General features: G+C 73.2%; 51 protein-coding genes (2 of these 51 only partly in view). 36 read left to right on the forward strand and 15 right to left on the reverse strand.

The window, feature by feature from the left end:
- Both ACGFZ2_RS22125 and ACGFZ2_RS22130 read right to left on the reverse strand, forming a co-directional pair.
- On the reverse strand, positions 1 to 649 hold the 5' portion of the coding sequence (locus ACGFZ2_RS22125) for a response regulator (protein WP_393269672.1). It extends 53 nt beyond the left edge of the window; only the first 649 of its 702 coding nucleotides appear in the window; its start codon is at positions 647 to 649; its stop codon lies off the left edge, out of view.
- Between the two features lie 41 nt (positions 650 to 690).
- A complete protein-coding gene (locus ACGFZ2_RS22130; RefSeq protein ID WP_393456364.1) occupies positions 691 to 1977 on the reverse strand; it encodes a histidine kinase in 1287 nt (428 codons plus the stop codon).
- Positions 1978 to 2224: 247 nt separating this feature from the next.
- Here ACGFZ2_RS22130 and ACGFZ2_RS22135 point away from each other — a divergent pair, with 247 nt between their 5' ends.
- Together ACGFZ2_RS22135 and ACGFZ2_RS22140 are read left to right on the forward strand one after the other, a co-directional pair.
- Positions 2225 to 3031: a Scr1 family TA system antitoxin-like transcriptional regulator gene (locus ACGFZ2_RS22135; protein ID WP_393456367.1), complete on the forward strand. Its 807-nt coding sequence runs from the start codon at positions 2225 to 2227 to the stop codon at positions 3029 to 3031.
- Complete coding sequence (locus ACGFZ2_RS22140; protein WP_393456370.1) at positions 3022 to 3234, forward strand: DUF397 domain-containing protein; 213 nt, start codon at positions 3022 to 3024, stop codon at positions 3232 to 3234. The genes ACGFZ2_RS22135 and ACGFZ2_RS22140 overlap by 10 nt, the downstream gene beginning before the upstream one ends.
- Before the next feature lie 45 nt (positions 3235 to 3279).
- On the opposite strand, the gene ACGFZ2_RS22145 is transcribed toward ACGFZ2_RS22140, so the two are convergent.
- From ACGFZ2_RS22145 to ACGFZ2_RS22155, 3 genes are all read right to left on the reverse strand, one after another.
- On the reverse strand, positions 3280 to 4230 hold the full coding sequence (locus ACGFZ2_RS22145) for an HAAS signaling domain-containing protein (RefSeq protein ID WP_393456373.1): 951 nt from the start codon (positions 4228 to 4230) through the stop codon (positions 3280 to 3282).
- Positions 4227 to 4568: a PadR family transcriptional regulator gene (locus ACGFZ2_RS22150; RefSeq protein ID WP_393456376.1), complete on the reverse strand. Its 342-nt coding sequence runs from the start codon at positions 4566 to 4568 to the stop codon at positions 4227 to 4229. The genes ACGFZ2_RS22145 and ACGFZ2_RS22150 overlap by 4 nt, the downstream gene beginning before the upstream one ends.
- Before the next feature lie 147 nt (positions 4569 to 4715).
- On the reverse strand, positions 4716 to 5609 hold the full coding sequence (locus ACGFZ2_RS22155) for an NmrA/HSCARG family protein (protein WP_393456379.1): 894 nt from the start codon (positions 5607 to 5609) through the stop codon (positions 4716 to 4718).
- A gap of 218 nt (positions 5610 to 5827) precedes the next feature.
- Here ACGFZ2_RS22155 and dnaE point away from each other — a divergent pair, with 218 nt between their 5' ends.
- Positions 5828 to 9358: a DNA polymerase III subunit alpha gene (gene dnaE, locus ACGFZ2_RS22160; RefSeq protein ID WP_393456382.1), complete on the forward strand. Its 3531-nt coding sequence runs from the start codon at positions 5828 to 5830 to the stop codon at positions 9356 to 9358.
- Between the two features lie 80 nt (positions 9359 to 9438).
- On the forward strand, positions 9439 to 10476 hold the full coding sequence (locus ACGFZ2_RS22165) for an aminotransferase class V-fold PLP-dependent enzyme (protein ID WP_393456385.1): 1038 nt from the start codon (positions 9439 to 9441) through the stop codon (positions 10474 to 10476).
- 42 nt (positions 10477 to 10518) lie between these two features.
- On the opposite strand, the gene ACGFZ2_RS22170 is transcribed toward ACGFZ2_RS22165, so the two are convergent.
- Positions 10519 to 11379, reverse strand: coding sequence for an SPFH domain-containing protein (locus ACGFZ2_RS22170; RefSeq protein ID WP_393456388.1), 861 nt, complete (start codon positions 11377 to 11379; stop codon positions 10519 to 10521).
- Between the two features lie 310 nt (positions 11380 to 11689).
- Here ACGFZ2_RS22170 and ACGFZ2_RS22175 point away from each other — a divergent pair, with 310 nt between their 5' ends.
- From ACGFZ2_RS22175 to ACGFZ2_RS22195, 5 genes are read left to right on the forward strand one after another with little or no spacing between them, the layout of a single operon-like run.
- A complete protein-coding gene (locus tag ACGFZ2_RS22175; RefSeq protein ID WP_350685486.1) occupies positions 11690 to 12451 on the forward strand; it encodes an ABC transporter ATP-binding protein in 762 nt (253 codons plus the stop codon).
- A complete protein-coding gene (locus ACGFZ2_RS22180; RefSeq protein WP_393269651.1) occupies positions 12438 to 13130 on the forward strand; it encodes an ABC transporter ATP-binding protein in 693 nt (230 codons plus the stop codon). Before ACGFZ2_RS22175 ends, ACGFZ2_RS22180 begins: the two co-directional genes overlap by 14 nt.
- A 43-nt stretch (positions 13131 to 13173) precedes the next feature.
- Positions 13174 to 14433, forward strand: a complete 1260-nt coding sequence (locus ACGFZ2_RS22185) for an ABC transporter substrate-binding protein (protein WP_357701467.1) — start codon at positions 13174 to 13176, stop codon at positions 14431 to 14433.
- Positions 14434 to 14440: 7 nt separating this feature from the next.
- Positions 14441 to 15322 carry a branched-chain amino acid ABC transporter permease gene (locus ACGFZ2_RS22190; protein WP_357452299.1) on the forward strand — a complete coding sequence of 294 codons (882 nt, stop codon included), beginning with the start codon at positions 14441 to 14443 and terminating at the stop codon, positions 15320 to 15322.
- Positions 15319 to 16335: a branched-chain amino acid ABC transporter permease gene (locus ACGFZ2_RS22195; RefSeq protein WP_393456391.1), complete on the forward strand. Its 1017-nt coding sequence runs from the start codon at positions 15319 to 15321 to the stop codon at positions 16333 to 16335. Before ACGFZ2_RS22190 ends, ACGFZ2_RS22195 begins: the two co-directional genes overlap by 4 nt.
- Positions 16336 to 16686: 351 nt before the next feature.
- Here ACGFZ2_RS22195 and ACGFZ2_RS22200 read toward each other — a convergent pair whose 3' ends face one another.
- Entirely contained in the window at positions 16687 to 17283 is a 597-nt protein-coding gene (locus ACGFZ2_RS22200; protein WP_393450161.1) for a hypothetical protein, read from the reverse strand.
- 767 nt (positions 17284 to 18050) lie between these two features.
- On the opposite strand from ACGFZ2_RS22200, the gene ACGFZ2_RS22205 reads away from it, so the two are divergent.
- Positions 18051 to 19619 carry an MFS transporter gene (locus tag ACGFZ2_RS22205; RefSeq protein WP_393456394.1) on the forward strand — a complete coding sequence of 523 codons (1569 nt, stop codon included), beginning with the start codon at positions 18051 to 18053 and terminating at the stop codon, positions 19617 to 19619.
- Between the two features lie 11 nt (positions 19620 to 19630).
- Positions 19631 to 20239 (forward strand): TetR/AcrR family transcriptional regulator, encoded by a 609-nt coding sequence (locus tag ACGFZ2_RS22210; protein WP_393456397.1) that lies wholly within the window; start codon positions 19631 to 19633, stop codon positions 20237 to 20239.
- Positions 20240 to 20362: 123 nt separating this feature from the next.
- Here the strand turns inward: ACGFZ2_RS22210 and ACGFZ2_RS22215 are convergent, their stop codons facing one another.
- Positions 20363 to 22282 (reverse strand): helix-turn-helix domain-containing protein, encoded by a 1920-nt coding sequence (locus ACGFZ2_RS22215; protein ID WP_393271059.1) that lies wholly within the window; start codon positions 22280 to 22282, stop codon positions 20363 to 20365.
- Between the two features lie 14 nt (positions 22283 to 22296).
- The gene (locus ACGFZ2_RS22220) at positions 22297 to 23079 is read right to left on the reverse strand and encodes a 3-hydroxybutyrate dehydrogenase (protein ID WP_393271061.1); all 783 of its coding nucleotides are present in this window, start codon (positions 23077 to 23079) and stop codon (positions 22297 to 22299) included.
- Between the two features lie 193 nt (positions 23080 to 23272).
- On the opposite strand from ACGFZ2_RS22220, the gene ruvC reads away from it, so the two are divergent.
- The 8 genes from ruvC (at position 23273) to ACGFZ2_RS22260 (ending at position 32678) form a co-directional block, all read left to right on the forward strand.
- Positions 23273 to 23800: a crossover junction endodeoxyribonuclease RuvC gene (ruvC, locus tag ACGFZ2_RS22225; RefSeq protein WP_350686934.1), complete on the forward strand. Its 528-nt coding sequence runs from the start codon at positions 23273 to 23275 to the stop codon at positions 23798 to 23800.
- Entirely contained in the window at positions 23797 to 24399 is a 603-nt protein-coding gene (ruvA, locus tag ACGFZ2_RS22230; protein WP_350709043.1) for a Holliday junction branch migration protein RuvA, read from the forward strand. The genes ruvC and ruvA overlap by 4 nt, the downstream gene beginning before the upstream one ends.
- The gene (ruvB, locus tag ACGFZ2_RS22235; RefSeq protein ID WP_393456400.1) at positions 24396 to 25466 is read left to right on the forward strand and encodes a Holliday junction branch migration DNA helicase RuvB; all 1071 of its coding nucleotides are present in this window, start codon (positions 24396 to 24398) and stop codon (positions 25464 to 25466) included. Before ruvA ends, ruvB begins: the two co-directional genes overlap by 4 nt.
- A 138-nt stretch (positions 25467 to 25604) precedes the next feature.
- A complete protein-coding gene (gene yajC, locus ACGFZ2_RS22240; RefSeq protein WP_357704261.1) occupies positions 25605 to 25946 on the forward strand; it encodes a preprotein translocase subunit YajC in 342 nt (113 codons plus the stop codon).
- 258 nt (positions 25947 to 26204) lie between these two features.
- Entirely contained in the window at positions 26205 to 28130 is a 1926-nt protein-coding gene (gene secD / locus ACGFZ2_RS22245; RefSeq protein WP_393271068.1) for a protein translocase subunit SecD, read from the forward strand.
- 1 nt (position 28131) lies between these two features.
- The gene (secF, locus tag ACGFZ2_RS22250; protein ID WP_393271069.1) at positions 28132 to 29319 is read left to right on the forward strand and encodes a protein translocase subunit SecF; all 1188 of its coding nucleotides are present in this window, start codon (positions 28132 to 28134) and stop codon (positions 29317 to 29319) included.
- Between the two features lie 101 nt (positions 29320 to 29420).
- Positions 29421 to 29987 (forward strand): adenine phosphoribosyltransferase, encoded by a 567-nt coding sequence (locus tag ACGFZ2_RS22255; protein WP_393456403.1) that lies wholly within the window; start codon positions 29421 to 29423, stop codon positions 29985 to 29987.
- Between the two features lie 171 nt (positions 29988 to 30158).
- A complete protein-coding gene (locus tag ACGFZ2_RS22260) occupies positions 30159 to 32678 on the forward strand; it encodes a RelA/SpoT family protein (RefSeq protein WP_393456406.1) in 2520 nt (839 codons plus the stop codon).
- 252 nt (positions 32679 to 32930) lie between these two features.
- On the opposite strand, the gene ACGFZ2_RS22265 is transcribed toward ACGFZ2_RS22260, so the two are convergent.
- The gene (locus ACGFZ2_RS22265) at positions 32931 to 33767 is read right to left on the reverse strand and encodes a peptidylprolyl isomerase (RefSeq protein WP_393456409.1); all 837 of its coding nucleotides are present in this window, start codon (positions 33765 to 33767) and stop codon (positions 32931 to 32933) included.
- Positions 33768 to 33830: 63 nt separating this feature from the next.
- Complete coding sequence (locus tag ACGFZ2_RS22270; protein ID WP_393456412.1) at positions 33831 to 34721, reverse strand: peptidylprolyl isomerase; 891 nt, start codon at positions 34719 to 34721, stop codon at positions 33831 to 33833.
- A gap of 258 nt (positions 34722 to 34979) precedes the next feature.
- On the opposite strand from ACGFZ2_RS22270, the gene ACGFZ2_RS22275 reads away from it, so the two are divergent.
- The 3 genes from ACGFZ2_RS22275 (at position 34980) to ACGFZ2_RS22285 (ending at position 38156) form a co-directional block, all read left to right on the forward strand.
- Positions 34980 to 35699 carry an MBL fold metallo-hydrolase gene (locus ACGFZ2_RS22275; protein ID WP_350709027.1) on the forward strand — a complete coding sequence of 240 codons (720 nt, stop codon included), beginning with the start codon at positions 34980 to 34982 and terminating at the stop codon, positions 35697 to 35699.
- 126 nt (positions 35700 to 35825) lie between these two features.
- Positions 35826 to 37154 (forward strand): histidine--tRNA ligase, encoded by a 1329-nt coding sequence (hisS, locus tag ACGFZ2_RS22280; RefSeq protein ID WP_393271076.1) that lies wholly within the window; start codon positions 35826 to 35828, stop codon positions 37152 to 37154.
- A 69-nt stretch (positions 37155 to 37223) separates the two neighbouring features.
- A complete protein-coding gene (locus ACGFZ2_RS22285) occupies positions 37224 to 38156 on the forward strand; it encodes an acyl-ACP desaturase (RefSeq protein WP_393271078.1) in 933 nt (310 codons plus the stop codon).
- A 197-nt stretch (positions 38157 to 38353) separates the two neighbouring features.
- On the opposite strand, the gene ACGFZ2_RS22290 is transcribed toward ACGFZ2_RS22285, so the two are convergent.
- On the reverse strand, positions 38354 to 38869 hold the full coding sequence (locus ACGFZ2_RS22290) for a PaaI family thioesterase (RefSeq protein ID WP_393456415.1): 516 nt from the start codon (positions 38867 to 38869) through the stop codon (positions 38354 to 38356).
- 56 nt (positions 38870 to 38925) lie between these two features.
- Here ACGFZ2_RS22290 and ACGFZ2_RS22295 point away from each other — a divergent pair, with 56 nt between their 5' ends.
- Positions 38926 to 39402 carry a winged helix-turn-helix transcriptional regulator gene (locus tag ACGFZ2_RS22295; RefSeq protein WP_393456418.1) on the forward strand — a complete coding sequence of 159 codons (477 nt, stop codon included), beginning with the start codon at positions 38926 to 38928 and terminating at the stop codon, positions 39400 to 39402.
- A 53-nt stretch (positions 39403 to 39455) separates the two neighbouring features.
- On the opposite strand, the gene ACGFZ2_RS22300 is transcribed toward ACGFZ2_RS22295, so the two are convergent.
- Positions 39456 to 40286, reverse strand: a complete 831-nt coding sequence (locus tag ACGFZ2_RS22300; RefSeq protein ID WP_393456421.1) for a GDSL-type esterase/lipase family protein — start codon at positions 40284 to 40286, stop codon at positions 39456 to 39458.
- Between the two features lie 252 nt (positions 40287 to 40538).
- Between ACGFZ2_RS22300 and ACGFZ2_RS22305 the strand changes: the two genes are divergently transcribed.
- Both ACGFZ2_RS22305 and ACGFZ2_RS22310 read left to right on the forward strand, forming a co-directional pair.
- A complete protein-coding gene (locus ACGFZ2_RS22305) occupies positions 40539 to 41588 on the forward strand; it encodes a S1 family peptidase (RefSeq protein WP_393456424.1) in 1050 nt (349 codons plus the stop codon).
- 104 nt (positions 41589 to 41692) lie between these two features.
- Positions 41693 to 43300 (forward strand): MFS transporter, encoded by a 1608-nt coding sequence (locus ACGFZ2_RS22310; RefSeq protein ID WP_393456427.1) that lies wholly within the window; start codon positions 41693 to 41695, stop codon positions 43298 to 43300.
- A 33-nt stretch (positions 43301 to 43333) separates the two neighbouring features.
- Here the strand turns inward: ACGFZ2_RS22310 and ACGFZ2_RS22315 are convergent, their stop codons facing one another.
- Positions 43334 to 44011, reverse strand: coding sequence for a hypothetical protein (locus ACGFZ2_RS22315; RefSeq protein WP_393456430.1), 678 nt, complete (start codon positions 44009 to 44011; stop codon positions 43334 to 43336).
- Between the two features lie 167 nt (positions 44012 to 44178).
- Between ACGFZ2_RS22315 and ACGFZ2_RS22320 the strand changes: the two genes are divergently transcribed.
- The 5 genes from ACGFZ2_RS22320 (at position 44179) to ACGFZ2_RS22340 (ending at position 49879) form a co-directional block, all read left to right on the forward strand.
- Entirely contained in the window at positions 44179 to 44946 is a 768-nt protein-coding gene (locus ACGFZ2_RS22320; protein ID WP_393456433.1) for a hypothetical protein, read from the forward strand.
- A 122-nt stretch (positions 44947 to 45068) separates the two neighbouring features.
- Positions 45069 to 46874, forward strand: coding sequence for an aspartate--tRNA ligase (gene aspS / locus ACGFZ2_RS22325; RefSeq protein ID WP_393456436.1), 1806 nt, complete (start codon positions 45069 to 45071; stop codon positions 46872 to 46874).
- 80 nt (positions 46875 to 46954) lie between these two features.
- Positions 46955 to 47770 (forward strand): SDR family oxidoreductase, encoded by an 816-nt coding sequence (locus ACGFZ2_RS22330; protein WP_393456439.1) that lies wholly within the window; start codon positions 46955 to 46957, stop codon positions 47768 to 47770.
- A gap of 85 nt (positions 47771 to 47855) precedes the next feature.
- Positions 47856 to 48452 (forward strand): helix-turn-helix domain-containing protein, encoded by a 597-nt coding sequence (locus ACGFZ2_RS22335; protein WP_393456442.1) that lies wholly within the window; start codon positions 47856 to 47858, stop codon positions 48450 to 48452.
- Positions 48449 to 49879 (forward strand): MFS transporter, encoded by a 1431-nt coding sequence (locus ACGFZ2_RS22340; RefSeq protein WP_393456445.1) that lies wholly within the window; start codon positions 48449 to 48451, stop codon positions 49877 to 49879. Before ACGFZ2_RS22335 ends, ACGFZ2_RS22340 begins: the two co-directional genes overlap by 4 nt.
- A gap of 46 nt (positions 49880 to 49925) precedes the next feature.
- Here ACGFZ2_RS22340 and ACGFZ2_RS22345 read toward each other — a convergent pair whose 3' ends face one another.
- On the reverse strand, positions 49926 to 50666 hold the full coding sequence (locus ACGFZ2_RS22345) for a GNAT family N-acetyltransferase (protein WP_393456448.1): 741 nt from the start codon (positions 50664 to 50666) through the stop codon (positions 49926 to 49928).
- 165 nt (positions 50667 to 50831) lie between these two features.
- Between ACGFZ2_RS22345 and ACGFZ2_RS22350 the strand changes: the two genes are divergently transcribed.
- From ACGFZ2_RS22350 to alaS, 6 genes are all read left to right on the forward strand, one after another.
- Positions 50832 to 51044, forward strand: a complete 213-nt coding sequence (locus tag ACGFZ2_RS22350; RefSeq protein WP_350708997.1) for a hypothetical protein — start codon at positions 50832 to 50834, stop codon at positions 51042 to 51044.
- A gap of 76 nt (positions 51045 to 51120) precedes the next feature.
- Positions 51121 to 52635, forward strand: a complete 1515-nt coding sequence (locus ACGFZ2_RS22355) for a replication-associated recombination protein A (protein ID WP_393263812.1) — start codon at positions 51121 to 51123, stop codon at positions 52633 to 52635.
- A gap of 2429 nt (positions 52636 to 55064) precedes the next feature.
- Positions 55065 to 55688: a hypothetical protein gene (locus ACGFZ2_RS22360; RefSeq protein ID WP_393263854.1), complete on the forward strand. Its 624-nt coding sequence runs from the start codon at positions 55065 to 55067 to the stop codon at positions 55686 to 55688.
- Between the two features lie 151 nt (positions 55689 to 55839).
- On the forward strand, positions 55840 to 56301 hold the full coding sequence (locus ACGFZ2_RS22365; RefSeq protein WP_393263810.1) for a DUF948 domain-containing protein: 462 nt from the start codon (positions 55840 to 55842) through the stop codon (positions 56299 to 56301).
- 24 nt (positions 56302 to 56325) lie between these two features.
- Complete coding sequence (locus ACGFZ2_RS22370; protein ID WP_357457616.1) at positions 56326 to 56631, forward strand: hypothetical protein; 306 nt, start codon at positions 56326 to 56328, stop codon at positions 56629 to 56631.
- On the forward strand, positions 56628 to 56760 hold the start of the coding sequence (gene alaS / locus ACGFZ2_RS22375; protein ID WP_393456451.1) for an alanine--tRNA ligase. 2546 nt of this gene lie beyond the right edge of the window; the window shows 133 of its 2679 coding nt (coding positions 1-133); it begins with the start codon at positions 56628 to 56630; its stop codon lies beyond the right edge, outside the window. The genes ACGFZ2_RS22370 and alaS overlap by 4 nt, the downstream gene beginning before the upstream one ends.

Below are 56760 nucleotides of genomic sequence, written 5' to 3' on the forward strand. Positions count from 1 at the left end.
CCCGGTCGCGCAGGCCGAGCTTGGCCAGCACCCGGCTGACGTGCGTCTTCACCGTCGCCTCGCCCAGGTGCAGCTCCGCGGCGATCTCGGCGTTGCTGGCACCCCCGGCGACCAGGACCAGGACCTCCCGTTCGCGGGGCGTCAGGTCGCGCAGCGCCGCCTCGGGAGAGGTCCGGACGCCGCCCCGCCCGGCGGGGTCGCCGGGGCGGGCGAAGGTGGCGATCACCCGCCGGGTGAGTTCCGGGGCGAGCAGGCCGTCGCCCCGGGCGAGCACCCGGATCGCCTCGACCAGCGCCTCCGGGGTGCCGTTCTTGAGCAGGAAGCCGCTGGCCCCGGCGCGCAGCGCGGCGAACAGGTAGTCGTCCCGGTCGAAGGTGGTGAGGATCAGCACGGCCGGCCCGCCCGGCTCGTCCTGCTCGGCCGTGATCCGCCGGGTGGCCTCCAGCCCGTCGACCCCGGGCATCTCCACGTCCATCAGCACCACGTCCGGGCACAGCGCCCGGGTCATGCCGACGGCGCGTTCCCCGTCGGCGGCCTCCCCGACCACCTCGATGTCGTCCTCCACCTCGAGGATGACCCGGAAGCCGGTGCGGACCAGGTGCTGGTCGTCGGCGAGCAGCACCCGCACCGGCCGGTCGGCGTCGGGCACCTCACGCTCGGCGCCCACGCCGGCGACGTCGCGGTCGGCGGTCACGCCGGACGCCCCGCCGTGACCGGGAGCGGGAACCGGGCCCGTACCCGCCAGCCACCGCCGGCCCGCGGGCCGGCCTCCAGCGCCCCGCCGTGGGTGGCGACCCGCTCGCGCATCCCGACGAGGCCCAGCCCGTCGGCGTTCGCGGGGCGGGTGGCCCGTCCGTCGTCGGTCACGTCCACCTCCACCTCGTGTGCCAGGTAGCGGATCCGCACGTCGAGTGCGGTCGCCCCGGCGGCGTGCTTGAGCGCGTTCGTCACGGCCTCCTGGACGATCCGGTACACGGCCTGGGAGACCGACTCCGGCAGCGGCACCCGGTCCCCGTACACCCCCAGGGTGGCCCGCAGGCCGGCCTCGCGGGCCCGGTCGACCACGGCCGTGACCTGGTCGATCGCGGCGGGCCCCGGCTCGTCCGCGCGCTCCGGGCGGTCGTCGCGGGCGCGGAGCAGGCCGAGCATCCGGCGCAGCTCGTCCACCGCCGTGCGGGCCGTCTCCTCGATCGCGCCGAGCGCCGTGCGGGCCTTCGCCGGGTCCTTGTCGAGCACCCGGCGGGCGGCGGACGCCTGCACGCCCATCACCGACACGTGGTGGGCGACCACGTCGTGCAGCTCCCGGGCGATGCGGACCCGCTCGCCCACCACCGCGTGCTCACGGACCTCGGCCTGCGAGCGGCGCAACTCCTCGGCCCGCGCCTGCACCTCGTGCTGCCGGCGGGCGGCCAGCCACGCGGTCTCCCCGAAGAAGTACGCGAACCCGAAGAAGAGGCCGTTGACCAGCACCCCGTTCACTATCGCGGCGAGCACGGGGGGCACCGGACCGACCGCGCGGTCGAACGCGTCGGCCGGGATCCTGTCGATGGTGACCGCGTAGTAGACCCCCAGCCAGGCGAACATGGTGGCGATGACGCCGATCCGCAGCCGGCGGGCCAGCCGGCGGTCCGGCCCCCAGGCGCCGAGCGAGTAGAGGGCCGCGAACAGTGCCCACGAGGAGAGCTGCGACTCCGGGGCGGAGCGCGCCTGCGCGGCGACGAACGCGATCGCGATGACCAGAAGGGTGGCGGCGGGGAACCGGCGTCGCCAGATCACCGGCAGCGTCACCGCGACGGTCCAGAAGACCTGCTCCGGCCCGGAGGGCGGCGGCCCCAGCAGGAAAGCCCCGGTGCTGCGGGCGAGGGTGAGGCTGACCAGCGCCAGGACGACCGTGGCCAGCCCGACGTAGACGTCGTACCGCCGCTGTTCCGGGGTGGGGCCCGGCCGCCGCCAGTCGTCGTCCATCACGGTGTTCACCCTGGTGAGGATCCCATCCCGCTGGTCGGCGTCGGCCGGGCACCCTGCCGGGCGGCCACGTGCGGCCGCCGCGCAGCCGGGGGTACGGGTTCGCGCGCCTGTCCGTGTCGACCTCCTCCGTCGTGCCTGTTCACACTCTGCTGCTCGGGCGACTACGGTCGGAAGGCGTCGCCGGCCGGTGGTGCGGGCCGGGGCGGCCCCGGTGGCGGGTGCTGGCGGTGATCGGCGTGGCTGTGGTGGAGGTGTGATGGGAGTCGGGCAGTTTTCCACGCTGGAGTTCCTCGGCGGCGAACTGCGCCGGGCGCGGCGCGACCGGGGGCTGAGCCAGGAGGAGCTGGCCCAGCAGATCAACTACTCGTCCTCGCTGGTCGGGATGGTGGAGATCGGGCACCGCACGCCGTCGCAGGACTTCGTGGGCCGGGTCGACGCGGCGCTGGAGTCGGAGGGCTTCTTCGAACGGCTGCTCACCCTGGTCCGCGCGGACGCCGCGCCGCCCTGGCTGCGGGAGTGGATCTCGGTGGAGGCGGAGGCGACGCTGATCCGCTGGTTCGAGCCGGCGCTGGTCCCCGGCCTGCTCCAGACCGAGGCGTACGCCCGCGCGGTGCTCACCGGCGGCGGCATGCTCCGCGAGGCCGAGGTGGAGCAGCGGGTGACCTCCCGGCTGGCCCGCCAGGCGGTGCTGACCCGGGAGGCCCCGCCGGAGGTCGTCTTCGTCGTGGACGAGGCGGTGCTACGCCGGCAGATCGGCGACCGGCAGGTGATGGCCGAGCAGTTCTCGCACCTGTTGGAGGTGGGTGACCTTCCCCAGGTCGATATTCATGTGGTGCCCGCCGACGTCGGCATGCATCCTGGGCTTGCTGGGCCGTTCATCCTGGCCCGCACCACGGATGGCGCGGAGGTGGCCCACCTCGACAACCAGTTGCGGGCGCAGGTCACAGATCGGTCCGAGGACGTTGATAGCCTTCAACGCGCGTGGGAACGGGTGCGGGGCGAGGCGCTGCACCGCCGGGCGTCCCGAAAGCTGATTCAGGAGGTGGCACGGTCGTGGACCTGACCGGCGCTATCTGGCGCACGTCAACCCGCAGCAGCAACGGCGGTTCCACCTGTGTCGAGGTGGCGACGAACCTGGTCGGCGTGGTGGGCGTACGCGACAGCAAGGATCGTGGGGGACCGGTGCTGGCCTTCGGCCCCGTGGCCTGGACCGGCTTCCTCGCCGCGGCCACCGCCGGCGCCCTCCGGCCCGCTCGTCACGGCTGACGGCCCGGCACGCCGGGGCGTGCCGGGCCGCGTGGTGCGGTCGGGTCAGCGGCGGTCGCGCAGCGCCTTGACCACGCTCTCGACGACATCCCAGAGCACGATCAGCGCCGTGCCGGCGACCACGATGGTGGCGACCGTGTTCAGGTTCTCACCCTCGCCGAGCCACTCGAAGCGGGCCACGAAGTCGGGGTTGAGCAGCCGGTCGGTCGACATCAGCCAGACCACCGGCACCGCGAAGGCCAGGTCGAGCACCGCGTTCGCCGCGACCAGCGGCCAGGTCCAGCGCCCGGCCCGGTACTTGGCGATCTCCAGGCCCACGGTGGCGACCAGCACGGCGATCAGGAACGGCAGCCAGAAGCTCCACAGCGCCGGGTCGAGGATCGGCAGGTTGCCGTCACCGTCGGCGGGGACGAACGACCGGAAGTGCTGCATCGGCAGGTAGGCGATGAAGATCGCCAGGAAGCCGATCGAGGCGGCGGTGTCGGTCAGGGTGATCTGTCGGTCGCCGGGGCCCTCCGGGAGCTGGTCGACGCTCCAGTCGGGCAGGTGCAGCGGGATCCTGGTGCGCTCCAGCACCGCGAAGACCAGGGTGACCCAGAAGGCGATCTGGAGGGCCACCGTGAGGGCGGTGGTGATGCCCTCGCCGACGGCCCCGCCGGCGTTCTCGCCGTCGGTGGCCGCGAGCAGGCCGACCACCACGCCGGCCGTCGCCGGCACGAAGCTGAGCAGCAGCTTCAGCAGCCGCTCCCAGGCCAGGTAGTAGGCCGGCCCGATGAGCTGCAACCGGCGGTCGGAGTAGCGGGCGGCGAGCTGCGCCGGGTCGCCCAGCTCGGTGAGCACCTCCCGTTCGGCGGCGGCGGCGTCCCGCCCGCCGGTCGTGCGGCCCTCGACCATGTCCTCGATCGAGGCGCGCAGCTCGGTGGCGATCTCCTCGCGGCGCGCGACCGGCACCGAGCGCAGGGTCGCGGCGAGGTAGCGGTCGGTCAGGGAATTCATCGGTCGGCTCCTTCGATCAGCCTGGTCAGGGAGGTCTGGACTGCGGCCAGGTCGGCGAGGAGCCGGCCCAGCACCGACTCGCCCTCCTCGCTGGTTCGGTAGAACTTGCGCGGCCGCTTCTCCTCGGTGTTCCACTCGCTGGTCACCAGCCCCTGCTCCTCCAGCCGCCGCAGCAGCGGATAGAGCGTGTTGGCGTCGACCGGGAAGCCGTGGTCGGAGAGGCGTTGCAGCAGCGCGTACCCGTAGTCGGGGCGCCGCAGGGCGACGAGGCTCGCCACCACCACGGTGCCCCGACGCAACTCCTGGAGGTGCGTCCGCAGGATCTCATCGCTCACCATGCGTCACACCATACTGTGTGACGCACACTATCGTCCAGACCTACATCATGGTGCCCGAAGACAGCAGTGTGTTCCGGCGAAAAAAGACGGCGGCGAACCCCGCAGGGTTCGCCGCCGGTCGACGCGCGCTGGCCGGATGGCGGTGGGCTAGCCGCCGTGGGGCTTCCGTCGCGCGGGCTCCCCGGTCCGGTCGCCCTGTGGTGCGGACGCCGCCGCCCGGCCGAGGCGGTCCCGCAGAAACTCCTCGAACGTCAGCAGCCCAGGGAACCGGTTCCGCAGGCCGGCGATGTCGGCCCGGTATCCGCTCTCGGCGAACCATGCGTACATGCGCTGGTCGATGGGTTGCGGCTCCAGGCGGGTGGGGGTGCCGGTGAGCGCCTCGTAGATCTCGGCGACCCGGGTGAAGGTGAGCTCGTCACCGGCGATCTCGATCTGCGTGCCGAGGTGATCGGCGGGGTGCGCGAAGGCGTGCGCGGCGATGCGGCCGACGTCGTCCGAGGCGATCATCTGGATCGGTCGGTCGGGTACGACCTGTAGCCGCAGGACCCGTTCCCCCTCGGCGTCGGCGTAGTGGAGAAGGTTGTTCATGAAGAACGCCGGGCGCAGGACGGTCGCGGGGAGGTTCAACGCCTGGATGTGCCGCTCGATCTCTGCCTTGGTCTCGAAGTGGTCGATGCCGGTCCGGCGCTCCGCACCGCCCACCGAGCTGTAGACCAGGTGTGCGACGCCGGTCTCCCCGGCCACGTCGGCGACGGTCTTTCCCTGCCTGACCTCAGCCTCGAGGGTGTCCGGCGTGTGCGCCAGGGCCTGGACACTGAAGACACCGTGCACGCCGTGCATCGCCGTGCGCAGCGAGTCGGCGTCGTCCATGTTTCCCTCGACCAGGGTGGCGCCCTGCTCGTGAAGGAGGCGTGCGGCGGGCTTGGCCCGATCGCGTACGAGCGCCCGCACCTGCCAGCCGTCCCGGAGCAACCGGCGTGCCGTGGCGCCGCCCTGGTTGCCGGTCGCGCCGGTCACGAGAACTGTCTTCCGCTCTGTCATGACGGTCCAGCCTAGGGAAGTGGCTGGTCAGCGGGACGTCAAGGGGTCGACCACCGGGTGGGGCGCGCGCCTCGGCCGTCCCCCGCCGCGGCCGGGGAGATCCACACCACCCCGGCCCGCTCCGCCCCGCGCGGCGTCTGGAGCCGTCTCTTCCGGCGGCGATAGGGTAGGCCGACCGACCTCGACCATCCCATGATCCGACCCGGGGGGCGCCACGCATGGGCGATTCGTTCGCGCATCTGCACGTGCACACGGAGTACTCGATGCTCGACGGTGCGGCCCGGCTGAAGGACCTCTTCGCCGAGGTCAAGCGGCAGGGCATGCCGGCGGTGGCGATGACCGACCACGGCAACATGCACGGCGCGAACGACTTCTACAAGCAGGCGATGGCCGCCGGGGTCAAGCCGATCCTCGGCATCGAGGCGTACGTGGCGCCGGAGTCACGCTTCCACAAGCAGCGGGTGCGCTGGGGCCGGCCGGAGCAGAAGAGCGACGACGTCTCCGGCAGCGGCGGCTACACCCACATGACCATCTGGGCGCGGAACAAGACCGGCCTGCACAACCTCTTCAAGCTGACCAGCCGGTCGTACACGGAGGGGTTCTTCGTCAAGTGGCCGCGGATGGACGCGGAACTGCTCGCCGAGAACGCCGACGGGTTGATGGCGACCACCGGCTGCCCCTCCGGGGAGGTGCAGACCCGGCTGCGCCTGGGCCAGTACGACGAGGCGCTCAAGGCCGCCGCGCGGTACCAGGAGATCTTCGGCAAGGAGAACTACTTCCTGGAAGTCATGGACCACGGCATCAGCATCGAACGCCGGGTCCGCCAGGAGCTGCACGACATCTCCCGCAAGCTGGACATCCCGCCGGTGGTGACCAACGACTCGCACTACACGCACGAGGCCCAGGCCGAGGCGCACGACGTGCTGCTCTGCGTGCAGACGGCGGCGAACGTCGCCGATCCGAACCGGTTCCGGTTCGACGGCAGCGGCTACTACATCAAGTCCGCCGACGAGATGCGCGCCGTCGACAGCTCCGACCTCTGGCTGGAGGGCTGCCGCAACACCCTGCTGGTGGCCGAGAAGGTCGACCCCGCCGGGATGTTCGAGTTCCACAACCTGATGCCGCGCTTCCCGGTCCCGGAGGGGGAGACCGAGGAGTCCTGGTTCCGCAAGGAGACCTTTGCCGGGCTGGAACGGCGCTACCCCGGCGGCATCCCCGAGGGGCACGTCAGGCAGGCCGAGTACGAGCTGGGCGTCATCATCCAGATGGGCTTCCCGTCGTACTTCCTCGTGGTCGCCGACTTCATCCAGTGGGCCAAGAGCCAGGGCATCGCCGTGGGCCCCGGCCGCGGTTCGGCCGCCGGCTCGCTGGTGGCGTACGCGCTGGGCATCACCGACCTCGACCCGATCCCGCACGGCCTGATCTTCGAGCGGTTCCTCAACCCCGAGCGCGTCTCGATGCCGGACGTCGACATCGACTTCGACGAGCGCCGGCGCGGCGAGGTCATCAAGTACGTCACCGACAAGTGGGGTGAGGACAAGGTCGCCCAGATCGCCACCTTCGGCACCATCAAGGCGAAGGCCGCGATCAAGGACTCGGCCCGGGTGCTCGGCTACCCGTACGCGGTCGGTGACCGGATCACCAAGGCGATGCCCCCGGCGGTGATGGGCAAGGACATCCCCCTGGAGGGCATCTTCGACCCCAAGCACCCCCGGTACGCCGAGGCCGGCGAGATCCGGGGCATGTACGAGGCCGAGCCGGACGTCAAGAAGGTCATCGACACCGCCCGGGGCATCGAGGGGCTGATCCGGCAGACCGGCGTGCACGCCGCCGGCGTCATCATGTCCGCCGAGCCGATCATCGACCACATCCCGCTGATGCGCCGGGACTCCGACGGGGTCATCATCACCCAGTTCGACTACCCGACGTGCGAGTCGCTCGGGCTGTTGAAGATGGACTTCCTCGGCCTGCGCAACCTGACCATCATCGACGACGCGGTGAAGAACATCCAGCTCAACCACGGCAAGGAGCTGGACCTGCTCGGGTTGCCGCTGGACGACAGGGCCGCGTACGAGCTGCTGGCCCGGGGCGACACCCTGGGCGTGTTCCAGCTCGACGGCGGGCCGATGCGCTCCCTGTTGCGGATGATGAAGCCGGACAACTTCGAGGACATCTCCGCCGTCCTCGCCCTGTACCGACCAGGCCCGATGGGCGTGGACTCGCACACCAACTACGCGCTGCGCAAGAACGGCCTCCAGGAGATCACCCCGATCCACCCGGAGCTGGAGGAGCCGCTGCGGGAGATCCTCGCGCCCACCTACGGCCTGATCGTGTACCAGGAGCAGGTGCAGCGCGCCGCGCAGATCCTCGCCGGCTACACCCTCGGCCAGGCCGACCTGCTGCGGCGGGCGATGGGCAAGAAGAAGAAGGAGATCCTCGACAAGGAGTTCATCCCGTTCCGGGACGGCTGCCGGGAACGGGGCTACTCGGACGAGGCGATCCAGAAGGTCTGGGACGTGCTGGTCCCGTTCGCCGGCTACGCCTTCAACAAGGCGCACTCGGCGGCGTACGGCCTGGTGTCCTACTGGACCGCGTACCTGAAGGCGCACTACCCGGCCGAGTACATGGCGGCGCTGCTCACCTCCGTCGGCGACGACAAGGACAAGATGGCGCTCTACCTCTCGGAGTGCCGCCGGATGCGCATCCAGGTGCTGCCCCCGGACGTGAACACCTCCGCCGGGCCGTTCACCCCGGTCGGCAAGGAGATCCGGTTCGGTCTCGGCGCGGTACGCAACGTCGGGGCGAACGTGGTCGCCGCGATCATGCGCTGCCGGGAGGAGAAGGGCGACTACGCCGACTTCTACGACTTCCTCTCGAAGGTCGACGCGGTCGTCTGCAACAAGAAGACCATCGAATCGCTGATCAAGGCCGGGGCGTTCGACTCGCTCGGGCACTCCCGCAAGGCGCTGCTCGCGGTGCACGCGGAGGCCATCGACGCGTACGCCGACGTCAAGCGCAAGGAGGCCGTCGGCCAGTACGACCTCTTCGGCGCCGGCTTCGGCGACGCGGAGACCAGCAGCACCACCGTGATGCCGGTGATCGGCGAGGGGGAGTGGGACAAGCGCGACAAGCTCGCCTTCGAACGCGAGATGCTCGGCCTCTACGTCTCCGACCACCCGCTCTTCGGCCTGGAGCACGTCCTCGGCGCGGCGGCCGACTGCACGATCGCCGCCCTGTCGGAGGAGGGCACCGTCCCGGACGGGGCGGTGGTCACCCTTGCCGGCATCCTCTCCGGGGTGCAGCGCCGGGTCACCAAGCAGGGCCGGGCCTGGGCCTCGGCCACCCTGGAGGACCTGGCCGGCGGCGTGGAGGCGCTGTTCTTCCCCAACACCTACGAGGTGATCGGGCAGTACATCGCCGAGGACGCCATCGTGGTGGTCAAGGGGCGGGTGGACCGGCGCGACGACACCCCCCGCATCATGGCGATGGACATGTCCATGCCGGACATCAGCAGCAACCCGGCGAGCAAGCCGATCACCCTCACCATCCCGGTGACCCGGTGCACGCCCCCGCTGGTGGAGCGGCTCAAGGAGACCCTGGTGCTGCACCCGGGCGACACCGAGGTGCACGTCAAGCTGCTCAACGGCAGCAAGGTCACCACGCTGCGGCTCGGCCCGTTCCGGGTGGCGGCGACCACCGCGCTGATGGGTGACCTGAAGAGCGTCCTCGGCCCCGCCAACGTGAGCTGACGCCGCCAGGGCCGGCGCCGGGGCCGCGAGCGCCGGATTGGCCGTCCCGGTAGGCGCCGCGGGGGACTAGCGTCGGCGGTGTGGAGATCACACAGGCGCAGAAGCTGTGGCAGCCGCAGCCGGGTTGGCTGAACACCGCCAGCTACGGGCTGCCACCCGACCCGGTGTGGGACGCGGTGCAGGGGGCGCTGGCCGACTGGCGGACCGGGCGTACCTCCTGGGAGGGCTGGGGCGAGGCGACCGAACGGTCCCGGGCCGCCTTCGCCGGCCTGGTCGGGGTGCCGGCCGCCGACGTCACGGTCGGCAGCACCGTCTCCCAGTTGCTGGCCCCGGTCGCCGCCGCGCTGCCCGCCGGCGCGACCGTGGTGGTGCCGGAGGTCGAGTTCACCTCCAACCTCTTCCCCTGGCTGGTGCAGGCCGAGCGGGGCGTCCAGGTGCGCACCGTGCCGGTGGCCGGGCTGGTCGACGCGATCGACGCCGGCACCGACCTGGTCGCGTTCAGCCTGGTGCAGTCCGCCGACGGCACGATCGCCGCGTACGACGAGATCGTCGCGGCGGCCCGTGCGCACGGCGCGCTCGTCGCGGTGGACGCCACCCAGGCGTGCGGCTGGCTGCCGTTCGACGCGAGCCGAGCCGACGTGGTCGCGGTCGGCGCGTACAAGTGGCTGATGTCGCCGCGCGGCTCCGCCTTCGCCTACCTCGCCCCGGCGCTGCGCGAGCGGCTGCGCCCCGACGCCGCCGGCTGGTACGCGGGCAGCGACCCGCACGCCTCCTACTACGGCCCGCCGCTGCGCCTGGCCGACGACGCCCGCCGGTTCGACATCTCGCCGGCCTGGTTCAGTTGGGTCGGCACGGCCCCCGCGTTGGAGTTGGTCGCGGAGATCGGCGTGCCCGCCGTGCACGCGCACGACGTCGCGTTGGCCAACCGGTTCCTCGCCGGCCTGGGCCGGCCGACGGGCGACAGCGCGATCGTCACCGTGGAGGTGCCCGGCGCGGCGGAGCGGCTGGAGCGGGCCGGGGTCCGGGCGGCGGTCCGCGCCGGCCGGGTCCGGGCGTCCTTCCACGTCTACTCCACGGTGGACGACGTGGACCTCGCCCTGGACGCGCTCACCGGCTGAGCCGGGCGCGCGCCCAGGGCGAGGGTCAGCGCCGGCGGGCCGTCACTTGGCGCCGGTGATGATCCCGGGGTTGATGCAGAGTCCGGGGTTGCTGCCGTTGCGCTCGGCGATCTCCAGGCACCGCGACACCTTGTCGACCTTCGCGTTCGTCTCGGTGATCTGCTTCTGGATGGCGGCGTTCTTCCGGTCCTGCTCCAGGTTCCGGGTCTGGGCGAGCTTGTCCTGGAAGGCCTTGATGTTGCCCTCGGTCTTGTCGTCGTGGTTGACCCGGGTGATCGTGACCGACAGGATGTCGACGTCGCTGGAGAGCCGCGTCTCCGCGCTGGCCTTGATGCTCTCGGCGAAGGGCTTCAGGTCCACGTTCAGGTTGCCGGTGTTCGCGTCGATCTTCTCCAGCGGGTTGTACGTGGCGAAGGCGTCGTTGACGGCGCTGTCGAGCTGGACGCCCACCCGCTGACCCCGGAAGCTGTCGAAGTCGCCCTTGTAGTCCATGAACTGCTTCGGCGCGTTCTCCGGCCTGACCTGCCACTCGACGAGCACCTCGACGCAGGCGTCGGCGAGCGTGCCGGTGCGGACCCGGACGCAGTTCTCGCCGCCGATGTGGTCGTACTTCTGCCGGCCGGCGTCCCACTCGCCGACCTTCTGCCACGGGGCGACCCACTTCAGGCCGGAGCCGGTGACCTTGCCCGTCGGCTTGCCGAAGCTGGTGACGATCCCGACCGAGCGGATCGGCACGGAGTGGGCGCTGGAACCGACGACGAACACCACCACGCCGACGAGGCAGCCAAGCGCCGCCAGGGTGGCGGTCCGCTTCGTCGACCTGTTCGAAGCGGCGAGTGCGAGCAGGCCGGAGATCGCCAGACCGGCGGCGAAGATGATCGCAACAGTGAAGCCGAAGGGCATTCGCTCGGCACCTTTCGCGGGAGGGGGCCATCACCCTAGGGGCACGGGTCAAGGCGGGGCGCGGCCGGGGGCGCGGCCGTGGGGCGCCCACATGGGCGTGGTGCGGAGTGGTCCTGACAGTCAACATCGTCGATGTCGTCGGCCGGGGTGGCCGGGCGGCGAGTGGCGTTCCCACACGTCCGGGCGCCCCGGAATGTGGTGTCCATCGACATAGTTCGACATTCAGCACGGCCGTAGGTTTCCAGGACGCGACGGCCATGTGACCGCGGTCACCGACCCGGCCGTCGCGACACCTGCGAAGGAGTAGGCGATGGCCGGGCAAGCGCTCCTGTCGGCTCGCGGGCTGACCCGCGACTTCCGGGGCTTCCGGGCGGTCGACGGCGTCGACCTCGACATCGCGGCGGACAGCGTGCACGCGCTCGTCGGCCCGAACGGCGCCGGGAAGACCACCCTCTTCAACCTGCTGACCGGGTTCCTGCAGCCCAGCGGCGGCCGGATCGAGCTGGCCGGCCGCGACGTAACCGGGCTGCCGCCCGAGCAGGTCGCTCGGCTCGGCGTGGCCCGGTCGTTCCAGATCACCAGCCTCTTCCCGCAGCTGTCCGCACGGGAGCACGTCGAGCTGGCGTTGCAGAGCCCGAGCGGGCTGGGCTGGCGGTTCTGGCGCTCGGCGAAGCTGATGCGCCGCTACACCGACCGGGCCGGCGAGCTGCTCGACATGGTCGGGCTGGCCGAGCTGTCCGAGGCCCCCGCCGAGGCGCTGGCGTACGGGCGCAAGCGGGCGCTGGAGCTGGCCATCGCCCTCGCGCTGGACCCGAAGGTGCTGCTGCTCGACGAGCCGACCGCGGGCATGGGCCTGGAGGACGTCGACCGCACCGTCGACCTGATCGCGCGCGTCCGGCAGGGCCGGACCGTGGTGATGGTCGAGCACAACATGAGCGTGGTCGGGCGGCTCGCCGACACCGTCACCGTCCTGCAGGCCGGCAAGGTCCTCGTCGAGGGCCCGTACGAGCAGGTCCGCGCCGACGAGCGCGTGATCACCGCATACCTGGGAGCCGCTGATGCTGCGCATTGAGAACCTGTCCGCCTGGTACGGCGAGGCGCAGGTGCTGCGGGAGGTCAGCCTGGACGTCTCCGCCGGCGAGGTGGTGACCCTCGTCGGGCGAAACGGGGCTGGCAAGTCCACCCTGCTGCGCTGCGTGATGGGCCTGCACACCGGCCAGCGCGGCACGGTGGAGCTGGACGGTCGGGACGTCGGGAAGCTGCCCGCGTACCGGCGGGCTCGGCTGGGGCTCGGCTGGGTCCCCGACGACCGGGGCAGCTACGCCACGCTGAGCGTCACGGAGAACCTCACCCTGCCCCCGACGGTCGGCCCCGACCCGTGGCCGCTGGAGCGGGTGTACGAGGCGTTCCCCGCCCTCTACGAGCGACGGGACTCGGCCGCCACCATGCTCTCCGGCGGCGAACAGCAGATGCTCGCCCTCGCCCGCGTGTTGCGGATGGGCGCCCGGCTGCTGCTCTGCGACGAACCGACCGAGGGGCTCTCGCCGCTGCTCGTGCAGCAGGTCGGCGACCTCCTGCGCGAGGCCAAGCGGCACGGGGTGACCGTGCTGCTGGTCGAGCAGAACCTGCACTTCGCCACCGGCGTCGCCGACCGGCACTACCTGCTGGCCGAGGGACGCATCGCGGAGGCGATGGAGAACTCCGAGGTGCAGTCGCGGGAACGCGAGCTGCTGTCGTACCTCGGCATCTGATTTTTCGATTTCGACGACCCGCGCGCCGCGCGGGGGTGGAGGGATGAGCATGCGTAGGACGGTGGGTGTGGCCGCCGCGTCGGCGGCGGCGATGGTGCTGGTCGCCGGCTGCGGCGGCGGTGGTCCCCAGTCGGGCGGGGACCAGAAGCTGACCGGGGGCAAGATCGTGCTGGGCGTGCTGAACGACCAGTCGGGTGCGTACTCCGAGCTGTCCGGCAAGAACTCGGTCAAGGCCGTCGAGATGGCCATCGCCGACTTCAAGGCGAAGCACGGCGACAAGGCGGTGACCGGCGACATCACCGTGGAGACCGCCGACCACCAGAACAAGCCCGACATCGCCAACAGCAAGGCCGCCGAGATGTTCGACCGCAAGGGCGTCGACCTCATCCTCGACGTGCCGACCTCCTCGGCCGCGCTCAAGGTCGCCGACGTGGCGAAGGAGAAGAAGAAGCTCTACTTCAACATCGGGGCGGCCACCACCGACCTGACCGGCAAGAGCTGCAACAAGTACACCTTCCACTACGCGTACGACACCTACATGCTGGCCAACGGCACCGGGAAGACCACCACCGAGCAGGTCGGGAAGAACTGGTACATCCTCTACCCGAACTACGCCTTCGGCCAGGACATGGAGAAGAGCTTCTCGAGCGCGATCACGGCGGCCGGCGGGACCGTCGTCGGCAAGGACGGCGCGCCGTTCCCGAACACCAGCGGCGACTACTCGACGTTCCTGCTCAAGGCGCCGACGCTGAACCCGAAGCCGCAGGTGCTTGGCACCATGCAGGCCGGCGCCGAACTGGTCAACGTGGTCAAGCAGTACAACGAGTTCAAGCTCCGGGAGAAGGGCGTCGGGCTCGCCGTGGGCCTGATGTTCATCACCGACATCCACTCGCTGACCCCGGCCGCGCTCGCCGGCACCACGTACACCGACGCCTGGTACTGGAACTTCGACGCCAAGAACCGGGAGTTCGCCGACCGGTTCCAGAAGGAGACGGGCACCCGGCCGTCCTTCGCGCACGCGGCCAACTACTCCGCCGCCACCCAGTACCTGGAGGCCGCGCAGGCCGCCGGCACGGACGACGCCGACGCCGTGGTCAAGGAGTTGGAGGGCAAGACCGTCGAGGACGTCTTCCTGCGCAACGGCAAGATCCGCGCCGAGGACCACCGGGTCATCCACGACGCCTACCTCGCCCAGGTGAAGCCGCAGTCCGAGGTCAGTGAGCCGTGGGACTACGTCAAGGTCCTCAAGACCATCCCCGCCGCCGAGGCGTTCCGCGCCCCGTCGGCGGACTGCAAGATGTGACCAGGGCATGACCGGCTTCTTGCAGAACACGTTCAACGGGTTGGTGAGCGGGGCGTTCTACGCCCTGCTCGCCCTCGGGCTCGCGGTCATCTTCGGGATGCTGCGGGTGGTCAACTTCGCCCACGGGGCGTTCTACATGCTCGGCGCGTTCGGCGCGTACGTCCTGCTCAGCGAGGCGGGCGTGCCGTTCTGGGCGGCGTTGGTGATCATGCCGGTGGGGTTGGGCCTGCTCGGCATGGCACTGGAGCGGGCCTTCATCCACCGGCTCACCCGGCTCGACCCGCTCTACAACTTCCTGCTCACCTTCGGCCTCACGCTGATCCTCCAGGACCTGGTGAAGCTCCGCTACGGCGTGCAGTCCAGCCCGTACGAGACCCCGTCCGCGCTGAGCGGGTCGGTCGACTTCGGGCTCTTCGACTTCCCCACCTACCGGGTCTTCATCCTGGGCTTCGCGGTCGCCGTCTGCGTCGGCGTCTGGTGGGTGCTGACCCGCACCCGGATCGGGATGGTGGTCCGGGCGTCGACCGAGCGGGCCGAGCTGACCCAGGCGTTCGGCATCAACGTCGGCCGCTGGGTCACCCCGGTCTTCGGCTTCGGCATCGGCCTGGCCGCGCTCGCCGGGGTGCTGGCCGCGCCGATGCGGGCCGTGAACCCGCTGATGGGCGCCGACCTGATCATCGTGGTCTTCGCGGTGGTGGTGATCGGCGGGCTCGGCTCGATCTTCGGGTCCGTGGCCGCCGGCTTCGGCATCGGCCTGGTCCAGGCGTGGGGCGAGGCGTACCTGTCCGACTTCCCGATCGTGTCGCAGACGATCGTCTTCATCGTGATGGCCGCCGTGCTGCTCTGGCGTCCGGCCGGGCTGTTCGGCCGTGAGGAGGCACCGGCATGACGAGCACCGTCGACACCGCGACCGACGCCGGCCGCCCGGCGCCGAGATCCGGGCTGGTCGCCGTCACCCGGGCGCCCGGCTGGGTCCGGTACGCGCTGCTCGCCGTCGGGCTGCTGGTGGCGTTCTGGCTGCCCAACGGGCTCTACCCGGCGGTGGCGGTGGACATCCTCTGCTGGGCGCTGTTCGCCGTCGCCGTGGACCTGCTGCTCGGCTTCACCGGGCTGATGTCCTTCGGGCACGCGGCCTTCTGGGGCGCCTCCGCGTACGTCACCGGGTTGGTGGCCATCCACGCCGGCCTGCCGTTCCCGGTGGCGGTGCTGGCCGGGGCGCTCGCCGCGGCCGTGCTCGCGGTGCCGATCGGCTACCTGGCCGTGAAGCGGACCGGCATCTACTTCGCCATGGTCACCCTGGCGTTCGCGCAGATGGTCTACTACGTGGCCAACGAGTGGCGCTCGGTCACCCGGGGCGAGAACGGCCTGCAGGGCGTGCCCCGCGAACTGTTCGGGTTGGACCTCACCGACGACTACTACTTCTACTACGCGATCCTGCCGATCGTGCTGCTCGGGCTGGCCGGCGCCTGGCGGATCGTGCACTCGCCCTTCGGCCGGGTGCTGGTCGGCATCCGCGACAACCCCGCCCGCGCCCGCGCGCTCGGCTACCCCGTGCACCGCTACAAGCTGACCGCGTTCGTGCTGTCGGGCTTCATCGCCGGGCTCGGCGGCGGGCTGTTCGCCGTCGGCCACCGCTTCGTCTCCCTCGACGTGCTGCACTGGACCACCTCCGGCAAGGCCGTCATCGTGGTGGTGCTCGGCGGGATCGGCACGCTCTGGGGCGGGGTGCTCGGCGCGGCCATCCTGGTCCGTCTGGAGGACTGGCTGTCGTTCTCCGGGTTCGAGGCGATCGGCCTGGTCACCGGCAGCATCTTCGTCCTCGTCGTGCTGGTGTTCCGGCGCGGCATCTGGGGCAGCGCCGCCGCCCTGGCCACGCGCTGGCTGGCAGCCCGCCGCCGGTGACCCCACGCGGGACGCGCATCAGCCGGCGCTCCCCATACCGCCCCTGACCGCCCACCCGCTCCCCGCCCACCCGCTCCCCGCCCACCCGCTCCCCGCCCACCCGCTCCCGCCCACCCGCTCCCCGCCCACCGCTCCCGCCCACCCGGTCGGTTGCCCCGCCCGCGCCGAGATCTTGGACAGTTGCCGTTCGCACCGAGCGGCAACTGTCCAAGATTCGGTGGCGGGCTGCGGCATGCGCCGACGGCCGGCGCCCCGTGTCGGGGTGCCGGCCGTCGGTGTCGAGATGTGCCGCCGGCCGGCACCCGTCACGGGTGCCGGCCAGCGATCCCCCTTGTGGTGAATGTCTGTGTGTCAGCTGTTCCAGTGTTCGGCGACGAGGTCGGCGGCCTGCTGCTCCCACTGGGCGTAGTGGTCCGGGTACGCCGACACCTGCACCGTCTGCGCGGCCTCGGTCAGGGGCATGTCCTGCCACCCGTCGACCTGCTTCAGACCCTTCAGGAACGCCGTCGTCGAGTACTCCGGGTCGGTGATCTGCTCCACCGTGCCCCAACCCGAGGACGGGCGCTGCTGGAACAGGCCCTGCGAGTCGTGGTCGTTGCGGTCACCCAGATGACCCAGGTTCTCCAGCTTCGACTCCTGCAACGCCGTCGCGATCGACACCACCGCGGCCCGCTCGTCCATCCCGGCCTTCTTCGTCGCCGCGATGATCGCCTTGGCGTTGGCGACCTGCTCGTCGGTCAGGTCGATGCGCGACTGCGCGCCCTGCACGCCATGCGGGATCAGCTTCGACTTGTCCACGGCCGGCTTGTCAGCCTGCACCGCCACCGCCACGGGCTTACCCGACTCGACCGTCGGGGCGGCGTGAGCAGCAGCCGGACCGGCGAACACACCACCGGCAAAAGCCAGACCAGCAACACCAAGAACGCTCTTACGCAGGATCGTGTTCATCAGATGCTCCATTCGGGGGTTGGCACCACACGCCGAAGGGGGTTCAGCGGAGGCGCAAGCACCGTCCGGCGCTCAAAGAAATCGGGGGATCCGGCGTCACACGCCGGGGAAGAATCAGACCGGCCCTCTGGAGACCGGGAGCGGCCCGTGTCGCGGGGCGGGGGTTGCCCTCGCCGGGCCGGGACCATGTGTAACGACCGGCGGCCCACCAACATTCCGGGGGCCTGCACGCCAGCCCGCCGGGGGCGGCGCGGTCTTGCTCGGCCGTACGCAGGGTGTAACGACCCCGACCCGGCCACGATTCCGCGCCCACGATGCCCCCGGTCACACCCCGAAACCGGACCCACGGGACGTCGCGGCCCGGCCCGTGTCGGGCTGCCTCCACAGGTGGGGCACACGGTGCCGCCGCGGACGACGACCGAGCCTGCGGTGACACGTGGTCTCCCAGACGGGGCAGCTCGACGCCAACCGGACATCCAGGCGCGGACGGCGCGCGACCGCCCACGGGGTGTGGCCCGCCGTGCCCCCGGCGCAGGGATCAAGCCTGACCGCCCGGACCCGGGCACGGCGGGCCACACCCCGCGACGACGCACCGCAAGCACACGCCACAGAAGATGCCGGGGCCACGGCACCGCGAGAGCCACAACCGCACGTGACCGCCGGCACATCAGATACGAACCGGTTCCGTATCGAAACCTCACCCCCTAAGCTGACCCCAAATACGAGTCTGACCCGTATCGAAAACGGGGCCGGGGGGAGAACCAGAGATGCAACCGCACGAGAACACCGGACATCCGAGGAGGTGGGCGATCCTCGGGGTGCTCGTGATCAGCCTGCTCGTCGTCGTCCTGGACAACACCATCCTCAACGTCGCGCTGCGTACGCTCGCCGACCCGGTGCACGGCCTCGGCGCGAGCCAGGGCGAGCTGGAGTGGTCGATCAACTCCTACACCCTGGTCTTCGCCGGCCTGCTGTTCACCTTCGGCGTGCTCGGCGACCGCGCCGGGCGCAAGCGTTTCCTGCTGGTCGGCCTGGTGCTCTTCGGGCTGGCGTCGCTGCTGTCGGCGTACGCGCAGAGCCCGGCGCAACTCGTCGCGGCCCGCGCGCTGATGGGCGTGGGCGGCGCGGCCATCATGCCGGTCACGCTCTCGATCATCTCCAACGTCTTCGACCCACGGGAGCGGGGCCGGGCGATCGGCGTCTGGGCCGGCGCGGTCGGCCTGGCGGTGGCGATCGGCCCGATCCTCGGCGGCGCGCTGCTGGAGCACTACTGGTGGGGCTCCGTCTTCCTGATCAACGTGCCGGTGGTTGCGCTCGGGGTGGTGCTGGTGGCGATCCTGGTGCCCGAGTCGCGGGACCCGAACCCGGGACGCGTCGACGTCGTCGGCGTGCTGCTGTCGGTGGTCGGCCTGGTCGCCCTGACGTACGGCATCATCGACGGCGGCGAGCACGGCTTCGGCCGCCCGGTGGTCTGGGCCGCGATCCTCGGCGGCCTGGCGGTGCTGGCCTGGTTCGTCGCGTACGAGCGGCGCAGCGACCACCCGTCGCTGGACGTGCGGCTGTTCCGGGTGCCCCGCTTCGCCGCCCCGGTGGCGATCGTCGGGCTGATCTTCTTCGCCGCGATGGGCGTGATGTTCTTCAGCTCGTTCTACCTGCAACTGGTGCGCGGCTACAGCCCGCTGGAGACCGGCCTGCTCTTCCTGCCCTTCGCGGTGGCCCAGCTCGTCTTCGCCCCGCGCAGCGCGGCGATGGTCCGCCGGTACGGCGGCAAGGCGGTCGCCGTGGTCGGGCTGGCGCTGACCGTGGTGGCGCTCGGCGCGTTCGCCTTCGTCGGCGAGAGCACCCCGATCTGGGTGGTGCTCGTCTTCTTCTTCCTCCAGGGCGCCGGAATGGCCAACATCATGCCCCCGGCCACGGAGTCGATCATGTCGGCGCTGCCGCGGGAGAAGGCCGGGGTCGGCTCGGCGGTCAGCAACACCGTCCGGCAGGTGGCCGGCGCTCTCGGCGTGGCGGTGCTCGGGTCGGTGCTCTCCGCGGTCTACCGTGCCGACGTCGACTCCGCGCTGCGGGACCTGCCCGCCGGGGCACGCGAAGCGGCCGGCGAGTCGATCTCCGGCGCGTACGCCGCGGCGGGTCAGCTCGGGCCGGCGGCGCCGCAGCTGATCGCGGTGGCCGACGACGCCTTCGTGGGCGCGATGCACTGGGCCGCGGGCCTCGCCGCCGCGGTCGCCGCGGTCGGCATCCTCGTGGTGCTGCGCTGGATGCCCGGCCGCGCCGCGGCCCCGGTGGCGGCGCCGGCACCGGCGGGTGAACCCGAGTTGGCCGGGACCGCCTAGGTTCGGGGACAATGTCCGACATGACTTCCGCCGCCGATGCTCCGCGGTCGCCCGGGCGACCGCGGAGCATCCGCGCGGACGAGGCGATCCTCGAGGCCACCCTCGACCTGCTCGCCGAGGGCAGCACGATCGAGGCTCTCTCGATCGAGTCGATCGCCGCCCGGGCCGGCGTGGGCAAGGCCACCATCTACCGGCGCTGGCCCGGCAAGGACGCATTGCTGACCGACGCGCTGCGCCGGCTCAAGGGCCAACCGCCGGCGCCGCCCGGCCGGTCGGTCCGCGACGACCTGGTGGTGCTGGTCGGCGCGGTCGGGCACAACATCGACCCGCGGGCGGCGCGGATCATGCCCTGCCTGGTGCCGCGGGTGAACCGCAGCCCGGACGAGTACCAGCTCTACCAGAGCATCATCGAGCCGCGCCGGGCGCTGATGCGGGAGGTGCTGCGCCGGGGGATCCGCACCGGCGAGCTGCGCGCCGACATCGACGTCGAGGTCACCATGGCGATGCTGACCGGCCCGATGCTGATCCAGCGGGTGCTGCGCTGGCACCCCGACCTCGACGAGGCGTCCCTGCCGGAGAAGGTCGTCGACGGCGTCCTGGACGGCATCCGCGCCCGCTGACCCCGGCCACCGCCCCGGTCCCGCACGCCGGTACGGCCACCCGGTCCCGCACGCGACACGGCCGGCGGGACCGTCACCCGGTACGGCCGGCGGGACCGTCAGCCGGTACGGCCGGTCGGACCGTCAGCCGGCCGGCGTACGCAGGCGGTGCAGGCGCAGGGCGAGCTGGACCTCCAGCGCCCGCTCCGGCTTCTGCCAGTCCGCGCCGAGCAGCTGCCCGACCCGCTCCAGCCGCTGGGTCACCGTGTTGACGTGCACGTGCAGCAGCTCGGCGGCTCGGGCCAGGCTGCCGCCCACCCCGAAGTACGCCTCCAGCGTCTTCACCAGCGCGGTGCCCCGGCGGGCGTCGTAGTCGACCACCGGCCCGATGGTGGCCGTCAGGAACCGGTCCACGTCCTTGTCGCCGCCGTCGCCGACCGCACCCAGCAGCAGCCCGACGAAACCCAGCTCGGCGGTGCTCGCGCCCTGCCCCGACCGGCCCAGCGCGCCCAGCGCGGTGAGGCAACGGTCGGCCTCGGCGAACGAGGTGGCCAGCGACGCCGGCCCCGTCGACGGGCCGCTCGCCCCGGCGGTCACCGGCCGGCCGGTCACCCGGGACAGGTCCCGGGCCACCGCCCGGGCGTTGCCGCCCGCGTCCCGGCCCGGCAGCATCAGCACCACCCGCCCGTCGCGGGCCGCCGCCAGCCCACCCCGCGTCGAGGCGTACGTGGTGGCCCACGACAGCACCCGCTGCCGGGCCGAACCCGTCGCGGCGATCGCGTCGTCGCCGACCGCCACCAGCACGTGCGGCGCGTCCAGGTCCACCCCGAGCCGGCGGGCCCGGCTGCGCAGCGCGTCGGTGTCCCGCAGCGGCCGGGCGATCAGGTCGTCGAGCAGCTCGCCCCGGACCCGCCCCTCCGCCTCGGCGACGGTGCGCCGGAACAGCAGCAGCAGCGCGGTCACCAGCGACGCCCGCTCCAGGATCCGCTGGTCGGCGTCGACCAGTTCGTCGTCGGGGCGCAGCACCAGCGCGCCCATGTTCTCCGCGCCGGCCACCACCGCGGCGTACCAGAGCGGCCCCCGGCGCACGCTGCGGCCCTCCGTACGCGACGCGGCCACCGCCTCCACCATGTCCGCCCGGTCCGGCTCGTCGATCTCGCCGACCCGGGCCAGCAGCCGGCCCTCCGCGTCCAGCGCCAGCAGCGCCCCGCCGAGCACGTCGGTGACCGCCGCGGCCACGTCCTCCACGCCGCCGCCGCGCAACACCAGCGCGGTCATCCGGTCGTGCGCCGCCGCGGCCCGCTCCACCGAGCTGCTGTGGGCCCGGATGGTGGTGTTCGCCGCCGACAGCTCCTCCAGCGCCGCCCTGGTCTCGGCGAGCAGCCGCGCGGTGTCGATCGCCACCGCCGCGTGCGCGGCGAGGGACACCAGCAGCGCCACCTCCTCCCGCACGAACGGCCGGGCCGACCGGTTGGCCGCGTAGAGCACGCCGATCGAGGTCGAGCCGAGCCGCAGCGGCACGCCCAGGATGGCCACCAGGCCCTCCTCGCCCACCCCGGCGTCGATCTCGCCGGTGTGGTGGAAGCGGTCGTCCTCCGGGTAGTTCGCCGTGACGTACGGGGCACCGGACTGGGCCACCAGGCCGCCGAGACCGGCGCCCATCGGCAGCCGCAGCCGCTGGAAGCGGGCGGAGACCGAGCCGTCGGTGACCCGCATGTAGGTGTCGCCGCGCTCGTCGTCGTTGAGCGTCATGTAGGCGACGTCCGCGCCGAGCAGGTTGCGTGCCCGGTGCACGATCGCGCGCAGCACGTCGTCGAGGTCGCGCAGCCCGGCCAGGTCGCTGACCGTGTCGTACAGGCCGGAGAGCTCGACCTCCCGGCGGCGGCGGCGTTCCAGCAGCGCGCGGACCCGCAGCGCCACCGTCTTGGCCTGCTCCAGCTCGGCGAGCCGGTCGGGCGGCAGCCCGGCGGCGCGCGCGGCGACGAGCGGCCCCTCGAACTCCACCGCGGCGGCCTCGCGGGCGAGCAGTTCCAGGAACTCCACCGGTGACGACATGACCGACATTGTGCGGCTCGCCACTAGTTCGCCGTCCAGCCCCCGTCGAGCGCGATGGACGCGCCCGTGATGAACGCCGCCGGCGGGGAGCAGAGGTACGCCACCAGCTCCGACACCTCCTCCGGCTCGATCAGCCGCTTGATCGCCGCCCGGGCCAGCATGATCTTCTCGACCACCTCCGCCTCCGGGATGCCGTGGCTGGCCGCCTGGTCGGCGATCTGGCTCTCCACCAGTGCGGTCCGCACGTACGCCGGATTGATGCAGTTGGCGGTCACGCCGTGCGCGGCGCCCTCCAGCGCCACCACCTTCGACAGCCCCTCCAGGGCGTGCTTCGCCGAGACGTACGCCGACTTGTACGGCGAGGCGCGCAGCCCGTGCACCGAGGAGATGTTGACGATCCGCCCCCAGCCCTTGGCGTACATGTGCGGCAGCGCCCGGCGGATGATCAGGAACGGCGCCTCCACCATCACCCGGTGCAGGTAGGCGAAGCGCTCCGCGGAGAACTCCTGCACCGGCGCCACGTGCTGGAGGCCCGCGTTGTTCACCACGATGTCCACGTCCGCGTCGAGCCGGTCCACCGCCTCGGCGTCCGCCAGGTCCACCCCCTCGGCCCGGCCGCCGGCCTCCGCCGCCACCGCCTTGGCCGCCTCGATGTTGCGGTCCACCACCAGGACCTTGGCGCCGGCGGCCCCGAGCCGCAGGGCACAGGCGCGGCCGATGCCGCTGCCGCCCCCGGTCACCAGGGCGGTACGACCAGCGAGGTCGACGTGTACGACGTGGGGCACCGCCACGGGTTCTGCCGTCATGGCGCATGAAGTTACGAGCTGTGTGTCCGGGCGCACATGGGGCGGCGGCACATACTCGACGGCCGGAGTGTGTGGTCCACGCGGCACATCGGCGGCGTGTCGGCGCGCCCGGCGTGTCCCCGGCACCGGGCCGTCGTCCGGCTCGGTAGGGTGTCGAACACACGTACTGCTGACGGCTGGGGGAGGAGGCGGCGTGCGGGTGCTCGGCGTCGACCCGGGGCTGACCCGGTGCGGGGTCGGCGTGGTCGAGGGCGTGCCGGGGCGGCCCTGCACGTTGGTCGCCTACTACGTCGTCTACACCGACCCCGGCGACGAGCTGCCGCTGCGTCTGCTGCACCTGGACCGCTCGCTCACCGACCTGGTCGCCGAGCACCGGCCGGACAGTGTCGCCGTCGAGCGGGTGTTCAGCCAGCACAACGTCCGCACGGTGATGGGCACCGCCCAGGCCAGCGGGATCGCCGTGCTCGCCGGCGCCCGCGCCGGACTGCCCGTGCAGACCTACACGCCCAGCGAGGTGAAGGCGGCCGTGACCGGTTCCGGTCAGGCCGACAAGGCCCAGATGACGGCCATGGTCACCCGGCTGCTGCGGCTGCCCGAGCCGCCGAAGCCGGCGGACGCCGCCGACGCCCTCGCCCTGGCCATCTGTCACGTGTGGCGCGGCGGGACGCGCTCCAAGCTGGCCGCCGCGGCCGACCGGGTACGACGAGGAGGAGCCAGATGATCGCCAGCGTGCGCGGGGTGGTGACCGCGACCGGTCCGGACCACGCGGTCGTGGAGGTCGGCGGGGTGGGCCTGGCGGTGCAGTGCGCCCCCGGCACCCTCGCCGAGCTGCGGGTCGGCCAGCCCGCCCGGCTGGCCACCAGCCTGGTCGTCCGGGAGGATTCGCTCACCCTCTACGGCTTCGCCGACGACGACGCCAAGCAGCTCTTCGAGCTGCTGCAGACCGCCAGCGGGGTCGGCCCCCGGCTGGCCCAGGCCGTGCTCGCCGTGCACACCCCCGACGCGGTACGCAAGGCGATCGCCAACGCCGACACCGCCGCGCTGACCCGGGTGCCCGGCATCGGCAAGAAGGGCGCCGAGCGCCTGGTCCTGGAGCTGCGCGACCGGGTCGGCCCGGTCCCGGTCGGCGCCGACGGGGCGGCCGGGGTGACCGGCGGGGCGTGGCCCGAGCAGGTGCGGCAGGCGCTGGTCGGGCTGGGCTGGACGGCCGGGCAGGCCGACCAGGCGGTCGCCGCGGTGGCGGAGACCGTCGACGGTGACGTGCCGCCCGTGCCGGTGCTGCTCAAGCAGGCCATCCGACTGCTGGGCCGCACCCGGTGACCGGTCCCGACGGCAACCTGGTCTCCGCCTACGTCAACGACGCGGAACTGGACGCGGAGGCCAGCGTCCGGCCGAAGCGGCTGGAGGAGTTCATCGCCCAGCACCGCGTGCGCGACCAGCTCGACCTGCTGCTCCAGGGCGCGATGCGGCGCGGCTCCCCGCCCGATCACATCCTCCTCTCGGGCCCGCCTGGCCTTGGGAAGACGACGTTGGCCAACATCGTCGCCGCCGAGCTGGGTTCGGGCATCCGGGTGACCAGCGGCCCGGCGATCGAGCGTTCGGGCGACCTGGCGGCCATCCTGACCAGCCTCGCCGAGGGCGACGTGCTCTTCATCGACGAGATCCACCGGATCGCCAAGCCGGCCGAGGAGCTGCTCTACAGCGCGATGGAGGACTTCCGGGTCGACGTGATCGTCGGCAAGGGCCCGGGCGCGACCGCCATCCCGCTGGACGTCGAGCCGTTCACCCTGGTCGGCGCGACCACCCGCTCGGGCCTGCTGACCGGGCCGATGCGGGACCGCTTCGGCTTCGTCGCGCACCTCGACTTCTACTCCCCGGCCGACCTGGAGGTGCTGCTGCGCCGGTCGGCCCGGATCCTCGGCGTGCCGATCACCGACGAGGGCGCCGCGGAGGTCGCCGGCCGTTCCCGGGGCACCCCCCGGATCGCCAACCGCCTGCTGCGCCGGGTCCGCGACTTCGCCGAGGTCCGCGCCGACGGCGTGGTCACCCTGGAGACCGCCCGGGCGGCCCTGAAGGTGTACGACGTCGACGCGCTCGGCCTGGACCGGCTGGACCGGGCGGTGCTGACCGCGCTGGTCGACTCGTTCCGGGGCGGGCCGGTCGGCCTGTCCACCCTCGCCGTGGCGGTGGGGGAGCAGCCGGACACGGTCGAGGAGGTGTGCGAGCCGTTCCTGGTCCGGGCCGGCCTGCTGGCCCGTACGCCGCGCGGCCGGGTCGCCACCGAGGCTGCCTGGCGGCACTTGGGGCGTACGCCACCGAATGGTACATTTGGCACGGATGCCCCTGTCGCGCCCGATCTGTTCTCTGCGGATGCTGATCAGCCGTGATGCGAACGTGATCTGTGCCGCATTCGGCGTTCCCAGGTGCAGGGATTAGACTCGCGCCGGTCTGTACAGGACGTGAGAATCCGCCTCCGCTCCGGCACACCCGTGCCGGGTCGGCGGCCAATGGGAAGGTCTTTCACCGTGCTTTACGCAGCAGAGGGCGGCGGGGGTGCCGGCAGCCTGACGCCGATCCTCATGATCGCTCTGCTCTTCGGCGTCATGTACTTCATGATGATCCGCCCCCAGCAGAAGCGCCGCCGCGAGGCGGCGGACATGCAGTCCGCCCTCGCCCCCGGCGACGAGGTGGTCACGATCGGCGGGCTCTACGGCACGGTTACCGGGGTGGACGACGACACCGTCCTGCTGGAGGTCGCGCCCGGTGTGCAGACCCGGTACGCCCGCCCGGCGATCGCCCGGGTGGTCAGCCAGGCGGAGCGTCCCGCCGAGCCGGCCGCCGAGGACGCGGACGCCGTCAAGGAGTGAGGCGTCGCTCCCGCCCCGGGGCGGCGGTCGCCGGCTCGCGGTGACCGCCGTGCCGGAAGGGGCAGCGGAGACGACGTGAAAACTGGATAGTTGGGCCCGACGGCGGGAGCCGGCACGTCCACGCTCCGCTCGGCGCCCCCGCGCCGCGACGTCGGGGCCCGCGCGCCGGCCTCCGACGCCGGCCCGTCAGGATCGCCGGCCGCACCGGCCGACACCCGCCGCACCAGCGGCGCGACCGTACAGGGAGACAGGACAGCCGTGGCACCACCTCAGGGACAGATGCGCCCCGGACGGCAACTGGCCGTGCTCGGGCTCATCTTCGTCGTCCTCTATCTTTTGGTGTTCTTCGCGGGCGGCGCCAGCGGCGGCCTGAAGGACCGGCTGGAGCCCAAGCTCGGCCTGGACCTCGTCGGTGGCACCCGGCTGACGCTGGAGGCGACCAACACCGTCGACGGCCGGGCCCCGACGGCGGAGAACCTCGAGGAGGCCCGCCAGATCATCGAGAGCCGCGTCAACGCCTTCGGCGTCGCCGAGGCCGAGGTGGTCACCGAGGGCAACCGCAACATCGTGATCTCCCTCCCCGGTGAGAACCGCGACATCACCGAGGTCGGCAGCGCCGCCGAGCTGCGCTTCCGCAAGCTGCTCAAGGCCGCCGACGGCAGCGGCGCGGCCGCCGCCCCGGCGCCGACCGCCACCCCGGCGCCGTCCGGCAGCGCGACCCCGGCCCCGTCGGGCAGCGCGAAGCCCTCGGGCAGCGCCTCCCCGTCCGGCACCGCCGGGCCGAAGGTGACCCCGTCGGCGAGCGGCGGCCAGGGCGGCATGGCGCCGGCGCCGAGCGCCAGCCCGTCGGCGTCGGCTCCGGCCTCGCCGAGCGCCGCGGCGCCCTCGCCCAGTGCGAGCAGCCAGCCGGTGCCGCAGAGCGTCGAGGAGCAGCGCAAGGCCGTCGAGCAGAAGGTCGGCGCCGCCGCCTGGGCCGCCGCGAGCGGCCTCCAGGCACCGGCCGACCTGACCGCCGACCCGTCGCTGGCGGAGAAGCTCAAGCCGTTCGCCGCCCTCGACCCGCGCGAGGTCGCGGTGCTGCCGGCGCAGATGCAGTTCAACGTGCCGCAGATCAGCTGCGCCCAGCTCGACAAGCGGCCGCCGGCGTCGATCTCCGCCCCCGACCAGCAGGTGGTCGCCTGCGAGGACGGCGCCGCGAAGTACCTGCTCGACCAGGCGAAGGTGCTCGGCACCGACGTCGACGACGCCAACGCGGTGCTCGACCAGACCAGCCAGTGGGTGGTCAGCCTGGACTTCTCCGGCCCGGGCCAGGACAAGTGGACCAACCTGACCCGCGAGGCGTTCAACAACGAGGGCCAGGCCTGCGACGCCACCGCGCTCGGCCAGGACGGCAAGTGCCGCGTCGCCGTCGTGCTGGACAACGAGATCGTCTCCTCGCCCGAGATCCAGGGCGTGCTGACCGGCAACTCGCAGATCACCGGCAACTTCACCCAGAAGGACGCCAGCACCCTCGCGGGCCAGCTCCGCTACGGCGCGCTGCCGGTCACCTTCGAGGAGCAGGAGTCGCAGAACGTCACCGCCACCCTGGGCGCCAGCCACCTGCGGGCCGGTCTCCTCGCGGCGGGCATCGGCATGCTGCTGGTCATCATCTACTCGTTCTTCTACTACCGCCTGCTCGGCTCGGTGATCTTCCTGAGCCTGATCCTGTCGGCGCTGCTGGTCTTCGGCGCGCTGGTGGTGCTCGGCCGGCAGATCGGCTTCACCCTCACCCTCGCCGGCATCGCCGGCATGATCGTCTCGCTCGGTGTGGCGGCGGACTCGTTCGTCATCTACTTCGAGCGGCTCAAGGACGAGATCCGGGAGGGGCGCAGCCCCCGCAGCGCCGTGCCGCGCGCCTGGATCCGGGCCCGCCGGACGATCATCTCGGCCAACGCGATCACGCTGATGTCGGCGGTGGTGCTCTACGTGGTCTCGGTCGGCGCGGTGAAGGGCTTCGCCTTCGCCCTCGGCCTGGCGACCGTGCTGGACCTGGTCGTGGTCTTCCTCTTCCGGCACCCGATCATGACGATGTTCGCCCGCACCCGGGCGTTCCTGTCCCCGCGGGTCAGTGGTCTCGGGCGGGCGCTTCCGGCCCGGACGGCCGACGAGGCCAAGCCCCGCAACCCGCGCGTGAAGGAGGCCTGAGATGGCAAAGAGTGGTCTCGCGAGCCGCCTCTACCGCGGCGAGGCCGGCCTCGACATCATCGGCCGGCGCAAGCTCTGGTTCGCCGTCGCCGGCACGCTGATCCTGCTGGCGCTCCTCAGCTTCGGGCTGCGCGGGTTCCACCTCGGCATCGAGTTCGCCGGCGGCAACTCGTTCCAGGTCCCGGCCAGCGTCGGCACCATGGAGCAGACCGAGGCGAAGGTCAAAACGGCCCTCGCCACGGCCGGCGACGGCGCCAACGTGGTCACCACGCAGAAGGTCGGCGGCACCGGCGGCGACTTCTACGAGGTGCGCACCACGCAGCTCAGCGCCGAGCAGGCCAACGCCGTCAAGGTCGAGATCGCCGAGGAGTTCGGCATCGACCCCACCACCATCAGCGGCAACCAGGTCAGCGAGGCGTGGGGCAGCCAGGTCACCTCCCGGGCGATGCTCGGTCTGGTCATCTTCATCGCGCTGGTGATGGTCTACCTGATCCTGCGGTTCGAGTGGCGGATGGCGGTCGCCGCCGTCTCCTCGCTGATCATGAACCTGATCCTCACCGCCGGCGTCTACTCGCTGGTCGGCTTCGAGGTCACCCCGTCGACGGTCATCGGCTTCCTCACGATCCTGGGCTTCGCGCTCTACGACGTGGTGGTGGTCTTCGACAAGGTGCAGGAGAACACCCGCGGCATCACCGCGAACAACAACCAGACGTACGGCGAGGCGGCCAACCTGGCGATCAACCAGAGCCTCATGCGGTCGCTGAACACCTCGGTGGTGGCGCTGCTGCCGGTCGGTGGTCTGCTCTTCATCGGTGCCGGCCTGCTCGGCGCGGGCACCCTGAAGGACCTCGGCCTGGTGCTCTTCGTCGGTATGGCGGTGGCGTTCCTGACCTCGATCCTGCTGGCCACGCCGCTGCTGGTGCTGCTCAAGAACTACGAGCCGCGGATCCAGGCGCACAACAAGCGGGTGCTGGCCCGCCGGGGCGCGATCGCCCGCGGCGAGGTCACCCCGAAGGGTGCGCCCCGCACCGGGGAGGCCGCGGACGAGCCGGTCGACCCGGAATCGGCGGCGCTGGCCGGCGCCGCGCCGAAGGTGGGCGCGCGGCCGGCGGGGAAGCGGTCGACCGGCGTCCGGGGCGGGCGTCCGGCCGGCGGCGGCAACCGGCCGGGCGGCGGAAAGCGGCGCTGACCTGGGCCGGAGACACCCGGTAGGAATCGAACCGGCGGCGTCCTTCATGCTGTGCGAGCAGCAGGGAGGACGCCGTCGTCGTGGAAGGGGAGCGGACTGCCGTGACGGAGACCCACAGCACCGGGGTACGGGGAGACAGCGGCCCGGAGGCCGCGAAGCTGGTGGCCAGCCGGGTGCTCGACGTGCCCGACTTCCCCAAGCCCGGTGTCATGTTCAAGGACCTGATGCCGCTGTTCGCCGACGGTGAGGCGTTCCGCCAGGTGGTCGACGAGATCGTCGCGTACCACGGGCGGGACTCGTTCGACGCCGTCGTCGGCATGGAGGCGCGCGGGTTCGTGGTCGCGGCAGCCGTCGCGTACGCGACCGGGGTCGGCGTGGTGCCGGTGCGCAAGGCCGGGAAGCTGCCCCGCCCGGCGTACTCGGCCTCCTACGACCTGGAGTACGGCCAGGCCACCCTGGAGGTGCACCAGGACGCGTTCACGGCCGGGCACCGGGTGCTGGTGGTCGACGACGTGCTGGCCACCGGCGGCACCGCCGAGGCGACGCTGGACCTGGTGGAGCGGGCCGGGGGCACCGTGGCCGGCTTCACCGTGCTGCTGGAACTCGGCTTCCTCGGCGCGCGGGAGCGGTTGTCGCCGCGCCCGGTGCATGCCCTGCTGACCGTTTGAGCACCCCGACCGTCGGGCGGACCCGGTGCGGTCCGTCCGGCGGAGCGGCGGCGCACCGTGCGTGCGGGTAGCATTGCCCTTTGCTGACCGGGCGGGGGCCCGTCCGGACGGCGCGAGACCAGGCCGACCGGCGCACGGTCGGTGTATTCCCGGCGAGCGGTGAGGAGGCCGGTGTCCCACGATGTCGCCCCTCCGGTGGAGGGCACGGTGCACCCGACAGGCGACGCGGACGGCTCGGTGACCGCACGGAACGGTGACGCGCCGACCCGGGGCGCGGGCTCCGGCAACGGCTCCGGCGTGACCGGTCCGGCCGACACCGCGCGGTCCGGCGCGACGGCCGGCCCGGCCGGTGGCGCGGGCGCGGCGACCGAGGGGGTCGTGCTCCCGTTCCCCGCCGACGGTGATCCCCTGCCCAGCGCCGGCTTCGCGCTCTCCACCGCGCCCACCGGCCGCCGCGTCCGGGCCAGGCTGGCGCGGTTCAACGCGCCGTGGCAGTCCTCGCAGGTCAGCGAGGTGCTCGAGCCGCTGATCTCGACCCATCGGGACGCCCACCCCAAGGCCGACGCGCGGCTGCTCCAGCGTGCCTTCGACACCGCGGCCCGCTGGCACTCGGGGCAGTACCGCAAGTCCGGCGACCCCTACATCACCCATCCGCTCGCGGTGGCCACCATCCTGGCCAACCTCGGGATGGACACCACCACCCTGGTCGCCGCGCTGCTGCACGACACCATCGAGGACACGGAATACACGCTCGACCAGATGCGCGCCGACTTCGGCGGCGAGGTCGCGCTGCTCGTCGACGGGGTCACCAAGCTCGACAAGGTCAAGCTGGGCGACGCGGCCAAGGCCGAGACGATCCGCAAGATGGTCGTCGCGATGGCCAAGGACCCGCGGGTGCTGGTGATCAAGCTGGCCGACCGGCTGCACAACATGCGTACCCTCACCTTCCTGCCCCGTCCGAAGCAGGAGCAGAAGGCGAAGGAGACGCTGGAGATCCTGGCCCCGCTGGCTCACCGGCTGGGTATGAACACCATCAAGTGGGAGCTGGAGGACCTCGCCTTCGGGACGCTCTTCCCGAAGCGGTTCGAGGAGATCAACCGGCTGATCGGGGAGCACCAGCCGCAGCGCGAGGCGCTGCTGCGTCAGGTGACCCAGAAGGTGCAGACCGACCTGAAGGCCGCCAAGATCAAGGCGGAGACCACCGGGCGGCCGAAGCACCTCTACTCGATCTACCAGAAGATGATCGTGCGGGGTCGCGACTTCAACGACATCTACGATCTGGTCGGGGTGCGGATCCTGGTCGACACGGTGCGGGACTGCTACGCGGCGCTGGGCGTGATCCACGCCAACTGGCAGCCGGTGCCGGGCCGGTTCAAGGACTACATCGCGATGCCCAAGTTCAACATGTACCAGTCGTTGCACACGACGGTCATCGGGCCCACCGGCAAGCCGGTGGAGATGCAGATCCGCACGTACGCGATGCACCGCACCGCCGAGTTCGGCATCGCCGCGCACTGGAAGTACAAGGAGCACAAGGGCACCCAGATCGTCGGCCCGCCGGCGCACATCGACGAGATGACCTGGCTGCGCCAGCTGCTGGACTGGCAGCGGGAGGCGGCCGACCCGAGCGAGTTCCTCGACGCGCTGCGCTTCGACCTGTCCAGCCAGGAGGTCTACGTCTTCACCCCGAAGGGTGACGTCATCCCGCTGCCGACCGGGTCGACGCCGGTGGACTTCGCGTACGCGGTGCACACCGAGGTCGGGCACAAGTGCATCGGGGCGCGGGTCAACGGCAAGCTGGTGCCGTTGGAGTCGACGCTGTCCAACGGCGACGTGATCGAGATCTTCACGTCGAAGTCCGAGACGGCCGGGCCGACGCAGGACTGGCTGGGCTTCGTCAAGAGCCCTCGGGCGCGCACGAAGATCCGTCAGTACTTCAACAAGGAGCGGCGCGAGGAGGCGATCGAGGCCGGCAAGGACGCGATCGTCAAGGCGATGCGCAAGCAGGGCATGCCGTTGCAGCGGATGCTCACCTCGGACGCGCTGATGTCGATCGCCCGGGACCTGCACCTGGCCGACGTCGCCTCGCTCTATGCCGCGGTCGGCGACAGCCAGGTCTCCGCCCAGTCGGTGGTGCAGAAGCTGATGGCCGCGTACGGCGGCGAGGAGGGCGCGGCGGAGGACATCGCCGAGACCGCCGTCGCCACCCGGCCGCCGCGCAGCCGGCAGAGCAGCGCGGACCCGGGCGTCGTGGTCCGCGGGGTCAGCGACGTGTGGATCAAGCTGGCGCGCTGCTGCACCCCCGTCCCGCCGGACTCGGTCTTCGGCTTCGTGACCCGCTCCGGCGGGGTGAGCGTGCACCGCGACGACTGCGCCAACGCCGAGGACCTGCGGGCGCAGAACGAGCGGGTGGTCGAGGTGAGCTGGAAGCTCACGTCCGCGTCGACGTTCCTGGTCGCCATCCAGGTCGAGGCGCTGGACCGGCACAAGCTCCTCGCCGACGTCACCCGGGTGCTCTCCGACGAGCGGGTCAACATCCTCTCCGCGACGGTCACCACCACCCGCGACCGGGTGGCGGTGAGCCGGTTCAGCTTCGAGATGGCCGACCCGAAGCACCTGGGCCACCTGCTGGCCGCGGTCCGCAAGGTCGACGGCGTCTTCGACGCCTACCGCGTCACCTCCGGCGCCTGACCCACCCACCCCAACCCCACCCCACCCCCACCCCCAACCCCACCCCACCCTGCCCCGCTACGCACCCGCGCCCCCTCGCCGCGGCGATCTTGCACTTTCGGCCCTCGATATGCGTAGGTCACCCCTTTTGTCGGGGCGCAAAGTGCAAGATCGCGAGGATGGGGGCGGGGGCGGGGCATGGGGGAGGGAGGGGGTGAGATAGCGAAGCGCCCGCCGGCGGGGCCGGCGGGCGCTCGTCGTACGGGTGGGCGGTCAGCCCTGGGGGGCGCTCATGGTGAGCTTCTTGATGGTGATCTCCTTCTTCGGGTGACCACCGCCGGCCTGCTGCGCGAACGCCTTGTCGTCGCCCGCCGCCGCGACCTGCTTGACGATGTCCATGCCACCGGTGATGGTGCCCAGGACGGTGTAGTTCGGGTCCAGCGGCGAGTCGCCGTAGACGATGAAGAACTGGCTGCCCGTGCTGGCCGGGCCGGCGTTGGCCATCGCGATCACGCCCTCCGGGTACGGCGGGCGCTTGTCGGTGGGCAGGTTCTCCTCGGCGAGCCGGTAGCTCGGGCCGCCGGTGCCGTCGGTCTCCCGCCAGCCCTTGCCGGTCGCGCTCGGGTCGCCGCACTGGAGCACCTTGATGCCCTCGGTCACCAGCCGGTGGCACTTGCTGTTGTCGAAGAAGTTCTTCTCCGCCAGGTGCGTGAAGCTGCCCGCGGTGCAGGGCACCGCCGCCCGGTCGACCTTGGCGGTGATCGGACCGAGGTTGGTGTCGATCGTCATCGTCTGGGTGCCGGTGTTCGACTGCTGCGCGGCCGGCAGCCCGACGTCCTTGATCTGCTTGGTCCGCTGGTCGGCGGGCAGCTCGGTCCACGCGCACTGCACGTTGTCGGCCGCCGGCCCGGCGGTGTCGGTCTTGTCGTCGTCGCCGCCCAGCGTGGTGGCGAGCCACACGGTGCCGGCGATGACGAGCACCAGGACCGACGCGGCTCCCACGATCGCCTGGGTCTGCCGGCGCTTGCGGGCCCTGGCCGCGCGCTCGGCCATCTCCTTCTCGAGCCGGGCGCGGGCCGCCGCGCGCTGCCGCTCTCTGGTGGACGTCACGCCTGGATCCTCCTGGGCTGTCTCGGCGCGGTCGGTGCCGCTGAGGTTGGTGGGACGGCCGGGTCAGCCGGCGCTGGGGCTGGCCGCCGGGACGCCGGACGGCGTCGCCGCCGGAGTCGACGCCCCCTGCGCCACGGGCTCACCGACGGTCAGGCTCTGGACGACCACGTCGTCGTCCTTGGGCTTGACCTTGGCCCCCGTCCCATTGTCCACGGTCGGCTTGGCACCGATCTTCTCCACCACGTCGATCCCGCCGGTGACCCGGCCGATGATCGGGTACTTCGGGTCGGCCGTGGTGAAGTCCTCGAAGAAGATCAGGAACTGGCTCGCGTTGGCGCCCGGCGGGTTGGCGATCATCGCGACCGTGCCCTTCGGGTACGTCGCGGGCTGGCCGGGCGCGGGGCTCGCCGACGGCGACGGCGCGGGGGTGGGGACGTTCTCGTCGTAGAACGAGTACGTCGGGCCGCCCAGGCCGGTGCCGCTCGGGTCGCCGCAGCGCACGGCGCCCTCGGCGGTGATCTCGTGGCACTTGGTGTTGTCGTAGAACGACCGGCTGGCCAGGTGGGCGATGCTCGCCGCGGCGCACGGGGCGGCGGCGAGGTCCAGCTCGACGGTGACCGGGGCACCCTGGTTGGTGGTGACCGTCATCGGGCGCACGCCGGACGTGGGCAGCCCCTGGGTCGCCGGGGTGCCGACGTCCTTGAGGTTGGTGTTCGCGGTGGCGTCCTGCGGGGTCCAGAGGCACACGTCTTCGGCGGCCGTGTTCTCCTTCGGGTCGTCGTCGAAGGCGCCCAGCCCCCACGCCGAGCCGACCACGATCAGCGCGAGGACGACGGTGACGCCGACACCGGCCTGGATCTGCCGGCGACGCTTGGCGGCGGCGGCCCGGCGGGCGAGCTGCCGGTCGAGCTTGGCACGCGCCAGTTTGCGCTGCCGGTCCCTGCTGGAAGCCACCCGTGCTCCCCTTCCTCTACCCTGGTCGTCACCGGTGGTCGGGCGTCCTGCGCCCGTTCGGCGGCAGGTGCGCCACGCCACACGCCCGCCAGAGTGTACGGCTACCGGCTGGGAAAGTGGTGTACGAGGTCCAGGGCTGCGTCTATCGGGACGCGTCACTGTGGCGAACGGGGCCTCCGGGGCGGATGCGGCGAACCCGGTCGCGCCGCCGGTTAGGCTGCTGGCAGGACCCGACAGCTCGACGGAAGGGGAGCGGACGTGCTCGTGGCCGGCTTTCCCGCGGACGCCTTCGGCACCAACTGCTACGTGGTCGCCGCCGCGCCGGGGGAGCAGTGCGTGGTGGTCGACCCCGGCATCGGGGTGCTCGACCGGCTCGACGCGCTGCTGGCCGAGCATCGGCTGCACCCGGCCGCGGTGCTGCTCACCCACGGCCACCTCGACCACACGTTCTCGGTCGCGCCGGTCTGCGGCGCCCGTGGGATCACCGCGTACGTGCACCCGGGCGACCGGGAGATGCTCGCCGACCCGGCCAAGGGGCTCTCCGCGGACCTCACCTCGCTCTTCGGCGGACGGCTGCCGTACACGGAGCCCGAGGACGTCGCGGAGCTGACCGACGGCGCCACGCTCGCCCTCGCCGGGCTGGAGATCACCGTCGACCACGCCCCGGGCCATACCGGCGGGTCGGTGCTCTTCCGGCTGCCGGCCGCGGGTTCGCCCTGGGAGGCGGAGCAGCTCTGCCTCTCCGGCGACGTCCTGTTCGCCGGCTCCATCGGCCGCACCGACCTGCCGGGCGGCAGCATGCCGACGATGATCAGCAGCCTGCGGGACAAGATCCTCCCACTGGCGGACGACACCGTCGTGCTGCCCGGCCACGGCCCCGCGACCACCATCGGCCGCGAGCGCGCGACCAACCCGTACCTCATCGAGGTGGCGGGTGGCGACGGCGCGCGACCGGCCGCCCCCGCCCGCGGCCTGTAGCCGGCCGCACCGAGCCTTCGCCCCCGCGGCCTGTAGCCGGCCGCACCGAGCCTTCGTCCCGCGGCCTGTAGCCGGCCGCACCAGCCTTCGCCCGCGCGGACCGCGCGGGTCTGCGAACGGAGCATCATGAGCAAGCCCACGCCCATCTCCGGCTTCCCGGAGTGGACGCCCGCCCAGCGGATGATCGAGCAGTACGTCCTCGACCGGATCCGGGACACCTTCGAGCTGTACGGCTTCGCGCCGCTGGAGACCCGCGCGGTGGAGCCGCTGGACCAGTTGCTGCGCAAGGGGGAGACCTCGAAGGAGGTCTACCTGATCCGGCGGTTGCAGGCCGACGCCGACGGCCCGACCGGGGACGACGCGCTCGGCCTGCACTTCGACCTGACCGTGCCGTTCGCCCGGTACGTGCTGGAGAACGCCGGCAAGCTGCAGTTCCCGTTCCGCCGCTACCAGATCCAGAAGGTGTGGCGGGGTGAGCGGCCGCAGGAGGGGCGCTACCGCGAGTTCCTCCAGGCGGACATCGACATCGTCGACCGGGACACTCTGGCCGCCCACCACGAGGCGGAGATGCCGCTGGTGATCGGCGACGCGCTGCGCTCGCTGCCGATCCCGCCGGTACGGATCCAGGTCAACAACCGCAAGATCTGCGAGGGCTTCTACCGGGGCATCGGCCTGACCGACCCGGAGGCGGCGCTGCGCGCGGTGGACAAGCTCGACAAGATCGGCCCGGCGAAGGTGGCCGAGCTGCTCGCCGAGACCGCCGGGGCGAGCGAGTCGCAGGCCAAGGCATGCCTGGCGCTGGCGGAGATCTCCGCCCCGGACGCCTCCTTCGCCGACGCCGTCCGTGCCCTCGGCGTCACCGACCCGCTGCTGGACGAGGGGATCGAGGAGCTGGTCCGGGTGGTGGAGACCGCCGCCGAGCACTCCCCGGGGCTGTGCGTGGCCGACCTGCGCATCGCGCGCGGCCTGGACTACTACACCGGCACCGTCTACGAGACGCAGCTCGTCGGCTACGAGCGGTTCGGCTCGATCTGCTCCGGCGGCCGCTACGACAACCTGGCCAGCTCCGGCGCCGCCCGGTTCCCGGGGGTGGGCATCTCGATCGGGGTGACCCGGCTGCTCGGGCTGCTCTTCGGCGCCGGCGCGCTGTCGGTGTCGCGGGACGTGCCGACCTGCGTCCTGGTCGCGGTGACCAGCGAGGAGCAGCGGCCGGCCAGCAACCGGGTGGCCGAGGCGCTGCGTCGGCGGGGCGTGCCGACGGAGGTGTCGCCGAGCGCGGCGAAGTTCGGCAAGCAGATCCGCTACGCCGAGCGGCGGGGCATTCCGTACGTCTGGTTCCCGGGGGCGGACGGGGCCGCCGACGAGGTGAAGGACATCCGTTCGGGTGAGCAGGTCGCGGCGGCGGCGGGGGAGTGGACGCCGCCCCGGGCGGACCTCAAGCCGCTGGTCAGCTGAGTCGCTACTGGCGCGTACGGACGATCGGACCTACGGTAGCGTAAGTTACGCCACCGTAGGGAGATCGTCGTGACCGTGCTCAGCCAGACCGCTCTGCTCCTCGAACTGGAGCCCGTCGTCGAGAAGAACCTCGACCGGCACCTGTCCATGGCGAAGGAATGGTTTCCGCACGAGTACGTCCCGTGGAGCGAGGGGCGCACCTTCGACGGGCCGCTCGGCGGCGAGGCGTGGGCGGAGACCGACTCGACCATCCCCGACGTGGCCCGCACCGCGCTCATCGTCAACCTGCTGACCGAGGACAACCTGCCCTCGTACCACCACGAGATCGCCACCCTCTTCGGCCGGGACGGCGCCTGGGGGACCTGGGTGCACCGGTGGACCGCCGAGGAGGGGCGGCACGGCACCGCCATCCGCGACTACCTGACCGTCACCCGGGCGGTCGACCCGGTGGCCCTGGAGCGGGCCCGGATGACGCACATGTCCGCCGGCTACCAGAACGCCCACGACGACGAGGTGCTGCACTCGCTGGCGTACGTCTCGTTCCAGGAACTGGCGACCCGGATCTCGCACCGCAACACCGGCCGGGTCACCGGCGACCCGGCCTGCGAGGCGCTGCTCGCCCGGGTCGCGGCCGACGAGAACCTGCACATGGTGTTCTACCGCAACCTGCTGGCGGCGGCCTTCGAGCTGGCGCCCGGCCAGGCGATGCGGGCGGTCGCCGACGTGGTGGCCGACTTCCAGATGCCGGGCAACGGCATCGAGGGCTTCGCCCGCAAGTCCGTGGCGATCGCCCTCGCCGGCATCTACGACCTGCGCCAGCACCGCGACGAGGTGGTCGTCCCGGTGCTGCGCCAGTGGGACGTCTTCAACGTGACCGGCCTGGACGCCGACGGCGAGGCCGCCCGCGACCAGATCGCCGCCCACCTCGACGACCTGGAGCGCGCCGCGTCCCGCTTCGAGGAGAAGCGCGCGGCCCGCGCCGCCCGCCTCGCCGCCCGCTGACCGTCCCGGCCGCCGGGTCCCCGGACGTGGCCGTCGCTGGCTCTCTCGACGACGACCACGCCCGAAGCGTCTCTCCCGCCCGCCCCGCCCCCCACTCCCGCGATCTTGCACTTTGTGCCCGGGCGAAAGCCGCAATTGCGGCGTATCGCGGGCCGAAAGTGCAAGATCGGCGGGTCGAGGGGGTGTGGGGGGTGGGGTCAGGCGGGTTGGTCCAGGGGGTAGAGGAGGCAGGTGGAGGTGGCGTGGGCGACGAGGCGGGACTGGGCGTCGAGCAGTCTCGCCTCGGCCAGCGCCGTGCGGCGGCCACGCTGTAGCACGGTGCCCTCGCAGCGCAGGGTGCCGCTCGCGACGGTGACGGGGCGCAGGAACTTCACGTTCAGGTCCAGCGAGGTGTAGCCGACCCCGGCCGGCAGCGTGGTGTGCACCGCGCAGGCCGCCGCCGTGTCGAGCAGGGTGGAGAGGACCCCGCCGTGCACGGTGCCGAGCGGGTTGTAGTGGAACTCCTGGGGGACCAGCTCGACGGCCACCCGGCCCTCGTCGGCCTCCATCCGGGACATGTCGACCAGATGCATGATCGGCGGCGCCGCGAGCTCCCCGGCGATCATCGCGCGGAGCAGCTCCAGGCCGCTGCGCCGGCCGAGGTGCGCGACGTTGATGCCCGGGTCGGACCAGGAGAAGGTACGGCTGCGTGCCGGGTCCTGCGTCTGTGTCATGGACTCAGCCTGGCAGTGCGTTGCTGAGTCTGTCAATCAGACCTAGCCTGGAGCGCATGAGACCCGCGGCGCTGGACTGGTCGATCGAGAACTGCACGATCGCCCGCGCGATGGAGGTCCTCGGCGAGCGGTGGACGCTGGTCGTCCTGCGCGAGGTCTTCAACGGCATCCGCCGCTTCGACGACATGCGCGTCCGCACCGGCATTCCCCGGCAGGTGCTCACCAACCGGCTGGCGATGCTGGTGGAGCGGGGCGTGCTGCGGCGCGAGCCCTACCGCGAGCCGGGCAGCCGGGTGCGTCACGAGTACCGGCTGACCGACATGGGACTCGACCTGTGGCCGGTGCTGGTCGCCGTCCTCGGCTGGGGCGACCGCTACCTGGCCGACCCGGCCGGCTCGCCGTTGACCGTCGCGCACCGCGACTGCGGCGCCGAGGTGCACGTCGAGCTGCGCTGCGAGCGCGGCCACGAGGTGGCCCGGCCCCGCGACGTGGTGCCGCGCCCGGGGCCTGGGGCGCGCCGCCGCGTGGGGTGAGCGCGCGGCGACGCGCGGACGGTGGTCGCCGCCCGCGCGTCAGCTCCGGCGCGCTACCAGCCGAATCCGGCGGCGTACGAGACGCTCGCGAGGACCTGCTGCCCGCTGGTGTTCGGGTGGAAGTAGTCCCAGCTGGAGAGCTGGTTGAGGGTGAACGGGTAGCCGAACACGGCGTTGTCGTCGAAGTCGCAGTTCGGGCCGTACGCCGCGCAGGCCTGGGCGAGCTGGGTGTTGTAGTCGACCACCCGCTGGCGTACCCGGTTGCGCCGGTCGACGTCCGCCTGGGCGGTGGAGGTCGGGTTGGCGAGCATCGACTGGCAGATGCCGAACAGGGACCAGGCGCTGCGGGCGCTGCCGCTGTCCTTGCCGACGGACCAGAGCCGGTGGATGTCCGGCACGCTGATCACCTGCACCCGGGCGTTGGGTAGCCCCGTCTTGAGGCGGTTGAGCGCGGCGTCGATGTTGGCCCGGTAGGTGGCCACCGAGGTCATCCCCGCCTCCGTGCCCGTGCAGGCGTCGTTGGCGCCGATCAGCATCGTGACGTAGTCGACGCCCTGGCTGACGGCGGTGCCGGCCTGGCCGTACATGTCGGCGGACTTGGCGCCGCTGCGGGCGTCGTTGTGGTTGCGACCGTTGATGGCCGCGTTGGTCGCGCGGATGCGCAGGTAGTGACTGTTCACCGTGGAGTAGTCGCCGGTGCTGAAGGACCGGGAGGTGCAGTCGCTGTACCAGCCGCACGCGTTGAAGCCGCGGGTGATCGAGTCGCCGAGGCTGGCCATCGAGTTCGGGGGCGGGCCGGGGTCGGCGGCGGCCGGAGTGCCGGCCAGCAGGACGAGGGTGGTGAGCGCGGCGAGGGGGACGAGCAGCCGTCGGATGGACTTCATGATGGCCTCCGGGTCGCGGGTGCCGAGGGTGATGGTGCGGTGAACAGAGCGTATAGACAGACGTCTGTGTCCACAATGTTTCGGAATGGTGACGGCCGCAGCCGGGGCGAAAAGGGCAAAGTCGGGTCTTGCCTACGATCTTAAATATGTGAATACTTCAGTCAGTTCGGCCGGTTTCCCCAGATCGGCCGGCATGGTCCCGGCCCCCTCACCCCGAAGGGGGCCAGTCGTCCCCTCCCTGGAGGTTGTTGCATGCGACCCACGAGGTCCTCGCTCCGTCGCGCCGCCACCCTCGCCGCGGCCGGAGCCCTGGTCGCCGGCTCGCTGATCGGCGCGCCCGCCCAGGCCGCACCCGCGTTCGCCTCTCCGGACGCCGCCGCCGGCCTGGCCGAGCGCCTCGGCGACCGGTCCGCCGGCACGTACGCCGACGCCAGCGGCAAGATGGTCGTCACCGTGACCGACGCGCTCGCCGCCCGGCAGGTCGCCGCCGCCGGCGCGACCCCGAAGATCGTCAAGCGCGGCGCCGGCGAGCTGGCCCGGGCCACCGCGGAGCTGGACCGCTCCGCGAAGATCCCCGGCACCGCCTGGTGGACCGACCCGGCCACCAACCAGGTCGTCGTCTCGGTCGACAGCACCGTGACCGGCGCCAAGCTGGAGCGCGTCAAGGCCGCCGCCGCGCGGATGGACGGCGCGATCCGGATCGAGGCCGAGGCCGGCGTGCTGAGCACCCGGATCTCCGGCGGCCAGGCCATCTACGCCGGTGGCGGCGGTCGCTGCTCGCTGGGCTTCAACGTCCGCAGCGGCAGCACCTACTACTTCCTGACCGCCGGGCACTGCACCAACATCGCCTCCAGCTGGTACAGCAACTCCGCCCAGACCAGCCTGCTGGGCACCCGCACCGGCACCAGCTTCCCGGGCAACGACTACGGCATCGTGCGGCACAGCAACTCCGCCAACGCGGCCGGCAACGTCTACCTCTACAACGGCAGCTACCGCGACATCACCGCCGCCGGCAACGCGTACGTCGGCCAGTCGGTGCAGCGCTCCGGCAGCACCACCGGCCTGCGCGGCGGCTCGGTGACCGCGCTCAACGCCACGGTGAACTACGCCGAGGGCTCGGTCTCCGGCCTGATCCGCACCAACGTCTGCGCCGAGCCGGGCGACAGCGGCGGCTCGCTGTTCAGCGGCTCCACCGCCCTGGGCCTGACCTCCGGCGGCAGCGGCAACTGCAGCTGGGGCGGCACGACCTACTTCCAGCCGGTCACCGAGGCGCTGAGCCGCTACGGCGTCAGCATCTTCTGACCGATCGCACACCAGCGGGCCGCCGGGTGATCCGGCGGCCCGCTCGCGTGTGCCCGGCCCGGTTCGCCGGACTGGACCGGGCCGGCCGGGGTACGTTCCGGTCGGTGAACGCCCCCGCGACCTCGCCCGCCGACGTGGCCTCCTCCGCCTGGGCCCCGCTGCGGCTCGCCGCGTTCCGCAGCCTCTGGCTGGCGGTGCTGGCCAGCAACGTGGGCACCTGGATGCAGACGGTCGGCGCCCAGTGGCTGCTCGTCGACGAGACCAACGCCTCCACGCTGGTGTCGCTCGTGCAGACCGCCAGCATGCTGCCCGTGCTGCTGCTCGCCCTGCCCGCCGGCGCGCTGGCCGACACCCTCGACCGTCGCCGCCTGCTGATCGGGGTGCAGTGCTTCCTGGCGGCCGTCGGCGTCCTGCTGACCGGCCTCACCGCCGCCGACCGGATGCCGCCGGCGCTGCTGCTCACCCTGACCTTCGCGCTCGGCGTCGGTCAGGCGCTGACCCTGCCGGCCTGGCAGGCGGTCATCCCCGAACTGGTGCCCCGGTCGCAGCTCGTCTCGGCCTCGGCGCTCGGGTCGATCAGCGTGAACCTGGCGCGCTCGGTCGGGCCGGCGGTGGCCGGTGTGCTGGTGGCCCGGGCCGGTGTCGCCACCGTCTTCGCCGTGAACGCGGTGTCGTTCGCCGTCTTCGCGCTGGCCCTGCTGCGCTGGCGGCCGGCACGGCCCGAGGGCGACGACATGCCGGAGCGGTTCGCGGCGGCGCTGCGTGCCGGCGGCCGGTACGTGCGGCACTCGCCGGTGGTCCGCCGGATCCTGCTGCGGGCGGCGCTGTTCGTGGTGCCCGGCAGTGCCCTGTGGGCGCTGCTGCCCCTGGTCGCCAGCCGCCGCCTGCACCTCGGCGCGGGCGGGTACGGCGTGCTGCTGGCCGCCCTCGGCGTCGGCGCGGTGGCCGGTGCCCTCGTGCTGCCCCGGATCCGGCAGTCGCTCACCACCAGCCGGTTGCTGCTGCTGGCCGGGCTGGTCTACGCCGCCGTCCTGGCGGTGCTCGCCCTGGCACCGGGGCCGGTGCCGGTCACCCTGGCCCTGGTGCCCGCCGGGATGGCCTGGATGACCGTGCTGTCCAGCGTCAACGCGGCGATGCAGCTCTTCCTGCCCGGCTGGGTACGCGCCCGCGGGCTCTCGGTCTACCAGATGGTCTTCGCCGGCGGGCAGGCGCTCGGGGCGGTCGCCTGGGGCGCGCTCGGCGAGGTGACCGACCTCGTGGTCGCGCTCGCCGTGGCCGCCGGGATGATGGCGGCCGGCGCGGCGACCGTGCCGCTCTGGCCGCTGCGCGACACCCGGGGCGTCGACCGCGACCCGGCGGTGTGGTGGCCGGAGCCGCACCTGACGCTGCCCGCCGATCCGCGTAGCGGGCCGGTGCTGGTGACCGTCTCCTACACGGTGCCGCCCGAGCGGCAGGCGGAGTTCGTCGAGGCGATGCGGCTGGTGGGGCGGTCGCGGCGGCGTACCGGGGCGATGCGCTGGGGGTTGTACCGCACGGGGGAGCGGGAGCACGGCTTCGTCGAGGTCTACCAGGTGCCGTCCTGGGAGGAGCACCTGCGCCAGCACGGCGGGCGGCTCACCGGCGCCGACCGCGGGGCGGAGGAACGCGCCCGGGCGCTCACCGTCGGGGAGATCGTGGTGAACCACCTGCTCCCCGCCGACCCGCGCGACTGACCGGTCGCGGGACCAGCCGGCCCGCCGCTTCCGTCAGCGGATGAGGCCGGCGTCGGCGAGGACGGCGACGCCCCCGCCGAAGTCGCACTCCACGGTCAGCGTCAGCAGGTCGCCCCCCTCCACGGAGAAGGACAGCGGCTGCGCCGGTCGGGACATCGTCGTCGTCCGGCCCGGCCGGGGCTGTCGGGTCAGGGTGTCGTCGGGCTCCCGGACGGTCACCACGGCGCTGATCCGCACGGCCGACTCCGGGTCCTCAGCCGGCGGGTACCAGGCCCGGAAACTGGCGGAGAAGTCCAGGTAGCGACGCTTGAGCGGGTAGCTGACCGACCGGCTCTGGTCCTCGCCGTCGTTGGTCGGGCAGGAGAGCACGACCGGATGCGGCAGGTCGGAGCGGCCGGCCAGCGCGCGCGGCAACGGTTGCAGGTACGGCCCGCCGGTCTCGGGCGTCAGCGTGTCGAGGTACGTCCGGCCGGCGGCACCGGTGGGGGCCGCGGAGGTGGTGGCGGCGGGTGGCGCGGCGGTGGCACCGGTCGTGGCCCGGCTGGGGGTGGGCGGTGGCGTGGCCGCCGGTCCCTGGCCCTGCCGGGGCCACTGCCAGGCGAGCACGGCGACGAGCAGGCTGGCCAGACCGATCGCGGCGCCGATCTTCTCGCCGGGGGTCAACCCCCGCCGGCGGCGGGCGGAATCCGTGCCGGTCACCGGCTCGGTCATGGGGGTCTCACCTGCACAAGATCGATGGGGGTGGTTCATTATCCCGGCTCGCCCGTGACGAGGTGATCCCGTTGGGTGACGGGTTGCCGACAGCGATCTTGACGACTCTCTGCGATAAATGCGCCCCGTGTCCGGCCGCTGGCCGTTCCGACGTGAGGAGCCACGACATGACCTCCGACCAGCAGGGCGCCCCGGTGCCACCGTCCTCCGGCCCGGGCGGTCCGGCAGCGCCGAAGTCGAGCGGCGGCAGCCGCTGGCCCCTGGTCGCGGCCGGCGCGGCCGCGCTGGCCCTCGTCCTGGGGCTGCTGGCCACGGCGCTGTCGCTACGGGCACTCGACCAGGCCAACGACGCCCGGGACATCGCCCGGGCGGCCGGCGCGGGGCGGCCCCTCGACCCGTCGCCGGGCTCGGGCCAGCCGACGGACGCGTCGACGGCGCCGGCCCCGGAACCCACCGGGGCCGAGCAGGCGCCCGAGCAGACGCCCGGGACTTCCCAACCCTCGCTCAACCAGCAGACCCGCTACACCGACAAGTACGTCGACCAGCGCCTCACGCTGCGGGCCGCCTGCGACAGCTCGGTGGACATCGACCTCGACAGGCCCGAGGTGCGGGTCAGCGACGGCGAGGAGATCCGGTTCACCGCCCGCTGCGGGGGCAACTCGTCGTACTTCAACCTCACCAGGAGCACGAACGGCACCCAGGTCGACAGCGCGTCGCTCGGCGCCGCCGACTGCAACGACCGGATCCTGAAGGGGGCCATCGGCCCGGACATCAACGTGCCCGCGCGCAAGGGCGTGGCGATCTGCGTCAGGACCTCGCTGCCGGACGCGCAGGAGCGCGGCGACACCTGGAAGATGGCACTGTTGCAGGTCACCGACGTCGGCGACGACGGCACGGTGGTGGTGACCGTGCGGGCCTGGAACATCCCGCTGTAGGGCGGGAACGCGTCCGCGTCGGCGGTGGCCGTCCCCGCCTTCCTCACCCCGCAACGGTGCTCCAGGGAAGGCTGACAGAATGCCAGGGGTAACGGTGTACCGCAGATGAGGAGACGCGAGTCGTGATCCGTACCCATGACGCCGGCAGCCTGCGCGCGACGGACGCCGGCACCACGGTGACGCTCGCCGGCTGGGTCGCCCGCCGGCGCGACCACGGCGGCGTGATCTTCGTGGACCTGCGCGACGGCTCCGGCGTGGTCCAGGTGGTGTTCCGCGAGGAGGACGCGCACGCGCTGCGCAACGAGTTCTGCGTCCGGGTCACCGGCGAGGTGACCCGCCGGCCCGAGGGCAACGAGAACCCGGAGCTGCCGACCGGCGAGATCGAGGTGACCGCCGCCGAGCTGGAGGTGCTCTCCGAGGCGGCGCCGCTGCCGCTGCCGGTGGACGACCAGGTGGAGGCCGGCGACGACATCCGGCTGCGTTACCGCTACCTCGACCTGCGCCGCAGCGGCCCGGCGAAGGCGATGCGGCTGCGCTCGCGCGCCAACCAGCTCGCCCGCTCGGTGCTGCACGAGCGGGACTTCCTGGAGATCGAGACCCCGACGCTGACCCGGTCCACCCCGGAGGGTGCCCGCGACTTCCTGGTGCCGGTGCGACTGCAGCCGGGCAGCTGGTACGCGCTGCCGCAGTCGCCGCAGCTGTTCAAGCAGCTGCTGATGGTCGGCGGCATGGAGCGGTACTACCAGATCGCCCGCTGCTACCGGGACGAGGACTTCCGCGCCGACCGGCAGCCGGAGTTCACCCAGCTCGACATCGAGATGTCGTTCGTCACCGAGGACGACGTGATCGACCTCGGCGAGGCGATCGTCTCGGCGCTCTGGAAGGACCTGGCCGGCCACGAGATCTCCCGGCCGATCCCGCGCATCACCTGGCACGACGCGATGGCCCGGTACGGCTCCGACAAGCCGGACCTGCGCTACGGCGTCGAGCTGACCGAGCTGACCGACTACCTGCGCGGCACCGAGTTCCGGGTCTTCGCCGGCGCGATCGACGCCGGCGGCTACGTCGGCGCGGTCGTCATGCCGGGCGGCGCGTCGCAGAGCCGCAAGGAACTGGACGGCTGGCAGGACTGGGCCAAGGCGCGTGGCGCGCGGGGCCTCGCGTACGTGGTGCTCGACGCGGAGACCGGCGAGGCGCGCGGGCCGGTGGCGAAGAACCTCTCCGCCGAGCACCTGGGCGGGCTGGCCGACGCGGTCGGCGCCAAGCCGGGCGACGCGGTGTTCTTCGCCGCCAGCGCCAACACCCGCGAGGCGCAGGAGCTGCTCGGCGCGGCCCGGATCGAGATCGCCAAGCGGGCCGGCCTGGTCGACGAGAGCGCCTGGGCGTTCTGCTGGGTGGTCGACGCGCCGATGTTCGAGCGCACCGACGAGGGCGGCTGGACGGCCGTGCACCACCCGTTCACCTCGCCGAACGCGGAGTGGGTCGACCGGTTCGAGGAGGCGCCGGACCGGGCGCTGGCCTACGCGTACGACATCGTCTGCAACGGCAACGAGATCGGCGGCGGCTCGATCCGTATCCACCGGGGCGACGTGCAGCAGCGCGTCTTCGACCTGCTCGGCATCACCCCCGAGGAGGCGCAGGACAAGTTCGGCTTCCTGCTGGAGGCGTTCAAGTACGGCGCCCCGCCGCACGGCGGCATCGCCTTCGGCTGGGACCGGGTCTGCATGCTGCTCGCCGGCGCGGACTCGATCCGCGAGGTGATCGCCTTCCCGAAGACCCGGGGCGGCTTCGACCCGCTGACCGGCGCGCCGACGCCGATCACCGCGCAGCAGCGCACCGAGGCCGGCATCGACGCCAAGCCGAAGCCCCCGGCGGCGGCGCACACCGGCACGGCCGGCCCGGCCGCCCCGGTCGCCGACCCGACCTGATCGTGGACACCTGACGATCGCGGGTTCGCGTCGTCCCGTGACGGGCGCGAACCCGCGGTCGCCGGCTGAAGGGGGGCGGCGTGACGCTGCTCGTGGTGGGGGCCAGCGGGTACCTCGGCGGTGAGGTCTGCCGGCAGGCGGTCGCGGCGGGGGAGCGGGTGGTCGGGACGTACCACTCGGGCGGGATCGAGGTGCCCGGCGTCGAGGCGCGCCGCCTGGACGTGACGGACCGGTCCGCCGTGCGCGAGCTGGTCGCCCGGGTCCGCCCCGACGCCGTGGTCAGCACCCCCTACCGGTACGCCGAGTGGACGGTGACCGCCGACGGGGCGGCGCACGTCGCGTACGCGGTCGCCGAGGTGGGAGCGCGGCTGGTGCACCTGTCCAGCGACGCGCTGCACGCCGGCCGCCCCGAGCCGTACGCCGACGACGAGCCGCCCAGCCCGGTCTTCCCGTACGGGGCGGCGAAGGCGGCGGCCGAGACCGCCGTGCGGGCGATCGACCCGGGTGCGGCGTTGGTGCGTACCTCCCTGATCGTCGGCGACGAGCGGAGCAAGCAGATCCGGCTCTGCCTCGACGCCCTCGCGGGGCGGGCCGCCCTGTTCACCGACGAGGTCCGCTGCCCGGTCGACGTGGCCGACCTGGCCGCCGCCGTGCTCGACCTGGTCGACAGCCGGTACGCGGGCCCGCTCAACGTGGCCGGCCCGGACGCGGTCAGCCGGGCGGAGATGGGCCTGCTGGTGGCGGCGCGGTTCGGCCTCGACCCGGCCGGGCTGAAGACCACCACCAGCGCCTCCTCGGGCCTCGTCCGCCCCGCCGAGGTGCGCCTCGACTCGTCCCGCGCCGCCGCCCTGCTGCCGACCCGGCTGCGCGGCATCCGCGAAATCCTCGCCCCCTGAGCCCTCGGGCCCGCCCTGTCGGATGATGCACACTTTCTATGCACAAGTCTTGTGCATAGAAAGTGTGCACAGATATCGTGCAGCCATGGGAGACGACGGGAAGTCGGCGCCGCGCAGCGTGCGCCTCGACCACCGGCAGGTGCGCGTGCTGGCGCACCCGCTGCGACTGCGCCTGCTCGGGGCGCTGCGGGTGAACGGGCCGGCGACGGCGACCACCCTCGCCGAGCTGCTGAACACGAACACCGGTGCCACCAGCTACCACCTGCGCCAGCTCGCCGAGGTCGGGCTCGTTGTCGAGGACCCGGACCGGGGGACGGGCCGGCAGCGTTGGTGGCGGGCCGCGCACGACGTCACCAACTGGGAGACCAGCGACTTCGACGACGACCCGGACGCCCGCGCCGCGATCGAGTGGATCCAGGGCGACCAGGTGCGCCTCCTGGCCGAGCACGCCGAGCAGTGGTTCGCCACCCAGCACGAGTGGTCGCCGGCCTGGCGGGACGCCCTCGGCATGGGCGACGTCTTCATGACCATCCCGCCCGACCGGCTCAAGGCGCTCGAGGCCGACCTGTGGCAGGTCCTCGAACGCTACCGGCACGAAGCCGACGCCGAGCCGGCCGCGCCCGACGCCGAGTCGGTGCAGATCTTTCTCGCCGCGTACCCGCTGCTCCGGGAGATGCGATGACCGCGCTGTCCGTACGCCAGGTCCGGTTCCGCTACCTCACCCTCTACGGCCTGCGCTGGCTGCCCGGCGGCCTGCTCATCCCCGTCATGATCCTGCTGATGCAGGAGCGCGGCCTGTCGCTGTCCCAGATCGGCCTGGTGGCCACCGCCCAGGGGCTGGTGGTGCTGGCGCTGGAGCTGCCGACCGGTGGCCTCGCCGACGCCCTCGGCCGCAAGCCGGTGCTCGTCGCCGCCTGGGCGACCTGCCTGGTCTCGCTGGCCGTCTTCGCGGTGGCCGACTCGTTCTGGCTCTTCTTCGTCTCGTGGGCGTTGCAGGGCGTCTACCGGGCGCTGGACAGCGGCCCCCTGGAGTCCTGGTACGTCGATGCCACCCTGGCCGCCGACCCGGACGCCGAGTACGAGCGCGGCCTCGGCCTCGCCGGCACCGTCATCGGCCTCGCCATCGGCGCCGGCGCGCTGCTCAGCGGCGGGCTGGTCGCGCTCGGCCCGGTCGGGCCGGTCAGCGCGCTGACCCTGCCGGTGCTCGTCGCCATCGTGCTGCAGGCGATCGCCCTGGTCGCCATGCTGGTGCTGATGGTCGAGACCCGGCCGGCCCGCGGCGCCCGGGCGCTGCGCGCCTCGGTCGTCGAGGCACCGCGGATGGTCGGGCAGGCGTTCGGGTTGCTGCGCCGCTCCCGGGTGCTGCTCGCCCTGGTCGCGGTCGAGCTGTTCTGGGGCTTCGGCATGGTCACCTTCGAGTCACTGCTGCCCATCCGGCTCGCCGAGGTCGTCGGCGACGCCGACCGGGCCGCCGCGCTGCTCGGCCCGGCCAGCTCTGTGGCCTGGCTGGCGAACGCGGCCGGTGCCGCGCTGACCCCGCTGCTGCTGCGCTGGCTGGGCGCCGCACCCGCCGCCGGGCTGCTGAGGATCCTCCAGGGCGTGACGGTGGTCGGCATGGGTCTGTTCGCCGGCCCGGTTGGCGTGCTCGTCGCCTACCTCGCCTGCTATGCCGTTCACGGCGCGTCGAACCCGCTGCACATGGGGCTGCTGCATCGTCAGGTCGACGGCCCGTACCGGACCAGCGTGCTCTCGCTGAACTCGATGATGGCCCAGCCGGCGGGGGCGCTCGGCGGGGTGGTGCTCATGATGCTGGCCGAGGCCACCAGCATCAGCACCGCCATGCTCGTCGGCGCCGTGGTGCTGGCCGTCGCCGCCCCGCTCTACCTGCCCGCCTGGCGCGCCGGCCGCCGCACCCCGGCCGGCCCCGACCCCGTGCCCGCGTCGGAGGCCGTTCCCGCGTCCGGCCCGCTCCCGGCTCCGGAGGCCGTTGCCGCCCCCGGCCCGGTCCCCGCTCCGGGTGCCGGATTCGCGTCGGGGACGGGTCCCACCGCGCGTGTGAGCGGGTGGTCGGAGGTGGACGCAGCGCCCGCTCCGGCGCAGGGCGGCTGAGCGACCGGCGCGCCGGCGGGCCCGGGAGAGGGGCCCGCCGGCGCGCTCAGGCCAGGTGCACCGAGCTGCGGGCCAGGGTGGCGGTGAAGCCGAGCCGCCGGTAGAGGCGGATCGCGCCGACGTTGACGGTGTAGACGCCGAGCGCCACGGTGTCGTGGCGGGCGAACAGCGCCCGGGTCATCCCGGCGGTCAGCGCCGCGCCCAGCCCCCGGCCGCGCCGGTCGGGGGCGACGGTCAGGCCGGCGAGGAAGCCGACGTCGCCCCGGCTGCGGTCCGCCCCGCAGGCGACGATCCGGTCGCCGTCGCGGATGCCGTACCAGGCGACGACCCGGGGGTCGTCCGGGCGCGAGGTGGTGGTCGGGAACGACTCGTCGATCAGCGCCGTCAGCGCCGGGCGGTCGGCCTCGGTGAGCCGGACCACCCGCTCCTCCTCGGCTTGGCGCGGGGGCGCGGCGACGGTCCAGAGGAAGTCCCACTCGTCGTGCCGGGCCACGGCCAGCCGGCCGGCCAGCGCCGCCGGGTCGAGCCGCGGCAGGTGCAGCCACTGGCCGGGCCGGAGCACGCCCCGCGCGACGAGGTCGGCGAAGACGTCGACCGCCGGCCCGGGCGCGCCGATCGCGCCGCCGGCCGGGCCGTGCTCCGCCGGGAGCAGCCAACCCACCGCGTCGTCGCGCCGCCAGCCGCGCGGCTGCTCGCCGAGCCAGAGCGAGTGCCGGGCGTACGGGTGGTGGTCGGCAGCCGCCAGGATGGCGTCCCGCCCCTCCAGGACCTGGTCGGCGACGATCATGTCGCCAGCCTAGAACGCCCGCCGTGCTCCCGTCGGCGGACCCGCTCCCGTCGGCGGAACCCGGACGGCACCCAGAACCGGGGTGGTCCACCGTGGAGATTGGCGAGCGGACCGATTGGGTACATCCCGCGCAGACCTACTGGGAACCCCCACCGGAGGAACGACATGCTCGCCATTCTCGCGGCGATCGTTTTCGGCTTCGCCCTGCTGCTCGACCTCTTCGACACCAACCTCGGTGCGCCGGACCTGCTGAACCCGTCCACCCTGCTGATGCTGGGCCTGCTGCTGCTCTCCCTCTACCTTGCCGGGGTTGGCAGCGCCCCGCGCGGCGGGGGCGGCGGCCGGTGGTACCGGGGTCGGCGCCCGGGCCGGGGCTGACCGTAATCGATCACCAGTGGTCCCGCCGGACGGCGCGCTTCCGGCGTCGTCGGGCGGGACCGGTACTGTTCTCGTGATGGAGTCCGACGCCCTCTTCTCCCTCGGTGAGCCCGCCGCAGCGCCCCCCGCGCCCGCGGGTTCCGTCGGTGTGGACGGCTTCACGGCGGTGGGGGAGGATTCGCCCCTGCCGGTCCGGATGCGCCCGCGCAGCATCGACGAGCTCGTCGGGCAGGACCACCTGCTCGCGCCGGGCGCCCCGCTGCGCCAGCTGGTCTCCGCCAGCGCGCCGATGTCGGTCATCCTGTGGGGGCCGCCGGGCAGCGGCAAGACGACCATCGCGCACCTGGTGGCCCGGGCCACCGACCGCCGCTTCGTCGCCATGTCGGCGCTCACCGCCGGGGTGAAGGACGTGCGCGCGGTGATCGAGACCGCCCGCCGGCAGCGCCGCTCCGGCGGCCCGCAGACCGTGCTCTTCATCGACGAGGTGCACCGGTTCAGCAAGACCCAGCAGGATTCGTTGCTCGCCGCCGTCGAGGACCGCACCGTCACCCTGCTGGCGGCGACCACCGAGAACCCGTACTTCTCCGTGATCTCACCCCTGCTGTCGCGGTGCGTGCTGCTCACCCTCCAGCCGTTGGACGACGCGGCGGTGCGCGGCCTGCTGCGCCGCGCGGTCGCCGACGAGCGCGGGCTCGGCGGCGCGCTGATCCTGGAGACCGAGGCCGAGGACCACCTCGTCCGCCTCGCGGCCGGTGACGTGCGCAAGGCGCTCACGGCGCTGGAGGCGGCGGCGGCCTCCGCCACGGCGCTCGGCGCCGGGCGGATCGACCTGGCCACCGCCGAGCAGGCGGTCGACGTGGCGGCGGTGCGCTACGACCGCGCCGGCGACGCCCACTACGACGTGACCAGCGCCTTCATCAAGAGCATGCGCGGCTCGGACGTGGACGCGGCGCTGCACTGGCTGGCCCGGATGCTGGTCGCCGGCGAGGACGCCCGGTTCATCGCCCGCCGCCTGGTCATCTTCGCCAGCGAGGACGTCGGCATGGCCGACCCGACCGCGCTGAGTGTCGCCACCGCCACCGCCCACGCGGTGGAGTACGTCGGCCTGCCCGAGGCGCAGCTCAACCTCGCCCAGGCGGTGATCCACCTGGCCACCGCCCCGAAGTCGAACTCGGCCACCGCCGCGATCGGCGCGGCGATCGCCGACGTGCGGGCCGGCCGAGGCGGGCCGGTGCCCCGCGGGCTGCGCGACGCGCACTACGCCGGCGCCAAGGGGCTGGGCCACGGCACCGGCTACCGCTACCCGCACGACGACCAGCGTGGCGTGGTCACCCAGCAGTACGTCCCCGACGACCTGGTCGGTGCCGACTACTACCGGCCGAGCCAGCACGGCGCGGAGCGGGCCGTGGCCACCCGGCTGCCGCTGCTGCGCCGCATCGTACGGGGGCTGCCGGCCCCGGCCGCGCCCCCGGAGGCACCGGTGGGCGTGGCGAGCGGATCGGCGGGCAACGGCCGCCCATCGGCGGACACGGGCGGCGCCGGCGCGGCGCGAGAGGGCGGCAGTGACGCCGCCGGAGAGGGTCAGCAGTGAGATCGCGTGGTTCGGAGCGACCGGAGGACGGCCCGGACGAGCGGCGCGACTCCCGCGCCAAGGGTCGCCGCTGGGGGCGGGGCAAGGCCGAGGCCGAGCCCGAGGAGCCCATCAGCGGCGAGGAGTTCGGCTGGATCGACGACCTGCGCTCGGCCAAGCAGCAGCGCACCGAGCTGGGGCCGGGCGGGGCGGAGCCGACCCCGCCCCCGGGCGCCCCGACGCCTCCCGACCCTTCCGGGTCGCCCCACCGTGGCCCCGGCCCGGCCGCCGCGCCTCCGGTGCGCCGCGCCGGGGCGGAGTCCCCGCGCCCCCGGCCGGCGGACGGTCCCTGGCCCGGTGCGGCGGAGCCCCGGCCGGCCGGCCCGGCGGCCCCCGCCTCCGGTCCCGCCACCGCACCGGAGTCCGCGCGCCGGGCCCCGGCGGCCGGGCGGCCGCAGCCCGGGCCGGACGGGCCCGACCGACGCCCGCGACCCGACTCGGGCCCCTCGACCGGCCCGCAGGGCGGCCCGGCCACGGGCCGTCAGGGCGGTGCGCCGGGCGGCCCGCGTCGGCCTGTCGGCCCGTCGGTCGACGTGCCCCCCGGCCAGCGCCCACCGGTCGGCCCGTCGGTCGACATGCCCCCCGGCTCGCGTCCGCCCGTCGGCCCGCCGGACGGTGCGCCCCTCGGCCCGCCGGCCGTGCCCGCCGGTCCGTCGGCGCACCCGCCCTCCGGTCCGCCGGTCCGTCCGCACCCGGGGCCGGCCGGGGCCCCGCGATCCGGGCCGCCCGCAGGTGCGCCGGTGGGCGCTCCGGGCGCTCCGCCCGCCGTGACGCCGGTGGAACCGCCGTCGCCGGGCAGGCGTTCCGGTCGGGCCCCCGCGCCGGGTGCCGCGCCGGCGCCGGGCGCCTCCGGCCGCCCGGGAGGTCCCGTCGGCGCCGCCCGGGTCGCCGTCCCGCCACCCGGTGCCGCCCAGCCGTCCCTCGGCCCGCCGACCGGCGAGCTGCGCGGCGCCCCGGCCGACGAGCGTGACCCCCGTGCCGGTCGGCTGCGGCGCGGCCCGGTCGACGCCGGCGGCCCCCAGCCGACCGAGGCGACCGGGCAGGCGCCGATGGCCGCCCCGCCGACCGCCGCCCCCGGCGACGCGCCGGGCGTGGACGCGATCGACCACCGCCGTCCCGGCCCGGCCGGTCGACGCCGCGCCGCCGAGCCGGACGAGCCGGTGGTGCCCCGTTCCGGCAATGCCCCGCCGGTGCCCGGCGCGCCCCCCGCGCCGCCCGGCGCCGGGTCGGTGCCCGCGCAGGGCGGTCCCGCCTCCGCGCCCACCCGCCGTGCGGACGGCGGCCCCGCGGCACCGCCCACCGGTCGTGCGGACGGCGGCCCCGCGGCGCCGCCCACCGGTCGTGCGGAGGCCCCGGCCGGCCGTGTCCGGGGGCACCGGACGAGCCCGGACGAGGAAGAGAACGCCGGGCCGGGGCGCCGTGTGGCACCCGGCGAGGGGGAACCGGGCCGGCGGCGGCCCGCCCCCGGCGAGCCCCGGGGCGGCCGGCCGGAGCGCCCGGCCGACTGGCTCCGGCAGGCCGGCCGCACCCACCACACCGACCCCGCCCTGCCGACCGTCAAGCCACCGGCGGCGCCGCCCGTCCCGGGCGACCCGCCGGTGGCACCCGATTCGGAGCAGCGCGGCGCCGGGACCGGCCGCGCCCCCGCCGGCCGGGCCCGCCCCGGCGCGCGACCGCCGGTCCCCGGCGACGACACCGGACAGGTGACGGGCCGGGCCCGGCCCGGTTCCGAACCACCCCGGCCGGCCGACGGCGCACCCTCCGGTCCGCCGCCGGCGCGGGGCGCCGCGCGACCGGCGCCGGCTGGACCGCTCGAAGGCGAGGCGCGCCCGGGTGGCCGGGCCCGTCCCGACGTGACCCAGGGCGGGCCGGTCCGGGGCGCCGCGCGACCCGACGCCGCGCCGGGTCGGGCCGCCGTGCCGCCGCCCGGGGCCCCCGACGCCGGCGGGATGCCGCCCGGGACCACCCACGCCGGCGGGACGCCGGCCCCCACGACTTTGCCCGGCACCGCCGGCCCGGGCACCGTGGGACCTGGCACCGCCGGCCCGGGCAGCGCCGGACCTGGCGCGCCGGCCGGGCCGACCGGCGTGGCCCGCGCCGCCGCCCCGGCGCCCCGGCCCGGACCGGAGGACCGCGCCACCGGGCGCGCCCTGCCGCCGCCCCGTGACCCCGGGCGACCGGAGCCGGCGGGCGTTCCGTCGGGACCGGCCGGCGGGCCGCCGGTGGCCCGGGCCGCCGTCTCGGTCGTACCGTCCGCCGATCCGTCCGCCGTCGGGCCGGGGCCGGCGGACGGGCCGGCGCTGCGGCAGGCCGCGGAGCCGGAGTCGCCCGACGACGACGCCCCCGCCTCCGGCGGGCTGCGCGGCGCGCGGTCCGAACTGCGGCGGCAGATGCGCGAGCGGCGGCGGCTGCGGATGGGCGTCCTGGCCCTGGTCAGCGTGGTGCTCCTCGGCGCGATCCCGCTCTTCTTCGGCATCCGCACGCTCAGCCGCGACCCGGTCTTCGACACCCTCGACGAGCTGGACGTGCCGGGCTGGGCGGCGGCGAAGACGGTCGACGACGTCAGCGGCAGCCGGTGGTGCCTGCTCGACTGCCGGCTGCGCGAACGCACCATCACCTCCGAACGGGCCCCGGAGGAGACCGCGCAGGTCTACGAGCGGGCGCTGACCGAGGACGGCTGGCGGCCCTGGCAGGTGACCCGCTGCCCCGAGCAGTCGCCGAAGGGGAGCTACACCTGCTGGCGCCGGGACGAGCTGACCCTCGACCTCTGGGTGCGCGAGCCGACCTGTGCGCCGCCGCCGGTGGACGGGGCACCGGCCGTGGAGCCGTCGCCCGATCCGTCGGCCGCTGCCCAGCAGTGCGCCGGATCGTTGGTGTCGGTGAAGGTCCGCAACGCGATCGACGACGAGCGGACCCGGCCGCAGCCGAGCATCGACCCGTCGCTCACGGGCGAGGATCCCTTCCCGACGTTCAGCGAGGATCCGCTCGGCGAACCGACACCCTCACCGTCCTGAGCCGGTTTCCATCACGGACGGTAGGGTCTGGGGCTGGCGGATCCGCCAGCCCCCGCTGGCCCCTGCGGGTCGCCGGGCGGCGGTGTGGGCACAACGGTCGCGCGTTCCGGGGACGTCCGGTCCCCGGGACCCCTGCTTGAGGAGGACAGGCGTGGACTTTGGAGAGGTCGCGGCGCTGATCGCGGCGATCGCGTTCGCGATGCTGGTGTTGATCCTGACGCTGCCCATCCTGCGGCTGCGGCACACCGTGGACGCGACCACCCGCATGATCAACGACCTCAACGACCGCACCGCGCCGCTGCTGGGCGACGTCAACACCACGGTGAAGAACGTGAACACGACCCTGGAACAGGTGCAGACCTCCCTGGACGGGGTGAACCTGCAGCTCGCCAAGGTCGACACCATGACCAGCCACGCGCAGAACGTCACCGCCAACGTCGCGAACCTGGCCACCGTCGTCTCCGCCGCCGCCGCCAACCCGTTGGTCAAGGTGGCCGCCTTCGGCTACGGCGTGCGCAAGGCCGCCGCCGCCCGCCGGCACGCCGAGACCGAGCGCGAGGTACGCGACACCATCAAGCAGCAGCGGCGGGCCGCCAAGCGCGGCAACCGCTGACGGCACGACCAGGAGGGCTGGGGAATGAGGCGCTTGTTCTGGCTCGGCATTGGGTTGGCCGTCGGCGTGGTCGTGGTCCGCAAGGCGACCCGCACCGCGCAGTCGTACACCCCGGCCGGCATCGCCAGCACGTTGTCCGAATCCGCTGGCGGGCTGGCGGAGTCGCTGCGTAGCTTCGTGGAGGACGTCCGGATCGGGATGGCCGAGCGCGAGCAGGAGATCCACGAGGCGTTCGCCCAGGGCGAGGCGTTCGACGACCAGTTCGCCGAGTTGCGGGAGGACCCGCGCATCGGCGACCGAGAAATCTTTCCGGAGGAACACCAGCGATGAAGACGGCGGAGATCAAGCGGCGGTACCTCGCCCACTTCGAGGCGAACGGCCATGCCGTGGTGCCGTCCGCTCCGCTGCCCGCCATCAGCGACCCGAACCTGCTGTTCGTCAACGCCGGCATGGTGCAGT

Origin of the sequence: Micromonospora sp. NPDC048063 (assembly GCF_043202855.1) — a bacterium.
Taxonomy (GTDB): Bacteria; Actinomycetota; Actinomycetes; order Mycobacteriales; family Micromonosporaceae; genus Micromonospora.

Bases quoted from the DNA above. Each gene is read 5' to 3' on its own strand.
- ACGFZ2_RS22135 (WP_393456367.1), top strand. From the start codon at position 2,225: ATGGGAGTCGGGCAGTTTTCCACGCTGGAGTTCCTCGGCGGCGAACTG.
- ACGFZ2_RS22145 (WP_393456373.1), bottom strand. From the start codon at position 4,230: ATGAATTCCCTGACCGACCGCTACCTCGCCGCGACCCTGCGCTCGGTG.
- ACGFZ2_RS22150 (WP_393456376.1), bottom strand. From the start codon at position 4,568: ATGGTGAGCGATGAGATCCTGCGGACGCACCTCCAGGAGTTGCGTCGG.
- ACGFZ2_RS22155 (WP_393456379.1), bottom strand. From the start codon at position 5,609: ATGACAGAGCGGAAGACAGTTCTCGTGACCGGCGCGACCGGCAACCAG.
- dnaE (WP_393456382.1), top strand. From the start codon at position 5,828: ATGGGCGATTCGTTCGCGCATCTGCACGTGCACACGGAGTACTCGATG.
- ACGFZ2_RS22170 (WP_393456388.1), bottom strand. From the start codon at position 11,379: ATGCCCTTCGGCTTCACTGTTGCGATCATCTTCGCCGCCGGTCTGGCG.
- ACGFZ2_RS22175 (WP_350685486.1), top strand. From the start codon at position 11,690: ATGGCCGGGCAAGCGCTCCTGTCGGCTCGCGGGCTGACCCGCGACTTC.
- ACGFZ2_RS22180 (WP_393269651.1), top strand. From the start codon at position 12,438: ATGCTGCGCATTGAGAACCTGTCCGCCTGGTACGGCGAGGCGCAGGTG.
- ACGFZ2_RS22185 (WP_357701467.1), top strand. From the start codon at position 13,174: ATGAGCATGCGTAGGACGGTGGGTGTGGCCGCCGCGTCGGCGGCGGCG.
- ACGFZ2_RS22190 (WP_357452299.1), top strand. From the start codon at position 14,441: ATGACCGGCTTCTTGCAGAACACGTTCAACGGGTTGGTGAGCGGGGCG.
- ACGFZ2_RS22195 (WP_393456391.1), top strand. From the start codon at position 15,319: ATGACGAGCACCGTCGACACCGCGACCGACGCCGGCCGCCCGGCGCCG.
- ACGFZ2_RS22200 (WP_393450161.1), bottom strand. From the start codon at position 17,283: ATGAACACGATCCTGCGTAAGAGCGTTCTTGGTGTTGCTGGTCTGGCT.
- ACGFZ2_RS22205 (WP_393456394.1), top strand. From the start codon at position 18,051: ATGCAACCGCACGAGAACACCGGACATCCGAGGAGGTGGGCGATCCTC.
- ACGFZ2_RS22210 (WP_393456397.1), top strand. From the start codon at position 19,631: ATGTCCGACATGACTTCCGCCGCCGATGCTCCGCGGTCGCCCGGGCGA.
- ACGFZ2_RS22215 (WP_393271059.1), bottom strand. From the start codon at position 22,282: ATGTCGGTCATGTCGTCACCGGTGGAGTTCCTGGAACTGCTCGCCCGC.
- ACGFZ2_RS22220 (WP_393271061.1), bottom strand. From the start codon at position 23,079: ATGACGGCAGAACCCGTGGCGGTGCCCCACGTCGTACACGTCGACCTC.
- ruvA (WP_350709043.1), top strand. From the start codon at position 23,797: ATGATCGCCAGCGTGCGCGGGGTGGTGACCGCGACCGGTCCGGACCAC.
- secF (WP_393271069.1), top strand. From the start codon at position 28,132: ATGGCAAAGAGTGGTCTCGCGAGCCGCCTCTACCGCGGCGAGGCCGGC.
- hisS (WP_393271076.1), top strand. From the start codon at position 35,826: ATGAGCAAGCCCACGCCCATCTCCGGCTTCCCGGAGTGGACGCCCGCC.
- ACGFZ2_RS22290 (WP_393456415.1), bottom strand. From the start codon at position 38,869: ATGACACAGACGCAGGACCCGGCACGCAGCCGTACCTTCTCCTGGTCC.
- ACGFZ2_RS22295 (WP_393456418.1), top strand. From the start codon at position 38,926: ATGAGACCCGCGGCGCTGGACTGGTCGATCGAGAACTGCACGATCGCC.
- ACGFZ2_RS22300 (WP_393456421.1), bottom strand. From the start codon at position 40,286: ATGAAGTCCATCCGACGGCTGCTCGTCCCCCTCGCCGCGCTCACCACC.
- ACGFZ2_RS22305 (WP_393456424.1), top strand. From the start codon at position 40,539: ATGCGACCCACGAGGTCCTCGCTCCGTCGCGCCGCCACCCTCGCCGCG.
- ACGFZ2_RS22315 (WP_393456430.1), bottom strand. From the start codon at position 44,011: ATGACCGAGCCGGTGACCGGCACGGATTCCGCCCGCCGCCGGCGGGGG.
- ACGFZ2_RS22320 (WP_393456433.1), top strand. From the start codon at position 44,179: ATGACCTCCGACCAGCAGGGCGCCCCGGTGCCACCGTCCTCCGGCCCG.
- ACGFZ2_RS22335 (WP_393456442.1), top strand. From the start codon at position 47,856: ATGGGAGACGACGGGAAGTCGGCGCCGCGCAGCGTGCGCCTCGACCAC.
- ACGFZ2_RS22340 (WP_393456445.1), top strand. From the start codon at position 48,449: ATGACCGCGCTGTCCGTACGCCAGGTCCGGTTCCGCTACCTCACCCTC.
- ACGFZ2_RS22345 (WP_393456448.1), bottom strand. From the start codon at position 50,666: ATGATCGTCGCCGACCAGGTCCTGGAGGGGCGGGACGCCATCCTGGCG.
- ACGFZ2_RS22350 (WP_350708997.1), top strand. From the start codon at position 50,832: ATGCTCGCCATTCTCGCGGCGATCGTTTTCGGCTTCGCCCTGCTGCTC.
- ACGFZ2_RS22355 (WP_393263812.1), top strand. From the start codon at position 51,121: ATGGAGTCCGACGCCCTCTTCTCCCTCGGTGAGCCCGCCGCAGCGCCC.
- ACGFZ2_RS22360 (WP_393263854.1), top strand. From the start codon at position 55,065: ATGCGCGAGCGGCGGCGGCTGCGGATGGGCGTCCTGGCCCTGGTCAGC.
- ACGFZ2_RS22370 (WP_357457616.1), top strand. From the start codon at position 56,326: ATGAGGCGCTTGTTCTGGCTCGGCATTGGGTTGGCCGTCGGCGTGGTC.